This window comes from Micromonospora sp. NPDC005163, from assembly GCF_053599835.1.
The window spans coordinates 57,090-113,640 of sequence record NZ_JBSFYP010000014.1 but is presented as its reverse complement, the minus strand read 5'-3'; the positions used below and the strand labels follow the sequence as shown (position 1 = coordinate 113,640).

52 protein-coding genes (2 of these 52 only partly in view) are annotated in these 56,551 nt (G+C 73.3%); 24 read left to right on the top strand and 28 right to left on the bottom strand.

Annotated elements, in window-relative coordinates:
• Positions 1-667: the 5' portion of a methylenetetrahydrofolate reductase [NAD(P)H] gene (gene metF / locus ACWD6N_RS12845; protein ID WP_354965026.1), read on the bottom strand. The gene continues 251 nt to the left of window position 1, outside the view; the window shows 667 of its 918 coding nt (coding positions 1-667); it begins with the start codon at positions 665-667; its stop codon lies off the left edge, out of view.
• Positions 668-945: 278 nt separating this feature from the next.
• Here metF and ACWD6N_RS12840 point away from each other — a divergent pair, with 278 nt between their 5' ends.
• Together ACWD6N_RS12840 and ACWD6N_RS12835 are read left to right on the top strand one after the other, a co-directional pair.
• Positions 946-1,344 (top strand): helix-turn-helix domain-containing protein, encoded by a 399-nt coding sequence (locus tag ACWD6N_RS12840; RefSeq protein WP_354965027.1) that lies wholly within the window; start codon positions 946-948, stop codon positions 1,342-1,344.
• 9 nt (positions 1,345-1,353) lie between these two features.
• Positions 1,354-2,436, top strand: a complete 1,083-nt coding sequence (locus ACWD6N_RS12835) for a polyprenyl synthetase family protein (protein WP_354965028.1) — start codon at positions 1,354-1,356, stop codon at positions 2,434-2,436.
• A gap of 129 nt (positions 2,437-2,565) precedes the next feature.
• On the opposite strand, the gene ACWD6N_RS12830 is transcribed toward ACWD6N_RS12835, so the two are convergent.
• Positions 2,566-2,955: an Rv2175c family DNA-binding protein gene (locus ACWD6N_RS12830; RefSeq protein WP_354965029.1), complete on the bottom strand. Its 390-nt coding sequence runs from the start codon at positions 2,953-2,955 to the stop codon at positions 2,566-2,568.
• A gap of 201 nt (positions 2,956-3,156) precedes the next feature.
• Here ACWD6N_RS12830 and pknB point away from each other — a divergent pair, with 201 nt between their 5' ends.
• Positions 3,157-5,142, top strand: coding sequence for a Stk1 family PASTA domain-containing Ser/Thr kinase (gene pknB, locus ACWD6N_RS12825; protein WP_354965030.1), 1,986 nt, complete (start codon positions 3,157-3,159; stop codon positions 5,140-5,142).
• A 1-nt stretch (position 5,143) separates the two neighbouring features.
• Complete coding sequence (locus tag ACWD6N_RS12820) at positions 5,144-6,010, top strand: deoxyribonuclease IV (RefSeq protein WP_354965031.1); 867 nt, start codon at positions 5,144-5,146, stop codon at positions 6,008-6,010.
• 113 nt (positions 6,011-6,123) lie between these two features.
• Here the strand turns inward: ACWD6N_RS12820 and ACWD6N_RS12815 are convergent, their stop codons facing one another.
• The 4 genes from ACWD6N_RS12815 to ACWD6N_RS12800 all read right to left on the bottom strand — a co-directional run bounded on the left by ACWD6N_RS12815 (position 6,124) and on the right by ACWD6N_RS12800 (position 10,943).
• Positions 6,124-7,155 carry a threonine aldolase family protein gene (locus ACWD6N_RS12815; protein WP_354965032.1) on the bottom strand — a complete coding sequence of 344 codons (1,032 nt, stop codon included), beginning with the start codon at positions 7,153-7,155 and terminating at the stop codon, positions 6,124-6,126.
• The gene (locus ACWD6N_RS12810; RefSeq protein ID WP_354965033.1) at positions 7,148-8,554 is read right to left on the bottom strand and encodes a class II 3-deoxy-7-phosphoheptulonate synthase; all 1,407 of its coding nucleotides are present in this window, start codon (positions 8,552-8,554) and stop codon (positions 7,148-7,150) included. Before ACWD6N_RS12810 ends, ACWD6N_RS12815 begins: the two co-directional genes overlap by 8 nt.
• 88 nt (positions 8,555-8,642) lie before the next feature.
• Positions 8,643-9,137, bottom strand: a complete 495-nt coding sequence (locus ACWD6N_RS12805; RefSeq protein ID WP_354965034.1) for a nuclear transport factor 2 family protein — start codon at positions 9,135-9,137, stop codon at positions 8,643-8,645.
• A 180-nt stretch (positions 9,138-9,317) separates the two neighbouring features.
• Entirely contained in the window at positions 9,318-10,943 is a 1,626-nt protein-coding gene (locus ACWD6N_RS12800; RefSeq protein WP_354965035.1) for a glycosyl hydrolase family 18 protein, read from the bottom strand.
• Between the two features lie 168 nt (positions 10,944-11,111).
• Here ACWD6N_RS12800 and ACWD6N_RS12795 point away from each other — a divergent pair, with 168 nt between their 5' ends.
• The gene (locus ACWD6N_RS12795) at positions 11,112-11,606 is read left to right on the top strand and encodes a glutathione peroxidase (protein ID WP_354965036.1); all 495 of its coding nucleotides are present in this window, start codon (positions 11,112-11,114) and stop codon (positions 11,604-11,606) included.
• An 11-nt stretch (positions 11,607-11,617) separates the two neighbouring features.
• Here ACWD6N_RS12795 and ACWD6N_RS12790 read toward each other — a convergent pair whose 3' ends face one another.
• A complete protein-coding gene (locus ACWD6N_RS12790) occupies positions 11,618-12,463 on the bottom strand; it encodes a GNAT family N-acetyltransferase (protein WP_354965037.1) in 846 nt (281 codons plus the stop codon).
• A 97-nt stretch (positions 12,464-12,560) separates the two neighbouring features.
• On the opposite strand from ACWD6N_RS12790, the gene ACWD6N_RS12785 reads away from it, so the two are divergent.
• Complete coding sequence (locus ACWD6N_RS12785) at positions 12,561-13,235, top strand: NADPH-dependent F420 reductase (RefSeq protein WP_354965038.1); 675 nt, start codon at positions 12,561-12,563, stop codon at positions 13,233-13,235.
• Positions 13,236-13,263: 28 nt separating this feature from the next.
• On the opposite strand, the gene ACWD6N_RS12780 is transcribed toward ACWD6N_RS12785, so the two are convergent.
• Complete coding sequence (locus ACWD6N_RS12780) at positions 13,264-14,868, bottom strand: glycosyltransferase 87 family protein (protein WP_354965039.1); 1,605 nt, start codon at positions 14,866-14,868, stop codon at positions 13,264-13,266.
• A gap of 169 nt (positions 14,869-15,037) precedes the next feature.
• Here ACWD6N_RS12780 and ACWD6N_RS12775 point away from each other — a divergent pair, with 169 nt between their 5' ends.
• Together ACWD6N_RS12775 and ACWD6N_RS12770 are read left to right on the top strand one after the other, a co-directional pair.
• Positions 15,038-15,898, top strand: coding sequence for a DUF4397 domain-containing protein (locus ACWD6N_RS12775; RefSeq protein WP_354965040.1), 861 nt, complete (start codon positions 15,038-15,040; stop codon positions 15,896-15,898).
• Entirely contained in the window at positions 15,868-16,572 is a 705-nt protein-coding gene (locus tag ACWD6N_RS12770) for a class F sortase (protein WP_354965041.1), read from the top strand. The genes ACWD6N_RS12775 and ACWD6N_RS12770 overlap by 31 nt, the downstream gene beginning before the upstream one ends.
• Before the next feature lie 101 nt (positions 16,573-16,673).
• On the opposite strand, the gene ACWD6N_RS12765 is transcribed toward ACWD6N_RS12770, so the two are convergent.
• From ACWD6N_RS12765 to ACWD6N_RS12745, 5 genes are all read right to left on the bottom strand, one after another.
• Positions 16,674-17,024, bottom strand: coding sequence for a DUF2203 domain-containing protein (locus ACWD6N_RS12765; RefSeq protein WP_354965042.1), 351 nt, complete (start codon positions 17,022-17,024; stop codon positions 16,674-16,676).
• A gap of 44 nt (positions 17,025-17,068) precedes the next feature.
• On the bottom strand, positions 17,069-17,887 hold the full coding sequence (gene proC, locus ACWD6N_RS12760) for a pyrroline-5-carboxylate reductase (protein ID WP_354965043.1): 819 nt from the start codon (positions 17,885-17,887) through the stop codon (positions 17,069-17,071).
• Between the two features lie 71 nt (positions 17,888-17,958).
• Positions 17,959-18,987 carry a 6-phosphofructokinase gene (locus ACWD6N_RS12755; protein WP_354965126.1) on the bottom strand — a complete coding sequence of 343 codons (1,029 nt, stop codon included), beginning with the start codon at positions 18,985-18,987 and terminating at the stop codon, positions 17,959-17,961.
• A gap of 175 nt (positions 18,988-19,162) precedes the next feature.
• Positions 19,163-19,666, bottom strand: a complete 504-nt coding sequence (locus ACWD6N_RS12750) for a pyridoxamine 5'-phosphate oxidase family protein (protein WP_354965044.1) — start codon at positions 19,664-19,666, stop codon at positions 19,163-19,165.
• Between the two features lie 79 nt (positions 19,667-19,745).
• Positions 19,746-20,243 carry a polyadenylate-specific 3'-exoribonuclease AS gene (locus tag ACWD6N_RS12745; protein WP_354965127.1) on the bottom strand — a complete coding sequence of 166 codons (498 nt, stop codon included), beginning with the start codon at positions 20,241-20,243 and terminating at the stop codon, positions 19,746-19,748.
• A 294-nt stretch (positions 20,244-20,537) separates the two neighbouring features.
• On the opposite strand from ACWD6N_RS12745, the gene ACWD6N_RS12740 reads away from it, so the two are divergent.
• Positions 20,538-21,230, top strand: coding sequence for a Crp/Fnr family transcriptional regulator (locus ACWD6N_RS12740; RefSeq protein WP_030337710.1), 693 nt, complete (start codon positions 20,538-20,540; stop codon positions 21,228-21,230).
• An 86-nt stretch (positions 21,231-21,316) separates the two neighbouring features.
• On the opposite strand, the gene ACWD6N_RS12735 is transcribed toward ACWD6N_RS12740, so the two are convergent.
• Positions 21,317-21,514 (bottom strand): hypothetical protein, encoded by a 198-nt coding sequence (locus tag ACWD6N_RS12735; protein WP_354965045.1) that lies wholly within the window; start codon positions 21,512-21,514, stop codon positions 21,317-21,319.
• A gap of 160 nt (positions 21,515-21,674) precedes the next feature.
• On the opposite strand from ACWD6N_RS12735, the gene ACWD6N_RS12730 reads away from it, so the two are divergent.
• Positions 21,675-25,199: an ATP-binding protein gene (locus ACWD6N_RS12730; protein WP_354965046.1), complete on the top strand. Its 3,525-nt coding sequence runs from the start codon at positions 21,675-21,677 to the stop codon at positions 25,197-25,199.
• Between the two features lie 7 nt (positions 25,200-25,206).
• On the opposite strand, the gene ACWD6N_RS12725 is transcribed toward ACWD6N_RS12730, so the two are convergent.
• Positions 25,207-25,905: a lysophospholipid acyltransferase family protein gene (locus ACWD6N_RS12725; RefSeq protein ID WP_354965047.1), complete on the bottom strand. Its 699-nt coding sequence runs from the start codon at positions 25,903-25,905 to the stop codon at positions 25,207-25,209.
• Positions 25,906-26,277: 372 nt separating this feature from the next.
• Between ACWD6N_RS12725 and ACWD6N_RS12720 the strand changes: the two genes are divergently transcribed.
• The gene (locus tag ACWD6N_RS12720; RefSeq protein WP_354965048.1) at positions 26,278-27,129 is read left to right on the top strand and encodes a DUF308 domain-containing protein; all 852 of its coding nucleotides are present in this window, start codon (positions 26,278-26,280) and stop codon (positions 27,127-27,129) included.
• 157 nt (positions 27,130-27,286) lie between these two features.
• Positions 27,287-28,780, top strand: a complete 1,494-nt coding sequence (locus tag ACWD6N_RS12715; RefSeq protein ID WP_354965049.1) for an alpha,alpha-trehalose-phosphate synthase (UDP-forming) — start codon at positions 27,287-27,289, stop codon at positions 28,778-28,780.
• 29 nt (positions 28,781-28,809) lie between these two features.
• On the opposite strand, the gene ACWD6N_RS12710 is transcribed toward ACWD6N_RS12715, so the two are convergent.
• From ACWD6N_RS12710 to ACWD6N_RS12685, 6 genes are all read right to left on the bottom strand, one after another.
• Positions 28,810-29,604, bottom strand: coding sequence for an alpha/beta hydrolase (locus ACWD6N_RS12710; RefSeq protein ID WP_354965128.1), 795 nt, complete (start codon positions 29,602-29,604; stop codon positions 28,810-28,812).
• Positions 29,605-29,683: 79 nt separating this feature from the next.
• Positions 29,684-31,090 (bottom strand): flavin-containing monooxygenase, encoded by a 1,407-nt coding sequence (locus tag ACWD6N_RS12705; RefSeq protein ID WP_450004755.1) that lies wholly within the window; start codon positions 31,088-31,090, stop codon positions 29,684-29,686.
• A gap of 113 nt (positions 31,091-31,203) precedes the next feature.
• Positions 31,204-31,908 (bottom strand): endonuclease/exonuclease/phosphatase family protein, encoded by a 705-nt coding sequence (locus ACWD6N_RS12700; RefSeq protein ID WP_354965051.1) that lies wholly within the window; start codon positions 31,906-31,908, stop codon positions 31,204-31,206.
• An 11-nt stretch (positions 31,909-31,919) separates the two neighbouring features.
• The gene (locus tag ACWD6N_RS12695) at positions 31,920-32,867 is read right to left on the bottom strand and encodes an ROK family glucokinase (RefSeq protein WP_354965052.1); all 948 of its coding nucleotides are present in this window, start codon (positions 32,865-32,867) and stop codon (positions 31,920-31,922) included.
• A 76-nt stretch (positions 32,868-32,943) separates the two neighbouring features.
• Positions 32,944-33,624, bottom strand: a complete 681-nt coding sequence (locus tag ACWD6N_RS12690; RefSeq protein ID WP_354965053.1) for a hypothetical protein — start codon at positions 33,622-33,624, stop codon at positions 32,944-32,946.
• 31 nt (positions 33,625-33,655) lie between these two features.
• Positions 33,656-34,111, bottom strand: a complete 456-nt coding sequence (locus ACWD6N_RS12685; RefSeq protein WP_354965054.1) for an SRPBCC family protein — start codon at positions 34,109-34,111, stop codon at positions 33,656-33,658.
• Positions 34,112-34,329: 218 nt separating this feature from the next.
• Between ACWD6N_RS12685 and ACWD6N_RS12680 the strand changes: the two genes are divergently transcribed.
• The 7 genes from ACWD6N_RS12680 to ACWD6N_RS12650 all read left to right on the top strand — a co-directional run bounded on the left by ACWD6N_RS12680 (position 34,330) and on the right by ACWD6N_RS12650 (position 42,663).
• On the top strand, positions 34,330-36,144 hold the full coding sequence (locus ACWD6N_RS12680) for an AMP-dependent synthetase/ligase (protein WP_354965055.1): 1,815 nt from the start codon (positions 34,330-34,332) through the stop codon (positions 36,142-36,144).
• A gap of 14 nt (positions 36,145-36,158) precedes the next feature.
• A complete protein-coding gene (locus ACWD6N_RS12675) occupies positions 36,159-37,850 on the top strand; it encodes a sensor histidine kinase (protein ID WP_354965056.1) in 1,692 nt (563 codons plus the stop codon).
• Positions 37,851-37,857: 7 nt separating this feature from the next.
• Positions 37,858-38,526, top strand: coding sequence for a response regulator transcription factor (locus ACWD6N_RS12670; protein ID WP_007072219.1), 669 nt, complete (start codon positions 37,858-37,860; stop codon positions 38,524-38,526).
• Positions 38,527-38,714: 188 nt separating this feature from the next.
• Complete coding sequence (locus ACWD6N_RS12665; RefSeq protein WP_354965057.1) at positions 38,715-39,524, top strand: SAM-dependent methyltransferase; 810 nt, start codon at positions 38,715-38,717, stop codon at positions 39,522-39,524.
• 79 nt (positions 39,525-39,603) lie between these two features.
• A complete protein-coding gene (locus ACWD6N_RS12660; RefSeq protein ID WP_354965129.1) occupies positions 39,604-41,262 on the top strand; it encodes a putative bifunctional diguanylate cyclase/phosphodiesterase in 1,659 nt (552 codons plus the stop codon).
• 122 nt (positions 41,263-41,384) lie between these two features.
• The gene (locus tag ACWD6N_RS12655) at positions 41,385-41,966 is read left to right on the top strand and encodes a TetR/AcrR family transcriptional regulator (protein ID WP_354965058.1); all 582 of its coding nucleotides are present in this window, start codon (positions 41,385-41,387) and stop codon (positions 41,964-41,966) included.
• Between the two features lie 28 nt (positions 41,967-41,994).
• On the top strand, positions 41,995-42,663 hold the full coding sequence (locus ACWD6N_RS12650) for a lysophospholipid acyltransferase family protein (RefSeq protein ID WP_354965059.1): 669 nt from the start codon (positions 41,995-41,997) through the stop codon (positions 42,661-42,663).
• Between the two features lie 14 nt (positions 42,664-42,677).
• Here the strand turns inward: ACWD6N_RS12650 and ACWD6N_RS12645 are convergent, their stop codons facing one another.
• The 4 genes from ACWD6N_RS12645 to ACWD6N_RS12630 form a co-directional block, all read right to left on the bottom strand.
• On the bottom strand, positions 42,678-43,802 hold the full coding sequence (locus tag ACWD6N_RS12645; RefSeq protein WP_354965060.1) for a glycosyltransferase family 4 protein: 1,125 nt from the start codon (positions 43,800-43,802) through the stop codon (positions 42,678-42,680).
• A complete protein-coding gene (locus ACWD6N_RS12640) occupies positions 43,799-45,058 on the bottom strand; it encodes a M48 family metalloprotease (protein ID WP_354965061.1) in 1,260 nt (419 codons plus the stop codon). Before ACWD6N_RS12640 ends, ACWD6N_RS12645 begins: the two co-directional genes overlap by 4 nt.
• Before the next feature lie 155 nt (positions 45,059-45,213).
• The gene (locus ACWD6N_RS12635) at positions 45,214-45,423 is read right to left on the bottom strand and encodes a hypothetical protein (protein ID WP_354965130.1); all 210 of its coding nucleotides are present in this window, start codon (positions 45,421-45,423) and stop codon (positions 45,214-45,216) included.
• A gap of 368 nt (positions 45,424-45,791) precedes the next feature.
• Complete coding sequence (locus tag ACWD6N_RS12630) at positions 45,792-47,246, bottom strand: NYN domain-containing protein (protein WP_354965062.1); 1,455 nt, start codon at positions 47,244-47,246, stop codon at positions 45,792-45,794.
• Between the two features lie 127 nt (positions 47,247-47,373).
• On the opposite strand from ACWD6N_RS12630, the gene ACWD6N_RS12625 reads away from it, so the two are divergent.
• From ACWD6N_RS12625 to ACWD6N_RS12605, 5 genes are all read left to right on the top strand, one after another.
• On the top strand, positions 47,374-49,128 hold the full coding sequence (locus ACWD6N_RS12625) for a DEDD exonuclease domain-containing protein (RefSeq protein WP_354965063.1): 1,755 nt from the start codon (positions 47,374-47,376) through the stop codon (positions 49,126-49,128).
• A gap of 129 nt (positions 49,129-49,257) precedes the next feature.
• Positions 49,258-51,051: a RelA/SpoT family protein gene (locus ACWD6N_RS12620; RefSeq protein ID WP_354965131.1), complete on the top strand. Its 1,794-nt coding sequence runs from the start codon at positions 49,258-49,260 to the stop codon at positions 51,049-51,051.
• Between the two features lie 53 nt (positions 51,052-51,104).
• Complete coding sequence (locus ACWD6N_RS12615; RefSeq protein WP_354965064.1) at positions 51,105-51,647, top strand: NUDIX hydrolase; 543 nt, start codon at positions 51,105-51,107, stop codon at positions 51,645-51,647.
• Complete coding sequence (locus ACWD6N_RS12610; RefSeq protein ID WP_387323845.1) at positions 51,644-52,543, top strand: nucleotidyltransferase family protein; 900 nt, start codon at positions 51,644-51,646, stop codon at positions 52,541-52,543. Before ACWD6N_RS12615 ends, ACWD6N_RS12610 begins: the two co-directional genes overlap by 4 nt.
• Before the next feature lie 78 nt (positions 52,544-52,621).
• Positions 52,622-52,909 (top strand): Lrp/AsnC family transcriptional regulator, encoded by a 288-nt coding sequence (locus ACWD6N_RS12605; RefSeq protein ID WP_354965065.1) that lies wholly within the window; start codon positions 52,622-52,624, stop codon positions 52,907-52,909.
• An 82-nt stretch (positions 52,910-52,991) separates the two neighbouring features.
• Here ACWD6N_RS12605 and ACWD6N_RS12600 read toward each other — a convergent pair whose 3' ends face one another.
• From ACWD6N_RS12600 to qcrA, 3 genes are all read right to left on the bottom strand, one after another.
• Positions 52,992-53,681 carry a DUF4142 domain-containing protein gene (locus ACWD6N_RS12600; protein WP_354965066.1) on the bottom strand — a complete coding sequence of 230 codons (690 nt, stop codon included), beginning with the start codon at positions 53,679-53,681 and terminating at the stop codon, positions 52,992-52,994.
• Positions 53,682-53,873: 192 nt separating this feature from the next.
• Positions 53,874-55,505 (bottom strand): cytochrome bc1 complex cytochrome b subunit, encoded by a 1,632-nt coding sequence (gene qcrB / locus ACWD6N_RS12595; RefSeq protein WP_354965067.1) that lies wholly within the window; start codon positions 55,503-55,505, stop codon positions 53,874-53,876.
• A protein-coding gene (gene qcrA / locus ACWD6N_RS12590; RefSeq protein WP_354965068.1) for a cytochrome bc1 complex Rieske iron-sulfur subunit crosses the window boundary here: on the bottom strand, positions 55,502-56,551 show its 3' portion. The gene runs 45 nt beyond the window's last position; only the last 1,050 of its 1,095 coding nucleotides appear in the window; its start codon lies beyond the right edge, outside the window — the gene reads right to left on this strand; it ends in the stop codon at positions 55,502-55,504. The genes qcrB and qcrA overlap by 4 nt, the downstream gene beginning before the upstream one ends.

Sequence of the window (56,551 nt, the reverse complement as noted above, 5' to 3'; positions counted from 1 at the left end):
CCGGCATCACCCCGGCGAGGATCGGGGTGTCGCAGCCGGCGGCCGCCACCCGGTCACGAAGCCGCAGGTAATCGTCGGCCTCGAAGAACATCTGTGTGATCGCGAACTCGGCGCCGGCCCGGCACTTGCGGACGAAGTGCGTGGTGTCGCTGGCCACGTCGGGTGAGCGGGGGTGCTTGTACGGGAAGGCCGCCACGCCCACGCTGAAGTCACCGGCGTCCCGCACGAGGCGCACCAGGTCCTCGGCGTAGTCCACGCCCTCGGGGTGGCGGACCCACTCGCCGCCCGGGTTGCCCGGCGGGTCGCCGCGCACCGCCAGCACGTTGCGGACCCCCACCCCGGCGAGCCGACCGATCACGTGCCGCAGTTCGGCGACGGAGTGGTTGACCGCGGTCAGGTGGGCCATCGGCAGCAGGGTGGTGTCGGTGGCGATCCGCTCGGTGACCGACACGGTGGTGTCCCGGGTCGAGCCGCCCGCGCCGTAGGTGATCGACACGAACGACGGCCGCAGCGACTCCAGCTCGCGGATCGCCTGCCAGAGCAGCCGCTCCCCCACCTCGGTCTTGGGTGGGAAGAACTCGAACGAGAAGGTCGGCTGACGGTCACGGATGAGCTCCCCGATCGCCGGCTGCGGATTGGGGAGTACCGAGGGAAGACCGAGCGCCACGACCCGACTCTAGCGGGCAGCGTCCGCACCACCCAGGCGCTTCCCGTCGCGTCCCACGGATCGACGGATGCGTGGGCGCGCCCACCTGCCCGATGCCGTCCCGCGCCCCGGCCGGGTGGGCGGAAGCCGTCGTACCCACGGGGTAGTAATGGGTGGCGCGGGAGGGTCGGCGGGGGCGGCCCAGGGGCACGCGCGGGGGTCAGCAGCCGAGCGGTGACGCCGGTCCCGTCCGGTCGGGCGGGCGCTCGTCGCCGCACCGACGCCCGCCGGGAGGACCGATGACCCCGCCCCCACCGCCGCGCCCAGCACAGCTCGGCCCGTTGCTCGCCCGGTGCCGGCTGGCCCGGGGCTGGAGCCAGCAGCGCACCGCCGCCGAGTTGTGTGCCGCCGCGGGCGTGCCGACGTTGAGCCGGCACGAGGTGTCCCGGTGGGAACGGCAACGGCGCATCCCGGGAGGGTTCTGGCTCGGTTGGCTCGCCGTGGTGCTGGACGTGCCGCTGGTGACGCTCGCCGAGGCCGCCGCGGTCACCCAGCGAGCCGGCCCGGCGCGGGCCACCGGGCCGGGGCGGGGCGGGGCCGGCGCGCGGCCGGGCGGACGGCCGGGCCGGAGCCGGACCGGCGAGCGGGCCGGTGGCGCCACGAGTGCCGGGGGAGCGCGGCACGCGGCGACCGGCTAGCGTCGTGGCGTGACCCACGCTGCTCCCGTGTCTCCCGTCGACCGTGCCGGCCTGCGGCAACGGGTCGACAAGGCCCTCACCGAGTTCCTGGCCGGCCAGCGGGCCCGTTTGGCCGACGTCGACGACGCCCTGGCCCCGGTGGCGGAGGCGATCGAGGCGTTCGTGCTCGGCGGCGGCAAGCGGCTGCGGCCGGCCTTCGCGTACTGGGGGTTCCGGGGCGCCGGCGGAGTGGACGGCGACCAGGTCCTCACCGCCCTGGCCGCGCTGGAGTTCGTGCAGGCCAGCGCCCTGATCCATGACGACCTGATGGATCGCTCCGACACTCGGCGCGGCGAGCCGGCGGTGCACCGGCGGTTCGCCGCCCGGCACCGGGCGGCCGGCTGGGGCGGCGACCCGGACGGGTTCGGTGACGCGGCGGCGATCCTGCTCGGCGATCTCTGCCTGGTCTGGTCCGACGAGTTGCTGCACTCCGCGGGACTGGACCTACGGGCGGTGGCCCGGGCCCGGCCGGTCTTCGACGAGATGCGCACCGAGGTCACCGTCGGGCAGTACCTCGACGTGCTGACCCAGGTCACCGGGGACACCTCGGTGGAACGGGCCAGCAAGGTCGCCCGGTACAAGTCGGCGAAGTACACGGTCGAACGTCCGCTGCTGCTCGGCGCCGCGCTGGCCGACGCGACGGCGGACGTGCGGACGGCCTACTCGGCGTACGGGCTGCCGCTGGGCGAGGCGTTCCAGCTCCGCGACGACGTGCTGGGGGTCTTCGGCGACCCGGCGCAGACCGGCAAGCCGGCCGGGGACGACCTGCGCGAGGGCAAGCGCACGTACCTGGTGGCGGCGGCCGTGGAGGCCACCGACGACGCCGGCCGGGAGCTCCTGCTCAGCCGGCTCGGCGATCCGGAGCTCGACGAGCAGGGGGTGACCCAGCTGCGCGAGCTGATCTCCGCGAGCGGGGCGCTGGCCCGTACCGAGCAGCGGATCGTCACGCTCACCGACGCGGCGCTGGCGGCGCTGACCGCCGTCGACCTGGACACCGAGGCCCGCCAGGCCCTGGTCGACCTGGCGATAGCCGCCACCCGCCGCGCCGACTGACCCCTCCCCCGGCCCGGCCCCGCGCCCCCGCCGTTGATCATGAAGTTAGCGGCGCGACACGCCGATACGGACGCCGCCAACCTCATGATCAACGCACGGAAGGGCGCGGGAAGCGCGGGGGCGCGGGGGTTAGAAGCCGAGGGCTTGGGCTCGGCGTTTGACTTCGCGGGCCTGGTCGCCGGAGAGGGCGGCGGCCGGGGTGGCGCCGGGGAGGGTGTCGTCCGGCTCGTAGAGCCAGCGCAGCGCGGCCTCGTCGTCGTAGCCGTTGTCGGAGAGCAGGTTGAGCACGCCAGGCAGGTGCTTGAGCGCGGTCTGGTTGGCCACCAGGTCCGCCGGCACCCGGCGGATGCCGTCGCGGCGGACCGCCAGCAGCTCCCGGTCGCGGATCATCTGGTGCACCTTGCTGATCGACACGTCGAGGCGCTCGGCGACGTCAGGCAGGGTGAGCCAGCCGGCCGGGTCTGCGGGGCCGGCGAGCTCGGGGCCGGGCACGGCCTGGTCGGGTACGGGTTCGGTCACCCGATCACCCTGCCACGCCACTGCCCGGACGGGCCACCGGGCACCCCGGGACGACCGGTCCGAACACCCGGGTAGACGCCCGGCGACCAGCGGATGAGGGGGTCGGGACAGCTCGGCGGGCGCAGCGGGACGGACCAGGTTGGCCATCGGCTGTAGCATCCTGTTCAACCTTTGCCCCCTGGACACATAGACTCCCTGCCGATGGACACACAGGTCGCCGACACGTTGCTGGGCTCGCTGATCGACGGGCGCTACCGCATTCGCGGTCGCGTGGCTCGTGGCGGCATGGCGACCGTGTACACCGCCACCGACGAGCGCCTCGAGCGCACCGTCGCTGTCAAAATCATTCACCCGACGCAGGCGCCCGAGGCCCGGGCCCGGATCGCCAACTTCGTGGCCCGGTTCACCGACGAGGCGAAGACCATCGCCCGGCTGACCCACCCGAACGTGGTGGCGGTCTACGACCAGGGCACCCACGGTGGGCTGCCGTACCTGGTGATGGAGTACGTCCGCGGCCGCACGCTGCGCGACGTGCTGGCCGAGCGGCGCCGGGTCAACCCGGACGAGGCGCTGGCCATCGCCGAGCAGATGCTCGCCGCGATCGCCGCCGCGCACCGCGCCGGCCTGGTGCACCGGGACGTCAAGCCGGAGAACGTGCTGGTCGCCGAGGCGCCCACCGGTGGTGTCGCCAACCTGGTGGACAGCGTGGTCAAGGTGGCCGACTTCGGGTTGGCCCGGGCGGTCGAGGCGAGCGCCGACGATGAGCAGGGCAACCAGCTGATGGCCACCGTGGCGTACGTCGCCCCGGAGCTGGTCACCGAGGGCCGGGCCGACCCGCGCACCGACGTCTACTCGGCGGGCATCGTGCTGTTCGAGATGCTCACCGGTCGGGTGCCCTACGACGGTGACCGCCCGGTGGACGTGGCGTGGCAGCACGTCGACCGGGACGTGCCGGCACCGTCGACGCTGGTGCCCGGCCTGCCGCCGATCCTCGACGATCTGGTTCAGCGGGCCACCCGGCGCGACCCCGGCGCCCGGCCCGCCGACGCCGGGGCGCTGCTGGCCGAGGTGCAGACGGCCCGGGACGACCTGGGCGACGTCAACAGCCGTACCGCCGTGCTGCGCCGGGTGACCGACGAGCCGCCGATGTCACAGCCGACCATGATGGTCGCCACCGTCCGCCCGGCCGAGCGGCCGGCCTGGGCCCGGCTGCCCGAGGGCGGTGGGCAGGGGCCGGGCCGACGGCGGGCCGCCCCGGAGCCGGCGGATGGCCTGGGGTCCCGCCTCGCCGCGCTGCGCGGCAGGGTGCTGGCCCACCCGCAGGGCCCGCTGGCCGTCGGGGCCGTGGTGGTGATGCTGGTCCTGGTGGCCGCGCTCGGCGGCTGGTGGTTCGGCGTCGGCCGCTACACGGCAGCCCCGCAGCTGGTCAGCCTGAGCAACGCCGACGCGCAGGCGCGGGCCGAACGCGCCGGGCTTACCCTGGCCTACGGCGAGCCGCGCTACGACGAGAAGGCGCCGAAGGACAGCGTGCTGGGGCAGAGCCCGGCTTCGGCTACCAAGGTCGTCAAGGGCGGCACGATCACCCTGACCCTCTCCCTGGGCCCGGAGCGCTTCCCGGTGCCGGACGTGATCGGCAAGGAGTTCGAGCTGGCCGAGGCGGACCTGGTCAACGCGAACCTGGTGGTGGCCAAGGGCACCGCCCGCTACGACGACAACCTGCCGGCCGGAGTCGTGGTGGACAGCTCCCCCAAGGTGGGCGCCGAGGTCAAACCGGGCGCGAAGATCACCCTCATCCTGAGCCGGGGGCGGGCGCCGGTGTCGGTGCCGAACCTGGTCGGCAAGAGCCTGACCGAGGCTCAAACCACCCTGGCCCAGCTCAACCTCGTGCTGGTGGAGACCTACAAGGACTCCGACAAGCCCAAGGACGAGATCCTGGGCCAGAGCCCGGCCGACGGCACGGGCGTGGAAAAGGGCGCCCAGGTCAAGCTGGAGGTCAGCAAGGGCCCGCCGCTGGTGGTCGTACCCCGGGTGGTCGACCTGCCCTGCCCGGAGGCCAAGCAGGCGCTGGAGAGCCAGGGCTTCCCGGTGGCCGTCCAGCTCAACCCGAACGCCGTGGTCCGTTTCCAGAACCCGGGCGAGAACTCGCAGGTGCCGCCGGGCACCCAGGTCACCATCGGGTGTTTCTGAGATGCCGGTGACCCGCTCCCGACCGGCCGGCGCGCACACCCCCACCTCCGGGGGGCTGGCCAGGGCCGCCCTGCCGTATGCCGACGCGACCGGCGCCGAGGTGGTGCAGGTCTACGTCTCCAACTCGCGAGGCTGGGCGCTACCTCCGGGTGACCCGGCGCAGGACGCGCTGTTCCGCGACGGTTGCGCCGAGCGGGGCATCCCGGCCTTCATCCACGCCTCGCTGCTGGTCAACCTGGGCTCACCCACCCCGGCCACGGTCGAGCGCTCCGCCCAGACGCTGGCGCACGCGCTACGCCGGGGCATCGCGATCGGCGCCCGGGCGGTGGTGTTCCACGCGGGCAGTTCGGTGGACGAGGGGTACGCCGAGGAGGCGATGCGGCAGGTCCGCCAGGAGCTGCGGCCGCTGCTCGACTGGACCGCCGAGGTCGGCGGGCCAATGCTGCTGGTCGAGCCGAGCGCGGGCGGCGGCCGGTCGCTCGCCTCTCGCGTGGAGCAGCTCGGGCCCTACCTGGACGCGGTGGACCGGCACCCCATGCTCGGGGTCTGCTTCGACACCTGCCACGCCTGGGCGGCCGGGCACGACCTGGCGGCCGAGGGCGGCATGACGGCGACCCTGGACACGCTGGTGGCCACCGTGGGTACGGACCGGCTGCGGCTGGTGCACGCCAACGACTCGAAGGATCTGTGCGGCTCCACCCGGGACCGGCACGAGAACATCGGCAAGGGCACCATCGGTGAGCCCGCCTTCGCCGAGCTGATGGCCCACCCGGCCACCGCCGGCGTCCCCATCGTCGTGGAGACGCCCAGCGAGAAGCAGGTCGGCCACGCCGCCGACATCGCCACCCTCACCCGCCTCCACCCCTGACCACGCCCCACCCGCCCCAAGCTGTTGATCAAGAGATTTGCGTCATCCTGGAGCCGGGATCTGACGCAAACCTCTTGATCACTAAGGGAACCGCAGGGGGGCGGGAGGCGGGGTCAGGCGGCCAGGAGGCGGGCCAGGACGGTGGCGGCGCGGGTGACGCCGGCGTCGTCGAGGTCCAGGTGGGTGACCAGGCGGGCGGTACGCGGGCCGAGCACCGAGATCAGCACGCCCTCGGCCCGCGCGGCGGCCGCCAGGGCGCGTGCGTCCAGCGCGTGCTTTGTCAGGTCCAACGGGACCAGGTTGGTGCGGACCGCGGCGGCGAGCACGCCGAACGGCGCGACCGCCTCGGCGAGCCGTGCCGCCCTGGCGTGGTCCTCGGCCAGCCGGTCGACGTGGTGCGCCAGCGCGTACCGGCCGGCGGCGGCGAGGATGCCGGCCTGCCGCATGCCGCCACCCATCCGCTTGCGGATCAACCGGGCCCGTTCGATCTTCTCCGCGCTGCCCACCACCAACGAGCCGACCGGTGCGCCGAGGCCCTTGGACAGGCAGACCGACAGCGTGTCGAAGAGCTGGCCGTAGTCGACCAGCGGCACACCGTCGGCGACATGTGCGTGCCAGATCCGGGCGCCGTCGCAGTGCAGGGCCACCCCCGCCTCGTCGGCGACCCGGCGCAGCTCCCGCAGGGTGGCCAGCGGGATCACTCCCCCGCCGCCCCGGTTGTGGGTCTGCTCGACCGCGATCGCCCGGGTGGGGACGGCGAAGTAGCCGTCCGGCCGGATCATCCCGGCGACCGCCTCCGGGTCGATGTCCGCGCCGACCGCCGGCCAGGTCCGGGAGGAGATCCCGCCGTACGCGGCCGCGGCGCCGATCTCGTACGTGACCACGTGCGCGTCGGCGTCGCAGAGCAGCTCGTTGCCGGGCGACACCAGCAGTTGCAGGGCGATCTGGTTGGCCATCGACCCGCTCGGCGCGAACAGCGCCGCCTCGTGCCCGAACAGCGCGGCGACCTCGGCCTCCAGCGCGTTGACGGTCGGGTCCTCGCCGTAGACGTCGTCACCGACCTCGGCGGTGGCCATCGCCTCCCGCATGCCGGAGGTCGGTCGGGTCACCGTGTCGGACCGCAGGTCCACGAATGCGTCAGCCACGCAACATCTCCGCTACCAGGAAGGCCAGCTCCAACGACTGCTGGGTGTTCAGTCGCGGGTCGCAGGCGGTTTCGTACCGGTCGGGCAGGTCGAGGTCCTCGATGCCCTGGGCGCCACCGAGGCACTCGGTGACGTCCTCGCCGGTCAGTTCGACGTGCAGGCCACCGGGGTGGGTGTCCAGCCCTCGGTGGACCTCGAAGTAGCCGAGCACCTCGTCGACGATGCGGTCGAAGTGCCGGGTCTTGTAGCCGTTGGACGACTCGTGCGTGTTGCCGTGCATCGGGTCGCACTGCCAGACCACCTTGGCGCCGGCCGCGGTGACCTTGGCCACGATCGGCGGCAGGGCGTCCCGCACCCGGTGGTTGCCCATCCGGCTGATCAGGGTGAGTCGGCCGGGGATGTTGTCGGGGTTGAGCTTCTCGCACAGCTCGATCGCCTCGTCCGGCGAGGTGGACGGGCCGAGCTTGACCCCGATGGGGTTGGCGATCCGGGAGATGAAGTCGATGTGTGCGCCGTTGATCTGCCGGGTGCGCTCGCCGATCCAGAGGAAGTGCCCGGAGAGCCCGTACGCCCGGCGGTCGGAGACCCGGGTGAGCGCCCGGTCGTACTCCAGGGCGAGGGCCTCGTGGGAGCAGTAGAGGGTGACGGTGCGCAGCGCCTCGTCGTCGGTCATCCCGCAGGCCCGGATGAAGGCCAGCGCCCGGTCGATCTCCCGGGCGATCGCCTCGTAGCGCTCCCCGGCCGGGGAGTTCTTCACGAAGCCCTTGTTCCAGTCGTGCACGGCGTGCAGGTCGGCGAGCCCGCCGGCGAGGTACGCCCGGAGCATGTTCATCGCCGCCGCCGAGTTGGCGTACGCCCGGATCATGCGCTGCGGGTCGGCGACCCGGGCGGCGGGGTCCGCCTCCAGCGAGTTGATCATGTCGCCGCGGTAGGCGGGCAGACCGCGCGCGTCGGTGGGTAGCGAGCGGGGCTTGGTGTATTGCCCGGCGACCCGGGCGACCTTCACCACCGGCAGCGACGCGCCGTAGGTGAGCACGATCGCCATCTGGAGCAGGGTGCGGGCGTTGGCCAGCAGGTGACTCTCGGTGTTGTCGGCGAAGGTCTCGGCGCAGTCACCGCCCTGGAGCAGGAACGCCTTGCCCTCGCAGACCAGGGCGAGCTTCTGCCGGAGCTGGTCCACCTCGTAGGGCGCGACGACCGACGGCACGGTGTCGAGCACCTTGCAGACCTGGGCGACGGTGGCCGGATCGGACCACGGCGGGGTCTGCTCGCGGGGCAGGTCCCGCCAGCGGTCGAGACCGAGGGCGGCGTCCTCCGCGGAGTCGACGGTCGGTCGGCTGGTCTGCAGGCCCGGGCTGCCCACCGCGGGATGGCTCAGCTGATGCCACTCATGGCGCATGACAGAAAGCGTACGGCGACCGCCGGGGTGCCCGGGCGGCGAGGGGGACGGTTCCGGCAGATGGGAGATCAGTCCCAGTGTGCGCAGGTCAGGAAGCGGGCGAGGGGACGACGCCGGCCGGCGGGGCGCCGCCCGGTGTTTCCCCGGCGATGCACCAGTCACCGCCGTCGCGGGTGACGGTGAACACCAGCGGCCGGGTGGTCTTGCGCTTGCCGGCGGTGACCGACACCGAGACGCTAACCTCCTGGCCGCGCGGGCCGGACCGGACGTCGATGATCGCCGCCGTGGGCACCTCGAAGTGGTCCGCGAAGTCGCCGTTGGGGCCGGTCGCGCCCAGGTCGAAGCCCTCGTGCAGCAGCGCGCAGAGCTGGCTTCGGCCGGCGGCCACGTCCTTGGCGGTCATCGCGTCGAGGTACGCCTGCACGCGCTCACGGGACCGGGTGGAGGCCTCCTCGGCGGGCGCCCGCTCGGGCTTGGCGGACGGCTCGTCGCCGCCGCCGGTGAGCCCACAGCCGACCAGGGCGACCGGCAGCAGCGCCAGCCCGGCGGCGGTAGCCGCCAGCCTGCGGTGGGTCGGGCGCATGACCACCTCCGTCGACGGGGACATCGAGACTGCCGAGCCGCGAGTCTGCCACATCGGGCGGGTCCCGCCCAACGCCGGCGGCCCGGCCGACGCTGGGCGTCGACCGGGCCGGTGCGCCACGGGCGGGGAGGGACGGTGCGTGCCCCTCCCCGCCGTGTGGGTGGTGCGTCGGCCCTCGGCTCAGCCGAGACCGCCCTTGATGGCGCCGATGAGCTCGCCGTTTCCGGTGTCACCGGAGAGCTCCCAGAAGAACGCGCCACCGAGGCCCTGGTTCTTCGCGTACGTCATCTTGCCGTTGATGGTGGACGGGGTGTCGTAACTCCACCAGTTGCTGCCGCACTTGGCGTACGCCGTGCCGCCGACCGTGCCGGTGGCCGGGCAGGTGTTCTTGAGGACCTTGTAGTCCTCGATGCCCGCCTCGTAGGTGCCCGGCGCGGCGCCGGTGGCGCTGCCGCCCGGGGCGGCCTGGGTGACGCCGGTCCAGCCCCGGCCGTAGAAGCCGATGCCGAGCAGCAGCTTGTTGGCCGGGATGCCCTTGCTCTTGAGCTTCTGGATCGCCGCGTCGGAGTTGAAGCCCTGCTGCGGGATGCCGGTGTACGAGGTGAGCGGGGAGTGCGGGGCGGTCGGACCCTGGGCGGCGAAGGCGCCGAAGTAGTCGTACGTCATCGGCATCAGCCAGTTGAGGTTGCCGATGGCGCCGGCGTAGTCGGTGGCGTCGATCTTGCCGCCGTTGCTGCCGTCCGCGGTGATCGCGGCGGTGACCAGGGCGTTGGAGCCGAACCTCGACCGCAGCGCGCTGATCACGTTCTTGAACGCGTTCGGGCCGCTGGTGTCGCAGGTCAGACCACAGGCGTTGGGGTACTCCCAGTCGACGTCGATGCCGTCGAAGACGTCCGCCCAGCGCGGGTCCTCGACAAGGTTGTAGCAGCTCTCCGCGAAGGCGGCCGGGTTCTGCGCGGCCTGGGTGAAGCCGCCCGACCAGGTCCAGCCGCCGAAGGACCAGATCACCTTGAGGTGCGGGTTCATCTGCTTGAGCTTGCGCAGCTGGTTGAAGCTGCCGCGCAGCGGCTGGTCCCAGGTGTCGGCGACGCCGTCGACGCTGTCCGCCGCGGTGTACGCCTTCTCGTAGTCGGCGTAGCTGTCCCCGATGGCGCAGCGGCCGCCGGTGGTGTTGCCGAAGGCGTACAGGATGTGGGTCAGCTTCGCGGCCGAGCCGCTGGTCTGGATGTTCTTGACGTGGTAGTTGCGCCCGTAGACGCCCCACTCGGCGAAGTAGCCGACGACCTTCTTGCCACCCGGGTTCGGCGGGGTGGTGGTCGGCGGCGGAGTGGTGGGCGGCGGGGTGGTGGGCGGGGTCGTGGTCGGCGGGGTGGTGGTCGGCGGGGTCGTGGTCGGCGGAGGGGTGCCACCGCCGCAGGCCGCGCCGTTGACGGTGCAGTTCAGTGGCGCCTTGTAGGCGCCGGTGCCGTTGTAGCCCCAGCTGAACGAGGCGCCCGGGGCGAGCGCACCGGCCCAGCTCTTCTTGACCGCGACGTAGTGGTTGCCGCTGCTGGTCACGTCGGCGTCCCAGGAGCTGCTGATGGTGGTGCCCGACGGCAGGTCGAACTCGATGCGCCAGGTGCTGACCGTGGCACTGGACCCGTTGGTGACGGTCACCTTCGTCTCGTGACCGGTCCCCCAGTCCTGTGCCTTGGTGAACGTGGTGGTGACCGTGCCGGCGCCGAACGCGGTGGTCATCGGCACCGCCGCGACGGTCACGGCGACCACGGCACCGGCCCAGAGGGCCCGGCGGAGCGATCTTTTCATGAGGCGTCTCCCGAACTGTTAGGAAACTTTCCAAAAGAGATGGTGAGACGGTACTCACGGCGTCATCACTTCGTCAAGATGTACATGTTTCGATTTCTTCTGGTGGCGTGGAATGCGCCCGCTCCGCCCGTCACCGGAGCCCCGTCAGCCGGCGCGTAGCCTCGGGCCATGACCGTCTTCGACATCCCGATCGACGCCCTCACCGGTGGCCCCGCCGACCTCGCCCGCTACCGCGGCCGGGCGCTGCTGGTCGTCAACGTCGCCTCCCGCTGCGGCCTCACCCCGCAGTACGCCGGCCTCCAGACCCTCGCGGACTCCTACGCCGACCGCGGCCTGGTGGTGCTCGGCGTGCCCTGCAACCAGTTCGCCGGGCAGGAGCCGGGCAGCGCCGCCGAGATCAGCGACTTCTGCCAGGTCAACTACGGGGTCACCTTCCCCTTGACCGAGAAGGTCGACGTCAACGGCCCCGACCGGCACCCGCTCTACGCGGCGCTGGTGGACACCCCGGACACCGACGGGCACACCGGGGACGTCCGGTGGAACTTCGAGAAGTTCCTGGTGGCCCCGGACGGCACGGTCGCCGCCCGATTCGCCCCCACGGTGGAGCCCGGCGCCGACGAACTGCGCGCCGCCATCGAGAAGGCGCTACCCGCCACGGCCTGACCCGGCCGGCATCACGGCGCGACGAACCGCCACTGCGCCGCGTCGGACAGCGGGCGGTAGCCGAGGGTCTGGTAGATCCGGTTGCTGGTGGGGTTGGCCAGGTCGGTGTAGAGCGTGCACGCGATGGCGCCGGCGTCCAGGGCGTACCGGGTGACGTCTGCGACGCAGCCGCTGGCGAAGCCGCGCCCCCGCCACTGTGGCGGCGTGTACACGCCGCTGACCCGGACCACGCCGGCGACCGGTCGGCTGAGCCAGGCCGTCGAAACCGGTGCGCCGGCCCGCTCCCAGAGCCAGAGCAGGTCGCCGTGCGGCAGCCGGGCGTCGATCTGCCCGGCCGCGTCGACCGGCGGACCGGCGGGCGTCGTCTCCGCGGCGTACGCGGCGGCCCAGGCGATCAGCAGGTCCCGGTCCGCGACGGTGGCCGGGCGGGCGCGTCCGGCCACCCCCACCGGCGGCCGGACCGCGTCCAGTCGGAAGATCCGCTGCGCGGTGCCGGGTACGGCCACCCTGCCGGCACATTCGGCGTACCGTTCGGCGAACTCGGTTACGGCCGGGACGGGGCCGTGCACCTCGACCAGCGGCGGCACCGCCCGCACGAAGTGCTCGGCGAACGCCCACGCGGCCGCCGGCGACACGGCGCCCAGCAGCGGCCCGCGCGGCGGCGTGTGCACCGCCGCACCCACCGTCGTGCCGGCGTCGACCAGCCGGACGAACCGCTCGCCCCCGGAGAGTGGCACGTCACCGGAGAGCCGGTCCGCGACGAGCGTCAGCAGTACGTTGTGCAGGACGGGCTCGCGACGCAACCAGGCGTCGGCTCCGGCGGCGAAGGTCGCGAGATCCTCGGTCAGACACTGCACGGACGGCATTCTGCGCACCCGTGGGCGCCTCGACAAGTGGAATAACCCACCACTGCGGTCGGGAATGTGTCGCGGGTGGACGGAGTTGGGAACCAACATGACAACTGTGGGACTCATCGGCAGCGGCCACATCGGCGGCACCATCGCCCGACTGGCGGTGGCCGCCGGCTACGACGTGGTGCTGAGCAACTCGCGGGGGCCGGAGACGCTCACCGACCTGGTCGACGAGCTGGGCGAGCACGCCAGCGCCGGCACGGCACAGGACGCGGCGCGGGTCGGCGACCTCGTGGTGGTCAGCGTTCCGCTCAAGGCCTACCGTGCGGTGCCGGTCGAGCCGCTGGCCGGCAAGGTCGTCATCGACACCAACAACTACTACACCCAGCGCGACGGCAACTTCCCGGAGCTGGACTCCGGCGAGGTCACCAGCAGCGAACTGCTCCAGCGGCACCTGCCGGACGCCCGGGTGGTCAAGGTCTTCAACAACATCTTCTTCAAGCACCTGGACTCGCTGGCCCGGCCGTCCGGCGCGGCCGACCGCAGTGCCCTCGCGATCGCCGGCGACGACGCCGCCGCGAAGGCCGAGGTGACGGCTTTCCTGGACCGCATCGGCTACGACGCGGTGGACGTCGGTCCGCTGGCCGAGGGGTGGCGCTACCAGCCGGACACGCCGGCCTACGGCACGCTCTACTCCGCCGACCCGACCGACTGGGAGCACCCGAAGCAGGGCGACGCCGACACGCTGCGCACCGCGCTGGCCGCCGCGACCCGCTGAGCAACGCCGCCGCCCTCCCTGCGATCGCCTACCGGGTGGTTGTGCGGAGAGCGGCGGCGAGTTCCTCGTCGTAGCTGGCGATGGGCTGGCCGTCCGAGGCGTACGCGACGAGCCGACCCTGTGCCATGTTCGCCGACCGGAACGAGAACGTCCGCGTCCCCGGGTAGGCGGCGAGCAGGGGGATGGTCCGGGGCGCCCCGCCCGGGGCGGAGTAGTACTCCAATCGGGCCACCTGCCCGGAGACCACGCCGTTGACCCGCACCTTGGTCTTCTCCGCCCGGGTGCCGAAGGTGACCGGCGCGTCGGTGCCGTAGGCGGCGCACTCGACCGGGCCACGGCAGACGAAGAAGTATCGTGGGTTGACCACGTCGTCGAGGGTGTACGCCTTGAAGGTGGGGTCCGCTCCGGCGGGCAGCGGTTGCACGGCGAAGAACGCCACCGCCACCGTGGCCGTGATGCCCACCCGCCACCAGGCCCGCCCGCCGACGGCCGGTCGCCGGCTCGTCCGGACGGCGGCGACCGCGACGCCACCGAAGCCGGCCAGGCACAGCAGGCACACCCCGACGGCCCGGGCGTTCTCGAACAGGAACTGCACGCCCGGCCGCATCGACACCGGACCGAGGACCGCACCCAACGAGACGACCATGGCGGCGAGCAGCGCCGCGCCGGCGGCCCGCTGGGTGACACCGGACGCGCCGATCAGCAGCATCGCGGCGAGCACCGGCCACACCTGATGATGGGTCCAGGAGACCGGGGACGCGGCCACGGTGGCGCAGCCGACGAGCACCGCGGCGTGACCGGGGCGGCCCTGCGCGGTCAACTGCCGGGCTCGCAGCAGCGCCGCCGCGCAGATGAGCGCCACCAGGCAGGCCCAGAGCAGGGGCAGCGCCGCCTCGTCGACCCCGACGCGCAACAGCATCCCGTGCACGGACTGGTTGCCCAGCGAGGCCAGGTTGCCGATCCGCGACGTCTGCCGCACCGCCTCGGTCCAGTAGGTCCAGCTCTCGCTGGGCAGCACGATCGCGGCGAGCCCCGCGCAGGCCACGAACGTCGCCGCCGCGCGGCCGGCGTCGCGGTAGCGGCCGGTGGCGAGGAAGTAGACCACGAACAGCAGCGGGGTCAGCTTGATCGCCGCGGCCACCCCGACCAGCACGCCACGCACCCGGGGTGGAACCAGGCCCATCCCGTCCAGCAGGGCCATCAGCACGATGAAGATGCTGACCTGCCCGAACCGTAGGTTGCTCTGCACCGGCGCGGAGAGCATCAGCACGGTGGCCGCCACCGCCACGACGAGCGGGCGATGGGACCGTCGGGCGGTCAGCGCGACACCGACCGACCCGGCGATGGCGACGACCGCCGCGCACGTCGCCACCAACCAGGCCACCTGCAAAACGCCCTCGCTGACGGCGGTGATCGGACCCAGCACGAGGGCGGCGAAAGGCGGATAGGTGAACGGGCCCCCGTTCTCCGCCACGTACCCGTACAGCGGCCGCCCGGCCCGCAGGTCGGACAACGCTCCGTAGTAGATGTGCAGGTCGGAGAGGCGGTCCTCGCGTCGTGACACGAGCACACAGGACACCAGGGCGACGACGGCGAAAGCCGTCCACACCAGCGCCACCCGGCGATCCCGCATCGCCCGACAATAGGCGACCGCGACGGTGGGCGATGACCCGTCGACGACGATCATCGCTACGTTTCCAAAATCCTGCGACATGCCGCTGACAACTTGCGCCGTGGTCCCGTACACGGGACTCTGTTCCCTGGGTTGCCGCCCGCTCACTGACCGTGCTCTCGGAGGCGACATGCGCATGCTCCCTACCATCGGGCCCCGCCGGCTGCTGGCCGGCGCCAGCGCGCTCCTGCTCGGCACCACCGTCGCCGCCGTCGGCGTCGCCACGCCGGCCAGCGCGGACACCGTCGGATACGTCCGGCTCGCCCATCTCTCCCCCGACACCCCGGCCGTGGACGTCTACCTGGCCGCCCCCGACGCCGCGAAGCCACGGGTCTTCCCCGGGGTGGGCTACGGCGTGGTCTCCGACTACCTGGAGCTGGCACCCGGCCGGTACGCGGTGGCGATGCGCGAGGCCGGCGCCCCCGCCAGCGATCCCCCGGTCCTCACCACCGAGGTCGCGGTGACCAGTGGCGACGCGTACACGGTGGCCGGCGTCGGCCGGCACGCCGACCTGGGGTTGCGGGTGCTCAACGACGACCTGAGCGCGCCCACCCCGGGCCGCGCCAAGGTACGCGTCGTGCAGGCGTCGGTGCGGACCCCGGTGCTGGACGTGGCCGCCGCCGACGGCCCGATGATCGCCAACGGCGTGCAGTTCGCCACCACCACGGACTACCAGCAGGTGGAGCCGGGTAGCTGGCGGCTGCGGCTGACCGGGGCCGGCGGGCCGAGCACCGACACCGAGGTGCGGCTCACCGGCGGCGCCGTCTACTCGCTGCTCGTGCTCGACGCGAAGCAGGGCGGTCTCACCGCCGAGCTGCGGCGCGACGCCGAGGGCGGCACCGTGGTACCCGCCGGTGGGGTGGACACCGGCGCCGGCGGCGTCGCCGGGACCGGGCGCGGCGGGTACCCCCTGGTGGCCGGCGGGTTGGCCGCGGCGGCCGTCGCGGTGAGCCTGCTGCTGTGGCGTCGGCGGCGCCGCACCACCTGGTGAACACCGGGCTCGGCCCCGCGATCCGACGGCACCGCGACCGTCGGGTGCCGCTGGCCGCGCTGGTCGCGGCCGGCGCGGCGGTCTGCCTGGTCGCCGGCACCGGGGTCGGTCTGGCCAGCACCGGCCCGCCGCCGCCGGTGGCGAGCTGGCAGCCGGGCTGCACCGACGACTGCCCGGCCGCCGCCGCCACGCCCGCGCCGCAGGGTCGACCCACCCGGGTACGCGTACCGCGGATCGGCGTCGACTCCGCGCTGACCGTCCTGGGCCTCGACCGCGCCGGCACGCTGATCCCGCCGGCCGACTTCGACACGGCCGGCTGGTACGGCGGCGGTCCGGCCCCCGGCGACACCGGGCCGGCTGTGCTGGCCGGGCACCTGGACTCGCGGCGCGGCCCGGCGGTCTTCGCCCGGCTCGGCGAGCTGCGTCCCGGCGATCGGGTGGAGGTGTGGCGCGGCGGGCAGCGCCTGTCGTTCAGGGTGACCGGGTCGCTGCGCACCCGTAAGGACCGGTTTCCCACCGCCGTGGTCTACGGTCCCACGCCCGGCCCGGAGCTGCGCCTGGTCACCTGCGGCGGCGACTTCGACCGGCGGCGCGGGCACTACCGGGACAACGTGGTGGTGTTCGCGGTGACCGACGCCGCCGACCCGGTCCTGCCGGACTCCGCCGCCGGCTGATCGACTCCGGTTCACGGATGTCGGGGCTTCCGGCTCACCGGGATGCCCCGGTTTCCGGGATGTCGAGTGGATCGTGCGGTGGTGGGAGCGCCGACGCGGCGTCAGACCGGGCGACGGCCGGCGAAGCCGCACTCGGCCCGGTGGTACCAGCGCACGTCGGAGTCCCCCTCCAGCCAGCACCAGAGCACGGCGCGGCCAGCCCGCTCGCCGGGGAAGTCGAGCAGCACCGGCGCGATGCCCTTGACCTGGATGTCGTGCTGGTGCAGCTCGTCAACGACGCCGTGCAGCCGGGCCTCCAGCCCCTTCACCTCGGCCAGCCCGCCGAGCGCGCTGACGCCGTGGTCGGCCAGGTCGACGCGCAACTCGGCCAGGTCGGCCCGGAGCCGGATCAACTCGTTGACGCGCGGCTGCAGGGTGGCCACCAGGTGCCGAGCCTGGGCGAGTGTGAACACCGCGCCAGTATGCGGCACACACCGGGCGGCCAGCCCCTGCGGCCTCAGTCGGCCTGGGCGGCCAGTTCGCGGGCGCGGTCCCGGGCCGCCTCCAGCGCGGCGAGCAGCGCCGCGCGGACGCCGTGCTTCTCCAGCTCACGGATGGCGGAAATGGTGGTGCCGGCCGGCGAGGTGACCGCCTCGCGCAGCTTGACCGGGTGCTCGCCGGAGTCGCGCAGCATCACGGCGGAGCCGATCGCGGTCTGCACGATCAGCTCATGCGCCACCTGCCGGGGCAGCCCGAGCAGGATCCCGGCATCGATCATGGCCTCGACCAGCAGGTAGAAGTAGGCCGGGCCGGAGCCGGAGAGCGCGGTGACCGCGTCCTGCTGCGACTCGGGCACCCGGATCGTCTGGCCGAGGGGCTTGAACATCTCCTCCGCCAGCGCCAGGTGCGCACCGGTGGCGTGCGCGCCCGCCGAGATCGCCGTCATCGCCTCGTCGACCAGGGCCGGTGTGTTGGTCATCACCCGGACCACTGGCGTGCCGTCGGGCAGCCGGCGGTTGAAGAAGCTGGTGGGCAGCCCGGCGCAGAGCGAGATGACCAGCTTGTCGGCGGGCACCTTGGGGCCGATCTCGTCCAGCAACGTGGCGGCGTCCTGCGGCTTGACCGAGACCGCGAGCACCGCCGCCTCGTCCACCGCCGTCAGGTTGTCGACCACCCGGACGCCGTAGCGCGCGGTCAACTCCTCGGCGCGGGCCGGACGGCGGGCGGTGGCCAGCAGCCGATCCACCGGCCATCCCGAGCGCAGCAACCCGGAGAGCATCAGCTCCCCGATCTTCCCCGCGCCGATCACCGCGACGGTGTGCACCCCGGCGGACATCTCGGTCGTACCCCCTCGCGTCGGGTCGCGGCACGGCGGACCCGCAGGCCCGCCGCGCCGCCGACCGTCGATCAGCTGCCGAAGAAGACCTCGGCCTCGGCGTACCGCTCCAGCGGCACGGTCTTCAGCTCCCGGGTCGCCTCGGCGAGCGGCACCCGGACGATGTCGGTGCTCTGCATCGCGACCATCTTGCCCCAGTCGCCCTCGTGCACCGCGTCGATGGCCTGCAGGCCCAGGCGGGTGGCGAGCACCCGGTCGAAGGCGGTCGGGGTGCCGCCGCGCTGGATGTGGCCCAGCACCACGGTGCGGGCCTCCTTGCCGGTCTTGGCCTCCAGCTGCTCGGCGAGCCACTGGCCGATGCCGCCGAGGCGGACGTGACCGAACGAGTCCAGCTCCTGGTTGGCCAGCACCATCTGGCCGTCCAGCGGCTGGGCGCCCTCGGCGACCACGACGATCGGGGCGTACTGGTGCTGGAAGCGCTTCTCGACGTAACCGGCCACCTGGTCGACGTCGAACTGCCGCTCGGGCAGCAGGATGGCGTTGGCGCCACCGGCCAGGCCGGCGTGCAGGGCGATCCAGCCGGCGTGCCGGCCCATCACCTCGACGACCAGGGTGCGGTGGTGGCTCTCCGCGGTGGTGTGCAGCCGGTCGATGGCCTCCATCGCGATGTTGACCGCGGTGTCGAAGCCGAACGTGTAGTCGGTGGCGCCCAGGTCGTTGTCGATGGTCTTCGGCACGCCGACCACGTGCACACCCAGCTCGAAGAGCTTGGTGGCCACGCCGAGGGTGTCCTCGCCGCCGATCGCGATCAACGCGTCCACGCCCTGCGCGGCGAGATTGTCCTTGATCCGCTCGACGCCGTTCTCGATCTTGAACGGGTTGGTCCGGGACGAGCCGAGGATGGTGCCGCCGCGGGGCAGAATGCCGCGCACGTCGGCGATGTCCAGGGGCCGGGACAGGCCCTCCAGCGGGCCCTTCCAGCCGTCCCGGAAGCCCACGAACTCGTGACCGTAGGTGGCGACGCCCTTGCGGACCACCGCCCGGATGACCGCGTTGAGACCTGGGCAGTCGCCGCCGCCGGTGAGCACGCCGATACGCATGATCCGCTCATCCTCCTGGAGCATCAGGTAAAGCCCGATTAAGCCCCAGGATATGTGTCAGATCAGACCATCGGCGCCGTTGCCGGCCCGGGGCGGGCCGTCACTGCGCACTGTAGTCGGCCTGCCCGAACACCGACAGCGCGCCCCGGGGGCCGACCCGCCACCGGCCGGGCGGTCAGTAGGTCACCTCGTGGTTCTCGCCGGCCTCCGGCGGGCGGCCGGTCACCGCGGCCCTGGCGAAGCCGAGCAGGTTGACCATGGTGCTGCTGGGCGAGTCCCAGTACTCGGCGGAGCTGGCGTGCACCTTGATCAACGTGAGGCCGGGGGTGTCCAGCCCGTCCGGGAACCAGACCTTGAGCAGCGGGTTCCACAGCCGTTCGGCGCGGGCCCGATCGAACCCCTCGGTGGCGGTGCCGGAGACCGACACCCAGGCGTTGTGCCCCTGGTCGGAGAAGGCGACGTTGACCTCCGGGTTCACCCGGATCTGGCGGATCTTGGCCGAGTCGGCGTGGGCGAAGAACCACAGGTCGCCGTCGAACTCGGCCTCCTGGAGCCCCATCGGCCGGCTCACCTGCCGCCCGTCCAGGGCGATCGTGGTGAGCATGCAGATCCGCGCGGCCCGAACCAGCTCGGTGACCCGGACACGGGCCTCGGCCGCGCTGGTCGGCTCGTTGCTCATGGCACTCTCCCTCGGCTCGACTCGTCGAACCGGTGCCCGGGACAGAACCGGTCAAACCTCCGGTGCCCACGACCGCCGCTCAGCGGGCCGTCATCGCCCGCCAGCGGGCCAGGTTGTGCCGGGCGTCGACCAGGGCGTCGTGCCGCGCCGCGTCAGCGTCCGGCAGGGTCGGCCGGCCCCGGTCGTCCCACAGCTGCCGCAGCTCCTTGGTGAATCGGGGGATCTCCCGGGGCAGCGCCGGCATCGCCCCCCAGAGCTGCGCGAGCACCACGTGGTCGTACGCCGCGTACCAGGCCCACAGCTCCAACTGCTCCCCCGGCCGGTCCCGGATGGGCTCCATGAGGAAGTCGTACAGGTCGTCGCGGATGCGCTCCCGCGAGCGCCAGGCCCGGTCGGCCGGCGAGGGCAGCTTGTCCAGCACGTTGCGCCGGACCCAGGGCACGGCACGGGAGTCGTCGAACTCGGTGGAGACCGCGTAGAACTCGCGGCCGTACTCGTCGACGACACCGATCGAGACGAGGTCGACGATCCGGCCGTCCTCGATGAACTCGCAGTCGTAGAAGTAGCGGTAGACCATTCCGGCCATCCTCGCCCACCGCCGGCCGGCGGTGGGCGGCGGGGCCCCGCCGACCGTCGTGGCCCCGCCGGGCGGTGACCAGCGCCACCGGCCCGGATCGGCAGCTCGACAAGCGGTACGCCGCAGCTCGCGACGGTCACGGAAGTGCTTCGAGGGGTGTACAGCAAGCGACCGGACCGTCATGATCTGATGTGTATCGCTACCGGACGCCGAAGCGGTGTCAGTTCACCTTGTCGGGCCCAGCAGGTTCACCGGTGAGCGAGTTGTGGTCCTTGACCGGGGAGGGGTTGGGCCGTGGAGGTTCGCCTGCCGGAGCCGGGTGATGCGCTCACGGGTGTCGAGATGTTCGCCGGGTTGGAGCCCGAGGTACGGCAGCGTGTCATCGCCGCCGCCGTCCCGCGCACCTATCGCAAGGGTCAGCTGCTCTTCGTGGAGAACGACCCGGGCGAGTCGCTGATCGTGCTGCGCCGCGGCGCGGTGGCCGTCTTCCGCACCGCACCCACCGGCGAGCGGGCCGTGCTGTCGGTGATCCGTCCGCCGGACGTGCTCGGCGAGGTTTCCCTGCTCGATGCCTCCACCCGGTCCGCCTCCGCCGAGGCCATCGAGGACTGCGCGGCGCTCGCGCTCTCCCGGGGGGCGTTCATGGAGCTGGTGCACTCCAACCCGCGCATCCTGGACGCGGTGATGCGCTCGCTGGGTGGGCTGATCCGCCGGCTCACCGAGCAGAACGCCGACCACGTCTTCCTCGACCTGCCCGGCCGGGTGGCCAAGACGCTGGTCCGGCTCGCCGGCGAGAGTCAGGCCCCGATGATCACAATCGAGCTCAACCAGAGCCAACTGGCCGAGATGGCCGGCGGCTCCCGGCAGAGCGTCAACCAGGCGATCGGCTCGTTCGCCAGTCGGGGCTGGCTGCGTACCGAGGGGCGACGGATCGTGGTGACCGACGTCGCCGCGCTGCGCCGGCGCGCCGGCATGAACGACCGCTGACCCGCGGGCAGCGCACCGAAGCGGACACGACGCGGCCGGGTCACCCGTGGGCGACCCGGCCGCGTCGTCGCCTCACCGGCGCTGAGTCAGACCCCGGAGCTGCCCGGCCCGGCCCACTTGTCCGGGCCCTTGCCGTCACCGTCCGGGCCGTGGGACTGCTCGATGACGATGCCCTCGGCCTGGAGGGTGGCGAGCGTGGCGGCGTCGACGTCCACCGAGTCACCCGCGGAGTGGCTGACCCCGTTGCCGTCGGTCCAGTCGCTCTCCAGCTTGACGTACACCATTGACCTGTCCCCCTCTGGTCGCTGATCGACATGTGGCCGCCTGAATCTAGTCCGTGAAGCCGTGTGTGGACTGTCCACAAGCCAACAGGCCGGTACCCGACAGCGGCGTCGGCGGTGATACTTCCTCTGACGCGACGCCGTGGGGGGCGTCGGTTCGCGAGTGGAGGGTGTCATCGCCGCGCAGTGTGGGCGCTGTGGACGTACGGCCGCCGACGGGGACCGCTTCTGCGGTGGCTGCGGCGCCGAGCTGGGTGCGGTCTGCCCGCACTGCCTGCGTCCGCTCGCCTCGGACGTCGCGTTCTGCACCTCGTGCGGGTCGCCCCGGCCGGGCGCGGACCGGCCGGGCACGGTCACCCCGCAGGAGGACCGCCGTCGGGTGAGCGTGCTCTTCGTCGACCTGATCGACTTCACCCCGTACGTGGAGCGGGCCGACCCGGAGCAGGTCCGCGGGATGCAGACGGGCTTCTTCTCGGCAGCCCGACGGGTGGTGGGCCAGTACGGCGGCGTGGTGGAGAAGTACATCGGTGACGCAGTGATGGCGCTGTTCGGCGCCCCGATCGCCACCGAGACCGACGCGTTGCGGTGCGTACGGGCCGGGCTGGAGCTGCAACGGGTGCTCACCCGGTTCGCACCCACCGGCAGCACCGAGCTGCGGTTCCGGGTCGGTGTGGCCACCGGTGAGGCACTTGTCGACGTGGCCGCCGCCCGCGACGGCGGGCAGGCGATCGTGGCTGGCGACGTGGTGAACACCGCCTCCCGGATGCAGTCGGTCGCGCCGCCGGGCGGGGTGCTGGTCTGCGGCACCACACACGCGCTGACCAAGGACGCGATCCGCTACGAGGAGCAGCCCCCGGTCACCCTGCGCGGCCGGTCGTCGCCGACCGAGGTGTGGCTCGCCCTGTCGCCGCTGCGCCGCCAGCCCACCGACCGGGAGCCGGACACCACGCCGCTGGTCGACCGGGAACACGAGCTGGGCATGCTGGTCAACGCGCTGCACCGGTCGCTGCGTGACCGCCTGCCGCAGGTGGTGACGATCTTCGGCCGGGCCGGCATCGGCAAGAGCCGGCTGCTGCGGGAGCTGTACCGGCACACGGGTCGGCTGGTGGACGAGCCGCTGACCTGGCGCACCGGGCGCTGCCCGCCGTTCGGGGAGAACGTCACGTTCGCCGCGCTCGCCGACATCGTCAAATCCGAGGCGGGCATCCTGGACACCGACCCGGCCGGCAGCGCGGCGCAGCGGTTGGCCGCCGCGGTCGGCGAGCTGATCGGCCCGGGCGAACGTGATCGGGTGGTGGACGCGCTGCGCCCGCTGGTCGGGTTGCCCGGCACGCCGCTGCCGGCCGAGGAGGCGGAGTCCGCGTGGCGGCGTTTCCTGCTGGCGCTGGCCGCCCGCCGCCCCACCGTGCTGGTCTTCGAGGACCTGCACTGGGCCGACGACGCGATGCTGCGCTTCGTGGAGCTGCTCGGCGCGGCGGCCCGTGAGGTGCCGCTGCTGCTGCTCTGCACCGCCCGCCCGGAGCTGGTCGACCGGGACCCGAGCTGGGCCGGCACCATCACCGGCTCGGTGACGATCACCCTGCCGCCGCTGCGCGACACCGGGATCGCCGCGCTGTACGCGCACCTGTTCGGCCAGGCGGCGTTCTCCGCCGACATGCTGAGCCCGCTGATCGAGGTGGCCGGCGGCAACCCGCTCTACGCCCACGAGTACGTCCGGATGCTGATCGAGCAGGGCGCGCTGCGCCAGTCCGGGCGGGGCTGGTCGCTGGACAAGCAGCTCGAGCTGACCATGCCGGAGAGCGTGCACGCGGTGATCGCCAACCGGGTGGACCTGCTGGACGCCAAGGACCGCGCGGTGCTGCTGGCCGCCTCGGTGGTCGGGGTGCAGTTCTGGCCCGGCGCGGTGGCCGCCGCGCTGGGACAGCAGGTCGAGTCGGTCGAGCGTTCGCTGCGCCGGCTGGAGCAGCGCGACTTCGTGCACGAGCAGGCGGCGTCGACGATGGCCGGGCAGGCGGAGTTCCGGTTCCGGCACGTCCTGGTGCGCGACGTCTGCTACCAGCGGCTGCCCCGCACCGAACGGGTGGCCCGGCACGAGCGGGCCGCGGACTGGCTCGACGCGCTGTCCCACAGCCGCGACACGGATCTGGCCGAGGTGCTCGCCCACCACCGCTGGGCGGCCCACGAGATCGCCCGTTCGCTCGGCATGGAGGTCCGGCGGTACGCCGGGCCGGCGCGGCAGGCGCTGCACCGCGCGGCCCGCCGGGCGTACGCGCTGCACGGGTTGGACGCGGCGGCCAGCCACGCGGGCCGGGCGCTCGGCCTGGCCGACGACAGCGACCCGGTGGGCCGGCTCCAGCTGGAGCTGCTGAGCACCGAGATCTCGTTCTACCGGGACGGCAACGCGTTCCTCTCCGGCGGTGGGCCGGATCAGGTGCACACCCTCGCCGACCGGCTGCTGGCCCACGGCGACGACGCCTGCTCGGCCCGGGCGTGGACCCTGCTCGGTCAGGCCGCCTGGCTGCGCGCCGACCGCGGCGACGCGCTGGCCTGCCTGGACCGCGCGGTGCAGCTGTTCGAGCCGCTGCCGGACACTGCCCAGAAGGCGGACGCGTACGCCGAGCTGGGTCGGTTGCACATGCTCAACTACGAGCGGGATCCGGCGGTGGCGGCGGCGGACACCGCCGCGGAGATCGCCGAGCGGCTGGGCCTGACCGAGACCCGCACCAACGCCCGGATCACCGCGGCCACCGCCCGCTACCAGTCCGGCGACCGGGTCGGCCTGGACGAGCTGCACGCGATCGTCGAGTTCAGCCGGGCCGGTCAGCTGCTCGCGCTGCCCCGGGCCACCCAGAACCTCGCGTGGGCGATCCGGGAGGAGGGCGACTGGCTGCGTTCCAACGCCCTGCTCTCGGCGGCGCCGGCCCGCACCGCCAGCGGCCAGACGTTGACCACCGGCTACTCGGCGGAGGCGATGCGCGCCTGGTTCGACGGCGACTTCGGCCGGCTGCTCACCGCGGCGGAGGCGTTCGTCGACACCCCGACCGGCAGTTGGGACATGCAGGTGCGAGGGCTGCGCTGCTGCCTGCTGGTGCTGCGCGACGACGAGGACCCGGACGACGTGGCCGACGCGTTGGACACCGCGCGGCGCAGCGGGTTCCACCGGCTGCACTGGACGATGCTGAGCATGGCCGCGCTGTGCCGGGCGCTGCAGGGCCGCGACGCCGAGGCGGCGGCGTTGATCGACGAGCTGGGCGGGTCCTGGTCGGCGGTGCCGGCGCTGGCCAGCGGGGAGTGGATCGCCGCCGCCGCGTACGCCGCCGCACTGGCCGGCCGGGACGCCGCGGTGCGGGTCCGGGCGATGCTGGACCGGGTCGGCCACCGGACGCCCTGGTCGGAGGCGGCGTTGCGGACCGTGACGGCGGCCCTGGCCGCGGCCGACGGCGACCACCGGCGCTCGGCCGAGCTGCACCTGGCCGCCGCCGAGACCTACGGCCGGATTCCGGACGTCAGCGACCGGCTGCTGGCGCTGGCGCTCGCGGCGGCGGAGCTGACCCGCGCCGGTGACCCGGCGGCCGCCCGGGTGCCGCGCGCCGAGGTACGCACCTTCGCGTTGCGCAACGACGCCCCCGGGCTGCTCGCGCTGGCCGGCCGCCCGGTCGCCCCGGCGGGGCCGGCGGTCGCCTGCTGAGCGGGGTTCAGACGGCGATCGGGGTGGGGACGGGTTGGGGTTCCTTGAGCTTCTGCGCGTAGATGTCGACGTACTCGCGACCGGAGAGCTCCATCAACTCGTACATGATCTCGTCGGTGACCGCGCGCTCCACGAACCGGTCACCGGCCAGCCCGGCGTAGCGGGAGAAGTCCAGCGGGGCACCGAAGCGGATCTTCACCCGGGCGATCTTGGGGATGAGCTTGCCCGGGGGTTGGATCTCGTCGGCGTTGAGCATCACCACCGGCACCACCGACGCCCCGCTTTCCAGCGCGAGTCGAGCCACCCCGGTCTTGCCCCGGTAGAGCCGCCCGTCCGGGGAGCGGGTCCCCTCCGGGTAGATGCCGGCCACTCCCCCGGCACGCAGCACCTGCAACTGGGTGTCCAGCGCGGCGCGGGCCGCCCGGCCACCGGAGCGATCGACCGGGATGGTGCCGGTGCCGACGAAGAACATCCTGGTCAGCCAGCCCTTGATCCCCTTGCCGGTGAAGTACTCGGCCTTGGCCACGAACGTGACCTTTCGCGAGGTGATCAGCGGTGTGAAGATCGAGTCGGAGAAGGAGAGGTGATTGCTGGCCAGGATCACCGGGCCGGTCGCCGGCACGTTGTGCAGGCCCTCCACCTGCGGGCGGAAGATCAGCTTGAGCAGCGGACCGAGGATGACGTACTTCAACAGCCAGTACAGCACCGGCGTCCTTCCCGTGGCGTGGTCAGGACGGCGCCCGCGCACCCGGGCAGCGCTCGGCCGGGCGGTGCCGCCGTCGTCGTCGAGCCTACGAAGCGCGGGCCGCCCACCACAACGGACGCCTGGGCGGCTTCCGGTCGCGCCGGGCTAAAGATCGACTGACCTCGGGTCGACCCGTCCCCTGCCGCGCCCCTCGCAAGAACCGACAAAGGGGCACGGCCACCACCAGCAGCGGGAACGCTGACTTTGGAAGACGCGACACAACGCACTCCCGGAACCGGGTCCGGACGTGTCACGATTCAGAGCACGGCGTGCGGACGGGCGTCGAGGGGGCTGGGCGGCCGCGCCGGAAGGCGCGTTGAGGAGGATGTCCGGGTGTCAGCGGGTGGGGCCCGCCGGGGACGGCGGGACAACGGGCTCGACGCGAACGAGTACGCCGTCGCCGGCGACGTCGATCCGCGCGTGGGTGAGCACCTGCTCGACGTGCTGGCCGCCGGAGGGATCGCGGCCTACCTGCAACCCTCCGCCGACCTCAATCCGGTCACCCGCACCACCACCGTCCCGGCCCGCCCGGTCGACCGGCTGTACGTCGACCGCTCGCACCTGACCACCGCACGGGACTACCTCACCCAGCTCGCCGACGAGACCGCCCCGGAGCAGCCACCGGCCCCTGACGAGCCGGACATCGACGCCGAGTGGGCACGGATCGTCGCCGGCTTCCACACCACCTCGGCGGCGGGCGAGCACCCGTGGCCGGCCGCGGAGGACGTGGACGACCGGGCGGACCGGGACGAGCCGGCCGCCGGTCCGCTGGCCCGCTCCGGCGCGGACGAGGCCGGGCCGACCGCCACCGACGTCCGCCGGCTACCGTCCGCCACCGACATCTCCGGGATCTCGATCGGGCGCGGCGTCCGGCCGGATGAGCCGTCGCTGCTGGACGGGCTGGACACCTTCGGCGCGGACCTGCCCGACGACGAGGATGAGGAGGGCTACCACCCGCCTCCGCCGCCGCCGCTGCCCCGGTTCTCCAAGTACGCGGTGGTCGGCACGCTCGCCGTGGTCGTCGGGTTCGTGCTCTTCCTCTTCCCGTCGCTGCTCCCGATCGACCGTTCGGCGGTCACCCTGTTCGGGTTCACCGGCATCCTGGCCGGTTTCGTCACGCTGATCTGGCGGCTGCGCCCCGGCGACGAGGACGAGGACGACCCGGACAACGGCGCCGTCGTCTGAGCCGGCCCGCATCGCGGGACGCCACCGCCCCGCCCGTGACGTAACAGTGGTGTAACTTACTGTCAGTAGGAATACCGCCGTACGTCACTTCCCCGACTGACTGACCGGTTTTCCCTTGCTCGCGGCAGTCGGTCCTCTGCTGATCGGAATGCCCGAGATGCGACAGAGTTCCCTCGTGGTGGTGGCCAACCGCCTCCCCATCGACGACAGTGTGGTGCCCGACGGGGCCTGCGAATGGCGGCGCAGCCCTGGTGGGCTGGTCAGCGCGCTGCACCCGCTGCTGCGGCACACCCCGGCGACCTGGGTCGGCTGGGCGGGCGGCACCGGGCCCGCCCCCGCACTGCCGGACGTGGACGGCGTCCGCATGCACAGCGTTCCGCTCAGCCACGAGGACCTGCGCGACCACTACGAAGGATTCGCCAACGCCACCCTGTGGCCGCTCTACCACGACGCCGTCGAGCAGCCGCAGCACCACCGCCGGTGGTGGGAGGCGTACCAGCGGGTCAACCAGCGCTTCGCCGAGGCGACCGCAGAGGTGGCCGAGCCGGGCGGGGTGGTCTGGGTGCAGGACTACCACCTGCACCTGGTCCCCGGTCTGCTCCGCGCGCTCCGACCGGACCTGCGCATCGGGTTCTTCCTGCACGTGCCGTTCCCGCCGCCGGAGCTGTTCATGCAGCTGCCCCGTCGGGCCGAGCTGCTACGCGGCATGCTCGGCGCCGACCTGGTCGGCTTCCAGCGAGCCCAGGCGGCGCACAACTTCGCCCAGCTGGTGACCAAGGTGCTGGAGCTGCCGGCCACCGACCGGCGGATCGGGATCGACGACCGGGTGGTGCGCATCGGCGCGTTCCCGGTCTCCATCGACACCGCCGAGATGGCCGCGCTCGCCGCCCGCCCCGAGGTGGCCGCCCGGGCCCGCCGGCTGCGCCAGGACCTCGGCGACCCCCGGCGGGTCATCCTCAGCGTGGACCGGATGGACTACACCAAGGGCATCGAACAGCGGCTCAAGGCGTACAGCGAACTGCTCGCCAGCGGCGACGTCAAGGTCCGCGACACGGTGCTGGTGCAGGTCGCGATGCCGAGCCGGGAACGCGTCGGCCAGTACCAGATCCTGCGCGAGCGGATCGAGCGCGAGGTCGGCCGGATCAACGGCGAGTTCGGCCGGGTCGGCGAGCCGGCCATCCACTACCTCACCCAACCCTTCGACCGGGCCGAGCTGGCCGCGCTCTACCGGGTCGCCGACGTGATGGCGGTGACCCCGCTGCGGGACGGGATGAACCTGGTCGCCAAGGAGTACGTCGCCGCCCGGGTGGACGACGCGGGGGCGTTGCTGCTCAGCGAGTTCGCCGGCACCGCCGCCGAACTGTCCCAGGCGTACCTGGTCAACCCGCACGACCTGGAGGGGCTCAAGCAGGGGCTGCGCGCGGCGCTGCGGGCCAGCCCGGCCGACGTCGCGGAACGGATGCGGGCCATGCGCGCCTACCTGCACCAGCACGACATCCGGGCCTGGGCCGGCTCCTACCTGAGCGCGCTGGACGAGAGCGGCGCCCTGGTCAGCCGCCTGACCGGCACCGACGGCACCACCCGGATGCCGGCCCCGGCGCCCCGGGCCGCCCCGGCCGGCAGCGCGGCCACCCGCCACGCGGGCGGCTGACCGGCGCGCGCCGGCCGGACGCGGACCGCTCAGTGCGCCGCCGGCTCCTTCTCCAACCAGTCCAGGATCGCGTCGATCGGCTCCGCCCACCGCGCGTCCAGCATCAGGTCGTGGCCCATCCCGGGAAAGAGCAGCGGGGCCGAGCCGTACCGGCGGGCCACCCGGTTCAACGTCGACGTCGGCACCACCCGGTCGTCCGGGCTGCCCAGCACCAGCACCGGGGGCGCACCCACGGCCGGCTCGGCCTCCGGCTCGCCCAGCAGCGCCCACTGCGCCCGCCGGCTGGCCCGACCGAGCCGGGCGACGTGACGCCGGGCCTCCGCCTCAGGCAGCTCGCGGCTGAACAACTGGCCGCGGCTGAGCCGCAGCGGCCCACCGAACACCGCCGGCACCGTGCCGGACGGGTTGCGGCGCAACGCCGCGCCGAGCACACCCCAACCGCCGAAGACCGGCGCCACCAGCACGGCACTGCGCGCCGGGTAGCGGGCCAACGCGTGCGCCACCACCAGCGCCCCGGCGCCGTGCCCCACCAGCACCGCCTGGCGCGGCAGGCCCGCGGCCACCTGGACCACATCGTGGGCGTACGCCCGCAGCGTCGCCTCCGGCGCCGGCTCGCTGCCGCCGTGCCCGCGCAGGCTCACCGCGTACGACGGGAACCCCCGCGACGCCGCGTGCCCCAACCAGTGCTCCGCGAACGCCCACGCGCCGTGCCCGAACCCGGGCACGAAGAGCAGCGGCGGGCGCCCCTCCTCCAGCTCGGGGCTGGCGCTGAGCACCTCACGCCGGGCCGGCCGGACCGGGCGGGACCACTCCCGGCCGCGCATGATCCGCAGCTCACTGCTCGCGCTCACGGTGCCAGCCTTTCGTTCGCGACTGCGGGGCTCGCAAGCTCACTCCTCGCGCTCACTTGCCCTCCAGGTCGGTTAGGGCGCGCTGGACGGCGCGCAGGTAGTCGGCGTGACCGACCTCGAACCAGTGCCGGCTGCTCTCCTTGACCTGCGCGGAGTAGCGCTCCCCGGCCCGGTCGCGCACCCGCTGCGCGAACGCCGCCGCACGCTCCGGACGGTCCCGGCGGGCCTGCAGCAGCCGGGCGAAGAGCACCGTCTGCCAGTGCGACAGGGTGAACAGACCGGAGTCCGGCTGCACCAGGCCCGCGACCGCCAGCGTCGGATGCCCCGGGGTGAAGGCGTTGAGCCACAACGTGGGCCGGCCGACGCCGGCGCTGTCGCCGAACACCGAGGCGTCGAGGAACTCGAAACGCGGCAGGTAACCGGTGGCGAAGATGACCAGCTCGGGATCGATCTCGCGGCCGTCGGTCAGCTCCACCGCGTACGGGTGAAAGCGGGCGACGTCGGGCACCGGGCCGATCGCGCCGTGGCCCACGTAGTAGACGAGCTGGCTGTTCGCGATCGGGTGCGTCTCGTACACCCGGTGGTCGGGCTTGGGCAGGCCGAAGCGGGTCAGGTCGCCGACGGTCAGCCGCAGCGTCCAGTGGTAGAGCCACTGGCGCACCCGCAGCGGCACGCGCAGTGCCAGCAGAGAGTCGTTGACCTGGTCGGCGGGGCGGCCGAGCACGTACTTCGGCGCGTACCAGTAGCCGCGTCGGGTGGAGTGCCAGCACCGCGACGCCTGCTGGGCGGCCTCGACGGCGATGTCGCAGCCGGTGTTGCCGGCGCCCACCACCAGCACCCGCTTGCCCCGCAGCTGCGCCGGGTCCTTGTAGGACGACGCGTGCATGATCTCGCCGCGGAACTCCTCGAGCCCCTCGTAGCGGGGAAGCTTGGGCGACCAGTTGTGGCCGTTGGCGACCACCACGGCGGCGTACTGGGAGGTGCGCTCCGGCCCGTACCCGCCGGTGGAGCGGGTGGTCACGTCCCAGCGCTCCCCCGCGGCCGGCTCGACCCGGATCACCTCGGTGCCGAACCAGATGTGCGAGCGCAGGTCGAAGTGGTCGGCGTACCGCTCGAAGTACGAGAGCAGGTGGCTGTGGTGCGGGTAGTCCGGCCAGGAGTCCGGCATCGGGAAGTCGGGGAACTGGGTGAACGGCTTCGACGAGAGCAGGTGGGTGCTGGCGTACACCGGGCTGCGGTCGTGCCGCCAGTTCCAGGCGCCGCCGACGCCTGTCTCCCGCTCGTAGCAGTCCACGCCGAACCCGTGCTCGCGCAGGTTCTTGATGGCCGTCAGGCCGCTGGCCCCGGCCCCGATGACGCAGACCGTGTCGCCGCGGTCGGAGACCGGGCGGCCGTCGCGGCTCAGCGCGGACGGGGTCGTCTCCGGGTCGGGCCGGCCGTGGTCGGTGGAGGTGGACACCGGGACATCTCCTTTTGTGCGGCACGCGTGCCGGTCGCCGCGAAATCCTCTCCACATCGGAGCCGGATGTCCAGCCCCGGCGCGGACGGATCGGCGGTCGCGCCGGTCGGGGGTCAGCCGGTGGTGGGCAGCAGCAGGTCGACCAGGACCGGGAAGTGGTCGCTGGCCCGCCGGGTCTGCGGGGTGTCCACCACGTCGTAGTCGACCACGGTGATCCGCGGGTCGACGAAGAGCGCGTCGATACGCCGGCGGGGGTCGGCGCAGGAGTAGGTGAGCCGGTCGGCCCGGTCGGCCGCCACCGCGGCGTCGGTCAGCCCGCGCGCCACGGTCGCCCAGGCCGGCCCGTCCGGGCCCTCGTTGAGGTCCGCCCCGGCCACCACCGGGCTGCCCGCCGCGTCCAGGCCGCGCCTGAACTCGGCGGCCTGCGCGGGACGCTCGGTCGGATCGGTGGACAGGTGTGACCCGGCGAGGGTGAACCGGGCGTCGCCGACACGGCAGTCGGCGTACGCGGCGCCGCGCAGGTGCCGGCCGGGGGTGAGCGGGAAGCGCTGGCAGCGGGTGTCCCGCACCTGGACCCGCAGGCTGGTCAGCAACAGGTTGCCCAGCGCGGGCAGCCCGCCGGCGGCCACCACCAGGCCGAACGACTCGGCCAGCGAGGCGGACTTCTGCCGCCACCGGAACCGGCGCGGCCCCTCCTGCACGATCACCACGTCCGGCGTCACGGCGCGGACCACCGCCGCCAGCGCGGCGGTGTCGTCGCGCTGGCTGTGGATGTTGTACGACACCACGCGCAGTGGTACGCCGCCGGCCTCGCCCATTCCGGCTCGCCTCAGATCCGTCGGGCCAGGTCGGCGGCGCCGATCACCCCGGCGCTGTTGCCCAGTTCGGCGGGGAGCACCTCGGCCACCGGCAGGCGCCCGCGCTGGGCGAGCGCGTCGAGGTACGAGCGGCGCGCCGGGCCGAGCAGCAGGTCACCGGCCTCGACCACGCCGCCCCCGACGACCAGGGTCTGCGGGTCGAGGATCTGCGCCATGTCGGCGAGGCTGGTGCCCAGCCACCGGCCGATCTGCGCGAACGCCTCGGTGGAGACCGGGTCGCCGCCCTGAGCGGCGGTGGTCACCATGTGGCCGGTGATCGCCTCGGTCTCCCCGCCGGCCAGCTCCAGCAGCGCGGTGGCCCGCTGTGGCTCCTGCCGGGCGCCGGCCCGGGCGAAGCGGACCAGGGCACTGCCGCTGGCGTACTGCTCGATGCAGCCCAGCCGCCCGCAGCCGCACTGGTGCCCGTCCGGCACGGCCAGCATGTGGCCCAGTTCCGCGGCGACGCCGTGCGCGCCACGCAGCAGCTCGCCGCTCAGCACGATGCCACCGCCGACGCCGGTGCCGATGGTGAACATGACCATGGAGTCGTCGGCGTCCCGGGCCGCGCCGTAGCGGAACTCGGCCCAGGCGGCCACGTTGGCGTCGTTCTCCACGATCACCGGCAGGCCGACCGCCTTGCCGACGTACTCGCGCAGTGGCTCGTCCCGCCAGGCCAGGTTGGGGGCGAAGAGCACGGTCGAACGGTTGGCGTCGATCCAGCCGGCCGCGCCGATGCCGACGCCCTCGATCGTCCGTCCGGCAGCCAGCTCGCCGACCAGGTCGATGATGACGTCGCGGGTCTTGCCGACGTCATCGGCGGGAGTGTCCCGTCGGGTCTGCACGAGGACCGTGCCGGTGTCGTCCACGACACCGCCGGCCACCTTCGTGCCACCGACGTCGACTCCGATGGTCAGCGTCACCGCTGCCGCTCCCCTCTGCTGTGCTGTCCGGCCCGTGCGCCGGCGACACGCCGGTCCGGGTCGAGATGTCCCGCGCTCAGGCGACGTCGCCCGGTGCGGCCGCGCCGGTGTCGTCGGGTACCCGCGACGCGGGCACCACAGGTCGGTCGGTCGGCACGGGTGCGGCCACCGCCCCGGCCTCGTCGACGGGTGGTGCGGTGTCCGGGGCGAGTGGGTCCGCCGTCCGGGTGGCGACCGCCCAGACGTCCCGCTCCTGCGCCGGCTGAGAATCATGCCCGCTACGGGTGGCATCGCGCCACACGTGATCCTCGTCGGCCCCGGTGAACCGTTCAGCCGGCGTGGGCTCCGGGACGTCGGCGCCGGCGGCCGGGGCGGGCGCGGTGGCGGGTGCCGACGGACTGGCCTCGGGCGGCTCCGCCGGGGCGAACGCGCGGAGCAGGCTGGCCACGCCGGCCGCGAGGTCACCGGCGCCGGTGGCCAGCCGCTCGGCGAATTCCGGACTCGGGTCGCGCAACGCGGCGATGCCCCGACAAACCGGGCAGACGCAGCATTCGGCGGAACCGGTGGCGAAACCGCCACCGGCGCCGAAAGGACCACCGGGGGCGGCACTGTGACCGAGGACACCGGCCAGCATCCCGCCCAGCGGGCCCCACGCGCCGCCCGCCGAGCCGGCGGAGGCCAGCCGCGCCCCCGCGAGCAGGGTGGCGACCAGCCGCTCCGCCTCTTCCCGGGCCGAGCCCGGATCCGTTGCGCCCATGGTCGGCTCCTCTACCGTGCCGCCGTACGCGTCACTGCGCCGCACCGGATGCTTCTACCCGGTGCTTGAGCTGCTTCAACGCGGTATCCATGATCATTTTCTCGGCTTTGCGCCGGAACATGCCGAGCATTCCCACGGAAAGCTCGACCTCCAGCGTGTAGGTCACCGTGGTGCCGCCGTCCGGGTTGCCCACCAGGTCGTACGAACCGCGCTGGCTCTTCTGCATCTTCGAGGGCGCGACCAGGTGCCACTCGATCCGCGACAGGTCCTCGGCGTACTCGTAGGCGAGCACGTACTCGTCGGCCATCACCCTGGCGTCGATGGTGAAGCGCACCTGGCTGGCGTAGCCGTCCTCGTACTCCTCGATGACCTCGGCGCGACGCACCGCCTCGGTCCACTCCGGGTAGCGCGCGAAGTCGCAGATGACCGCCGTCACCCGATCCGGTGACGCGCCGATGATGATCGACTGGGTGGAGGAGTCCGCCATGGGGGGAGGCTACCCGGCGGGCACCGTCCACGTGCCGCGCCGCCCCCGCCGCGCCCGGCGGCGGGGCTCGACCCCCGCCGCACGCGGTAGGCCAACCACCACGAGGCCCGACCGACCCTCCTGCTTGTCCCACCCGACCCGACAGCCGGGTAGGTTTCGACAGAGCCGACGCCCGCGGTGGCGGCCGGCCCGGCCAGTGCGAGCACGAAGGAGTGCAGGTGCGCGAGTTCTCCGTTCCGCCGATCGTCACCGTTGGCGACGCGGCCAACCTCACCGATCCGGTCTGGGACAACGCCGAGGTCGCGCCGGATGCCGTGCAGTTCGCCCGCCGCACCCCGGCCGCAGACGGCACGGGCACCGCCTGGGCGGAGGTGACCTGCCGGCAGTTCCGTGACGAGGTGGTGACGGTGGCCGCCGGGCTGATCGCCGCCGGCATCCAGCCGGGCGCCCGGGTCGCGCTGATGAGCCGCACCCGCTACGAGTGGACGCTGCTGGACTACGCCATCTGGACGGCCGGTGCGGTCACCGTGCCGATCTACGAGACCTCCAGTTCCGAGCAGGCCGCCTGGATCCTCGCCGACTCCGGCGCGGTCGCCGTCGTGGTGGAGACCGACGCGCACGCCAGCCTGGTCACCGGCGTCCGGGACCGGCTGCCCGAGCTGAAGCACGTCTGGCAGATCGACCGGGGCGGGGTCGACGAGCTGGTCACGACCGGCGGCGCGGTCGAGCCGGCCGAGGTGGAACAGCGCCGCAAGGCGGTCCGCGCCGACGACCTGGCCACGATCATCTACACCAGCGGCACCACCGGCCGGCCCAAGGGCTGCGTGCTCACCCACCGCAACATGTACGCCGACATCGCCAACGCGGTGCCGGTGCTGCCGAACCTGTTCAACGCCGGTGCGGCCACCCTGCTCTTCCTGCCCCTGGCACACGCCTTCGCGCGGCTGATCCAGATCGGCGTGGTGCATGCCCGGGCCACCATGGCGCACTGCGCCGACACCAAGAACCTGGTCGCCGAGCTGCAGGAGTTCCGGCCGACCTTCGTGCTCTCCGTCCCCCGGGTGTTCGAGAAGGTCTACAACGCGGCCAAGCAGAAGGCCGAGGCCGACGGCAAGGGCGGCATCTTCGCCCGCGCCGAGCAGGTCGCCATCGCGTACAGCGAGGCGCTGGAGACCTCACGCGGGCCCGGCATGGCCCTGCGCGCCCAGCACGCGGTCTTCGACCGGCTGGTCTACGGCAAGCTGCGTGCCGCGCTCGGCGGCCGGTGCCGGGACGCCATCTCCGGCGGCGCACCGCTCGGCGCCCGGCTCGGCCACTTCTTCCGCGGCATCGGCGTGACGGTCCTGGAGGGCTACGGGCTGACCGAGACCTCGCCCGCCGCGGCGGCGAACCTGCCCACCGGCACCCGGATCGGCACCGTCGGCCGCCCGCTGCCCGGCGTGACCATCCGGATCGACGACGACGGCGAGATCCTGATCTCCGGCGATCTGATCTTCCAGGGCTACTGGCACAACGAGGCGGCGACCGCCGAGGCGCTCACCGCCGACGGCTGGTTCCGCACCGGCGACCTGGGCCAGCTCGACAACGACGGCTACCTCAGCATCACCGGCCGGAAGAAGGAGCTGATCGTGACCGCCGGCGGCAAGAACGTCGCCCCGGCGGTGCTGGAGGACCAGGTCCGGGCCCATCCCCTGATCAGCCAGTGCGTCGTGGTCGGCGACCGGCAGCCGTTCATCGCGGCGCTGGTCACCATCGACGAGGAGGCGTTGCCCGCCTGGCTGGAGTCGGCCGGGCTACCCGCCGACACCCGGGTCGAGGACCTGCGCGAACACGAGGGCCTGCGCTCGGAGATCCAGTCCGCGATCAAGAGCGCGAACCACGCCGTCTCCAAGGCCGAGGCGATCAAGGTGTTCCGGGTCCTGCCCCGCGACTTCACCGAGGCGACCGGCGAGCTGACCCCGTCGCTCAAGGTCAAGCGGCAGGTTGTCCACAAGACGTACGCGGCGGAGATCGCCGATATCTATCGCGGCTGACTACCATCCGTCACGTGCCCGCATCGACATCCGCCGCACCACACCCGCATCCCCTCGCCGCGGCCGCCCGCCTGGTGATGCTGGCGCTGGTCGCCATCCTGACCCTGTTCGCCACCCGCGACGTCACCCAGCTGTGGTGGATCGCGCTGCTGGCGTTCGCCGGGTTGCCCTCGCTGCTGGCCCCTCAGCACCGGCTGATCGGGCCGCTGAGCCGCGTGGCCGAGGTGGTGGTGCTGGGGCTGGCCGCGAGCCAGGTTGCCGCGGTCGCGTCGATCGGCGGCACGGTCGACGGGCTCGGCGCCTCGGCGGTGCTGCCCTACCTGGCGGTGCCGGTGACCGTCACCGCGCTGCGCCGCCGCTTCTCCGAGGGCGCCGCGCTGCTCGCGGTCACCGCCGCGACCCTGCTGGTCACCGGGGCGCTCACCGAGGTCGGTGGGGAGCGTCAGCTCGGCCAGCTCGGTTATCTCGCGGTCTGCGCGCAGTGGCTGATCCTCGCCGCGCTGGGGCTCTACGCCGCCGGCACGCTGCACCGGGTGATGGCGGTGCGCGGTGAGGGCAAGCCCCAGCCGTACGCCGAGGCGACCCGGCTGCTGACCCAGCTGCGCACGGTGGCCCGGCAGCTGCCCGGGGCGACCCTGGACCCGGGCGGCATCTCCGAGCACCTGCTCGAGGAGCTGCGCACGGTGGCCCGGGCGGACCGGGGCGCGGTGCTGTCGGCCAGCGGCGGCGGCCGGCTCGTGGTGCTCGCCCAGGCCGGGGTGGACCGGGTGGACTGGGAGACAACGCTGGACGCGGACTCGGCGATCGCCGACGCCTGGGCCAGTCAGCAGGCGCAGACCGCCGCCCGGTCGCAGTCCCGCTCGCACCGCGGTGGCGACGTCTCCGCGTTGATCGTTCCGCTGGTCGCCGGGGTGCGCACGGTGGGGCTGGTGGTGCTGGAGGCGGACGCCGCACACGCGTACCCGGCGCCGGTGGTGTCCCGGGTGACCGCGCTGACCCGGCCGGCCGCGCTGCGGCTGGAGGCGGCGCTGCTCTTCGACGAGGTCCGCTCCCTGGCCACCAACGAGGAGCGGCAGCGGCTGGCGCGGGAGATCCACGACGGGGTGGCGCAGGAGCTGGTGATGGTCGGCTACGGCATCGACAACGCCCTGGCCACCGTCTTCGACGACGCCGACGAGACCGCCGAGGCGCTGCGTACGCTGCGCGGCGAGGTGACCCGGGTGATCACCGAGCTGCGGCTGAGCCTGTTCGAGCTGCGCAGCGAGGTGGACCGGCAGGGCGGGCTGGCCGCGGCGATCGCCGAGTACGCGCGCACCGTGGGCGCCTCCGGCGGGCTGCGGGTGCACCTGTCGCTGGACGAGTCCACCGCGCGGCTGCCGGCGGCCACCGAGGCCGAGTTGCTGCGCATCGCGCAGGAGGCGGTCACCAACGCGCGCAAGCACGCCGGGGCCTCCAATCTCTGGGTCACCTGTGAGGTCGACCCCCCGTACGCGCAGATTGAAGTGTCGGATGACGGTCAGGGGATGGCTGACCAGCGGCCCGACGGGCGGTACGGTCTTGCGATCATGGCCGAGAGAGCGGAACGTATCCGGGGCCGGCTGGAGATCAGGCCCCGGCAACCGAGCGGCACGACCGTGGCGGTGGTTCTCGGCACCTCGCCCCGGCGCGGTAACCTGCGCGGTAGCGCAGCAGCAGAAGGGGAGTAACCCGAGGATGACCACCAGTCCGACACCGGCCACCCGCACCAAGGTCCTCCTTGTCGACGACCACGACCTTATTCGCAAGGGCCTGCGGCACGCCTTTGAGCGCGACCGTCAGTTCGAGGTCGTCGGTGAGGCCGCGACGGCGGCAGAGGGGGTACGCCAGGCCGGTGCGCTTCAGCCGGACGTGGTGATCATGGATCTCCGGCTGCCCGACGGCAGCGGCCTCGAGGCCACCCGGGCGCTGCGCAAGTCCAGCGCCTCGATGGGCATCGTGGTGCTGACCATGTACGCCGGCGACGACCAGCTCTTCGGTGCCCTGGAGGCCGGCGCGAGCGCCTTCGTGCCGAAGACCGCCCCGGCCGACGAGGTGGTGGCCGCCGCGCGGCACGCCGCCTCCTCGCCGAGCGCGTTCACGGCGGCCGACCTGGCCGAGGCGATGAAGCGCCGGCTCGCCCCGTCCGGTCCGCAGCTCTCCCCCCGTGAGGGGCAGGTCCTGCGGCTGCTCGCCGACGGGATGAGCGTGGCCGGCATCGCCAAGCAGTTGTTCGTCAGCGAGTCCACGGCCAAGACGCACATCTCCAAGCTGTACGAGAAGCTGGGTGCGGCCAACCGGGCGCAGGCGCTGATGACCGCGCTCCGGCTCGGACTGCTCGAGGCGCCAGACGCCCCGAAGTTCTGACCTGACCCCGCTCGTCGAGCGGGACGCCGCGACCGAAGGTCCGCGCCGGCTCCGGCCGGCGTGGACCTTCGCGTATCGACCGACGTCGGCGGGAACCTGGCGGCACGCTATGGTCTGGCGGGAACGTGGGGGGGCACAATACCCGCGCGGGCGACGACGCCCGCGTCGCGGACTCGAGGGGTGAGCGCATGCAGCGGCCGGACTGGGCACCCGACACCATCGACATCGAGCGCCCGAGCGTCGCGCGGATGTACGACTACTACCTCGGCGGCTCGCACAACTTCGCTGCCGACCGGGCGGCGGCGCAGGCGATGGTGGCCGCGGTGCCGGAGGCGCCGCTGATGGCCCAGGCCAACCGGGCGTTCCTGCGCCGGGCGGTGCACCACCTCGCCGAGTCCGGGATCCGGCAGTTCCTGGACATCGGCTCGGGCATCCCCACGGTCGGCAACGTGCACGAGATCGCCCAGCGGCTCGACCCGGAGTCACGGGTGGTCTATGTCGACGTCGACCCGGTGGCCGTGGCGCACAGCCGTGAGATCCTGGCCGGCAACGACCGGGCGGTGGTGGTGCAGGAGGACCTGCGGCGCCCGGAGAAGATCCTGACCCACCCGGACATCCGCAAACTGCTCGACCTGGACCAGCCGGTGGCCGTGATGATCGTGGCCGTGCTGCACTTCGTGTCCGACGAGGACCGTCCGGCGGATCTGCTGCGGACCCTGCGCGACGCGCTGGCCCCGGGCAGCTACCTGGTGCTGTCGCAGGCCAGCGACGACGGGCGCAGCCAGGACGAGCGGGCCGAGGCGGAGCGGGTCTACCGGCGTACCGACAACCCGCTCTGGGTCCGCAACCGGGCCGAGCTGACCGCGCTCTTCGACGGGTTCGAGCTTCTCGACCCGGGCGTGGTCTGGGTGCCGCAGTGGCGGCCGGACACCCCGGAGAGCGCGGAGGACGCCGAGCGTGCGGTCTTCATGGGCGGCGTCGGGCGCCTCGGTGGCTGAGTCGCCCGGGGCGACCTCCTGCCCGGGCACGTTCGCCAAGGCCTGGGCCAAGGCCGTCTCCGGCACCAGCTATCTGCCGATGACCCAGGCCCAGCTCGAGACCCTGCTGCACCGGCTCACCGGGCAGTTGGCCGGCGCGTTGCTCGCCGAGCCGTTCGACCTCCGCGCCGGTTACCGGGTGGGCGCCGAACTGGTCGCCGCGCACATCGCCTCCGCGGAGGGGCTGGGCCGTACCGTCGAGGTCATCCAGCTCCGGCTGATACGCGATCTGGGGCTGGTGGCGGAGGACGTCGAGGACCGGATGGCGCGGCTGCTGGCCGCCGTTGCGACCGGCTACGCCCGCGCGCTGCGGGACCGGACGCTCGACGAGCAGGAGTCGATCCGCCGGGCCGCCATGGTGGCCCGGACGCAGGCGGAGCGGGCGCTGCGGGCCAGCGAGGCTCGGTTCCGGCACCAGGCCACCCACGACCCGCTCACCGGCCTGCCCAACCGGACGTTGTTCACCGAGCGGCTCACCGCCGCGCTCAACGAGCCGGGCCGGGGCGCGCAGCGGGTCGGCGTGTGCTTCCTCGACCTGGACCGGTTCAAGGTCGTGAACGACACGCTGGGGCACCGGGTCGGCGACCGGCTGTTGACCACAGTGGCCGAGCGGCTGTGCCAGACCGTGGGCGAGCACCTGGTGGCCCGACTCGGTGGGGACGAGTTCGTCATCCTGGTGGAGCGCAGCGGCGGCACCGAGGACATGGTGGCGGTGGCCGAGGCGGCGCTGGCCGCCGTCCGGACACCGGCGCTGGTGGACGGGCACGAGCTCCAGGTCTCGGCGAGCATCGGCATCGTCGAGCGCCAGGTGGCCGGCGCGAACCCCGGTGACCTCATGCGGGCCGCCGACAGCACCCTGCACTGGGCGAAGGCGGCCGGCGGGGCGCGCTGGGCGCTCTACGACGCCGAGCGCAACCGACGGGAGCTGGCCCGGTACGCGCTCTCCGCGGCCATCCCGGCCGCCCTGGAGCGAGGCGAGTTCTACCTCGACTACCAGCCGCTGACCTCGCTTCGCGACGGCCGGCTGATCGGCGTGGAGGCGCTGGTCCGCTGGCGCCACCCGGAGCTGGGTGTGCTGCGGCCGGACAGCTTCATCGGCCTGGCCGAGGAGACCGGGCTGATCGTGCAACTGGGCGGGTGGGTGCTGGCCGAGGCGTGCCGGGAGGCGGAGGCCTGGTCGGCCGGCGGCACGGCCGCACCGTTCGTGAGCGTCAACCTGGCGGTCCGGCAGGTGCACCGGCCCGGGCTGGTGCAGGAGGTACGCGGCCTGCTGCGGCAGACCGGGCTGCCGCCGGAGCGACTGCAGTTGGAGATCACCGAGAGCACGATGATGAGCACGGCCAAGGAGCCGGTACGCGCCCTGCGGGTGCTGGCCGATCTCGGCGTGCGGATCGCCATCGACGACTTCGGCACGGGCTACAGCAACCTGGCGTACCTGCGGGACCTGCCGGTGACCGAGCTGAAGGTCGCCGGGGAGTTCGTGGCCGGGCTGCGGTCGCCGTCGGTGGGGCGCACCGATGAGCGGATCCTCGCCTCGCTGGTGTCGCTGGCGCACGCACTGGATTTGACGGTGACCGCCGAGGGCGTGGAGACCGCCGGGCAGGCCGAGCGGCTGCGGGCGATCGGCTGCGACGCCGCGCAGGGCTGGCACTTCGGCCGGCCGGCCCCCGCCGACCGGATCCTGGCCCGCATCCGCTGACCCACCCCGCCCGCCGGGCCGCTCCGTGCCGCTGCCTCTGCCTCCTGGCGTCGACGCGTCGCTGCGGTCGGGGGGCCAGAGCAGGGGTAGACAGCGTCTACGCGCCCTGGTAGACAGTGTCTATGAGTGCGGAGGCGAGTGTCCGGGCCCGACTGGTGGCCGCCGGGGTGGACCTGGTGCTGCGCGAGGGCCAGTCGGCGGTGTCACTGCGGGAGATCGCCCGCCGGGCCGGGGTCTCGCACGGCGCACCGCGCCGCTACTTCCCCACCCACGTCGACCTGCTCTCCGCCATCGCCCGGGAGGGCTTCGCCGACCTCACCGCCCGCGTCGAGCAGACGATGCGCGCCGCCGGCCCCGACCCGCGCGCCCAACTGACCGCACTCGGCCGGATGTACCTGGACTTCGCGGCGGCGCACCGCGGGATGTTCGAGCTGATGTTCCGGCACGACCTGCTGGACAGCGGCCGGCTACAGCTGCGCGAGACGAGCCTGCCGCTGTTCGCCGTCCTGGCCGACCTGGTGGCTCAGGTACGCCGGCCGACCGACGCGCCGGCCCCGGTGCTGGCCGGCGCGCTCTGGGCCAACCTGCACGGCACAGCCCAGCTCTGGGCGTGGGGCAGCCTGCCGCTGGCCACGGACGCCACCGACGACGACGCCCTGCTGCGAGCCGTGCTGGACGCCCACCTCGGCCCGACCTTCGCCTGAACCCATCCACCCCCACCCCGGAGGACACGTGCCCCTGCTGTACGACCTCACCAAGCTGACCGTCGGCACCATGCTGCGGCTGGGCTGGCGGCCACGCGTGGAGGGACTCGAACACCTGCCCCGGCACGGCGGCGCGATCCTCGCCGGCAACCACCTCTCCGTCGCTGACGAACTCTTCCTCGTCAGCGTGACGCCCCGGCACGTCACCTTCTGGGCCAAGTCCGAGTACTTCAGTGGTCGCGGCCCGGGCGGCTGGCTCAACCGGCGGATCGTCGCCGGCATGGGCGCGATCCGCGTCGAGCGGGCCGGCGGCCGAGCCGCCCTCAGCGCCCTCGACGCCGCCGTGCCGGTGCTCCGCGCCGGCGGCCTGGTCGCCGTCTACCCGGAGGGCACCCGCTCCCCGGACGGGCGGCTCTACCGAGGCCGCGTCGGCATGACCCGGCTGGCCCGCGACGCCGGGGTGCCGATCATCCCGGTCGGCGTGCTCGGCACCGCCGAGGTGCTGCCCGTCGACGCGCGGCTGCCGCGCCGGCACCCGGTCAGCCTGCGATTCGGCCCGCCGATCCCGGTCGCCGGCCGGATCAACGGGCCACGCGACATCCGGACGGTCACCGACGAGGTGATGGCGGCGATCCAGCGGCTCACCGGCCAGGAGTACGTGCCCCGCTACGCCCCGCCCCGATCGACCCCCACCTGAGGCGCGGGCGGCGGTCAGCCGGCGAGCAGGGCGGCCATCCGCTCCGCCTGCGCCTCCCAGCGCCACTCCCGCTCCACCCACGCCCGACCTGCCGCGCCCAGTTGGCGGGCCAGGTCCCGATCGGCGAGCAGCCGGGCCACCCGGTCGGCGAGCTGGGCGACGTCCCGGCCGCGGACCACGTAGCCGGTCTCCCCCTCGCGCACCGCGTCCGGCGCGCCGCCGGAGTCACCGGCCACCACCGGCAGGCCCGTCGCGGACGCCTCCAGGTAGACGATGCCCAGCCCCTCCACGTCCAGCCCACGGTTGCGGGTGCGGCAGGGCATCGCGTAGACGTCGCCGGCCGCGTAGTGCGCCGGCAGCTCGGCCGTAGGCACCGAGCCGGTGAAGACCACGTCCCGTTCCACCCCCGCCTGCCGGGCCAGCTTTTCCAGGGTCGCCCGGTACGGCCCGCCGCCGACGATCAGCAGCGCCGCGTCGGGCACCCGGCGGCGGATCTCCGGCAGCGCCCGGATCAGCATGTCCTGCCCCTTGCGCGGCACCAGGCGGGACACACAGACCACCACCGGACGGTCGGTCAGCCCCAACCGGGCCCGGACGGGCTCGCCGTCCACGGTCGGGTGGTAGGTGTCCACATCGACCCCGGGCGCCAGCCGGCGCAGCTCGGTCAGCCCGTCCAGCACGCGGGCCAGCCGGCTGCGCGTGTACTCGCCGAGATAGGTGGTGACGTCGACGCCCCGACCGATCCGGCGCAGCGCCGGCCGGGCGGCGGGCAGCGCCGCCCAACCGACCTCGTGGCCGTGGGTCTGCGCCACCACCCGGCGCACCCCGGCCCGCCGCCGCAGGCCGGCGGCGAGCAGCCCGAGCGGGGCCGCCGCGCCGAACCACACCGTGTCGCAGTCGTACGCGCGGGCCAGCCGCGCCGCCCGGCGGGCGATCAGCGGGGTGGGCAGCAGCACCCTGGTGCGTTCCCGGATCACCTCGAACGGCTGGTCGGCGTCGAACTTCGCCGCCCCGCGCCAGCTCGACGCGTACACCACCACCGAGCCGGCCGGCTGACGCACCGCAAGGTTGTGCACGAAGGACTGGATCCCGCCCGGGCGGGGCGGGAAGTCGTTGGTGATCAGCAGCGTGCGGTTCATCGGCCGGCCTCCCGGGCGTACGCGCGGGCGGCGGCCATCCGCTCCACGGTGGACGGGTGTGAGGCCGAGTAGAGATATTCCCAGCGCGGCGGGTCAGGGTCGCCGAGGTTGACCGTGCCGAGTCGGCGCTGCATCGACTCGAAGGCGACCGGGTCACGGGTGAGCGCGAGCGCGTGCGCGTCGGCCCGTGCCTCCACCCGCCGGGACATCAGCGCCTGCACCGGCGCGGCGACCAGCCCGGCCACCGTGACCAGGGCGACCAGCAACGGAAACGCGCGTGGGTGGGCGACCGAATCGACACCGGCCATCCGCAGCAGCGGCCCCCACGAGCCAAGCAGGTAGAGCGCCACCACCGCGGCCGCGGCGCCGAGCGCCCCGGTCAGCGTGCCGGCCGCGACGTCCCGGTCCTTCGCGTGCCCCAGCTCGTGCGCCACCACGGCGGTCACCTCGGCCGGGGTGGCCTCGCGCAGCAGCGTGTCGTAGACCACCACCCGTCGGGTCGGCCCGAGACCGGAGACGTACGCGTTGACCGCCCTGGTGCGCCGGGAGGCGTCGGCGACCAGCACGTCGCGCACCGGCACCCCGTCGCGGGCGGCCATGCTCATCAGCTCGGTGCGCAGCGGGCCCTGCTCCATCGGCGTGAAGCGGTTGAACACCGGCTCCACCAGCACCGGCAACACGAACGACAGCAGCACCACCAGCACCGCCGCGCCGGCCGCGCCGAACGCCCACCACCAGCGCGGCGCGAGGCGGATGACCGCGTAGAACCCGAACAGCGCCACCGCGCCGATCACCGCGCTGACCGCGTACGACTTGAGCAGGTCGGCCGTCCAGCCGCTCCAGCCGTTGGTGCTCAGCCCGTAGCGGGTGAGCACGCTCTGCCGCCAGGCGGCGAACGGGAGGGTGAGCAGGTCGGCGACGAGCACCACGGCCAGCCCGCCGAGCACGGCCTGTGCGGCCCAGTGCCCACCGAACGGCCGGCCCACCAGCTCGATCAGGCGGCTGCCCAGCGGGGTCAGCCCCAGCGCGAGGGCGACCAGCAGCCCGACGGCGAGCGCGGCGTAACCGCCGGGGCGCAGTGCGGTGCGGAACTCCCGCCCCCGGGCCACCTGCTCGGCGGGCAGGTCACGCAGCGCGGCGAGCTGGTCGGCCCGGGGCGCCGGCGGCCGGTGCCACGGGATCAGCAGCGCGGCGATCACCAGCAGCGCGACGGTCAACCCGGCCAGGGTCAGCAGCGCCCAGGCACGCGGGGTCACCGGGACACCGCCGTGCTCGCCACGCGACGGGCCTTCCCGCCGCCGACGGCGGGCCCGCCGTCGTCGCGTCGTACCCCGCTCATCCCGCCGCTCCTCCCGCCGTGACCGCCCATCCTATGGCCCGCGAAAAGCCCGCTTCGGGCGCGGTGTCGCGCTCAGGCGACCCGGCGTGCGGCGTGGCGACGGGCGGCGCCGGGACGCGCGGGCGCGGCCAGCACCTCCACGTCGTAACCGGCCCGGGCGAACACCTCGATCGCCTGGACCTCGGCGGCGTCCAGGCCGGCCGCCGGGGACGCCTCGTCGAACAGGCCGGCCACCAGGCAGCCGGAACAGAAACCCAGACAACCGCCCCGACCGGCCGAGATCGACTCCAGGTCAGCGATATCGGGGTATCCCGACCGGCCGGACACAGCGACATCGCCGACCTCGTGTCGATCACACGAAGGAGAGCGCTGCTCACCTGGCTACCGGCCAGACCCGCGCTTTGGCGCGGCCGAGCCAGCGATCAACCGCGTCCCAGCGGGCCACACCCGCGCCGACCAGCCGAGCCGTTCAAGTGTCCGAGTCAGCTGATCTGGATCGGGGAACGTCTTCACGATCCAATGCGGCGGGCCCCACCCCTGATCGACACCGTTTCGGCGATGTCGCGGTGTCCCGGGGCCGAGGATGGCCCGGTGTCAGCGATCTGGAGTCGATCATGCTTTAGCGCCCGGCGCGGGACGGCCAGACACGGTCAGGAGCGGGCGAGTCGGCGCAGCAGCGAGTCGGCGCCCAGCGGGTAGGCGCCGTGCCGACGGACCCCGTCGGCGACCTCGCGGTCGGAGGAGACCACCACCACCGGACGGCCCGCCGGCTCGGCCCGGACCAGCCGCCGGATCAGCTCGTCCGCGGTCTCGCCCTTGCGGGAGAAGAGCACCCGTACGCCCCGCGGCGCCGGCGGCAGCCCGTGCATCCGCTCGGCGCCGTCGAAGACCACGGTGACCTCGTCGCCGGTCTGCGCGGCGATCCCGCCCAGGCCGGTGACCAGGCGCTTGCGCTGCTGCTCCAGCGACATCTCACCGAAGCCGCGCTTGGTGACGTTGTAGCCGTCCACCACGAGGTGCGCCCGGGGCAGCGCGAGCAGCTGGTCCAGCCGGGCCGGGTCGTCGGTGTCCCGGGCGCGCGCGGACGGGCCGGCCGGGGCGGTGCCCGTCTGGTCGGCGAACGCGTCGGCGACGAAGTCGGCGGGGAGCTTGTCCACCGGGTCGAGTGCCAGCTCCCGGCGCAGCCCGACGGCGGCCTGGCCGATGGTCTCCAACAGCAGCCAGAGCCGGGCGTCGTCGACCGAGCGGGCCTCCTTGGCGCTGGCCCGGGCCACACCGGCGGCCGCCTCCGCCTCGGCCAGCCGGGCGCGGGCCCGGCGCAGCTCGGCGTCCACGTCGGCGCTGGCGCGCGCGGCCCGGCCGCGCTCGGTGGCCAGCAGTTCGGTGGCCTTGCGCTCGCGGGCCTGGGTCTCCCGCAGGGTGCGGGCCAGTTGGCGGGACTCCTCGCGGAGCTGGCCCAGCTCCTCCCGGACCCGGGCCAGCTCGTCACGGAGCTTCTCCGCCTCCACCCGGGCCACCGCGCGGTCGTGCTCGGCCCGGGTGGCTCGCTGCTCAGCCTCGCGGACCAGCTCGGCGACGACCGCGCTGTCCGCCTCGGCGCGGACCGCCGCGCCGCTGGCGTCGATCAGCTCCCGCCAACCGCGCGGCCGGGCCAGGTAGGCCAGCGCGGCCACCTCGACCGGGTCGGCGGCGGCCGGCGCGGTGCCCTCGACCACGGCCGCGCCGAGGTCACCGGCGTCGGCCAGCACCCGGGCGGTGACCCGCTGCCGGAACAGCGGGTCGCCGGTGAGCTGGGCGGCGATGGCTGGCGCGCCGAGCCGGGCCCGCCGGTTCGGGGCGAACTTGGCCACCCGGCGCAACGGCACCGGGACCTCGTCGGCCGGGAGGGTGGGCAGCACCGCGGCGGTCAGCGCCACGATCCGCTGCCGGACCGGCTCGGGCAGGACGGGCTCCGGCTCGATCGTCGGCTCGCCGCCCGGGCCCACCGGGCCGGATGACTCGTCGACGGCGGTCTCGTCGCCGCTGTCCGGGTCGCCCACGGCACCGTCGCGCGCGACCGGATCCTCCTGCTGGAGGTGGTCGTCGTGCGGCTCGGTGAGGGGCATGTGGCAAGTCTCCCACCGCGACCGGGCCCACCGCCCGGTGAGTGAGCCGATCTCTCATCCTAGCCCCATGCCCACCGGTGGGGCCGCTGTGACGGGAGTGTCGGACCGGCGCGCTAGCGTGCCGCCGATGGCACAGGCGGAGTACGTCCAGGAGTCGCTGGCCGGTCTCGACCCGGCGGTGGGCGGGGTGGACCCGGCGCTGCCGCTCTACGCGGCCACCTTCGTGGTGGTCGACCTGGAGACCACCGGCGGCGCGCCGGACGGCGGCGGCATCACCGAGATCGGCGCCGTCAAGGTGCGCGGTGGTGAGCAGCTGGGCGTGCTGGCCACCCTGGTCAACCCGGGGCAGCCGATCCCGCCGTTCATCACCGTGCTGACCGGGATCACCCAGGCCATGCTGATGCCGGCGCCGCCGATCGAGCAGGTGCTGCCGAGCTTCCTGGAGTTCATCGCCGACGCGGTCCTGGTCGCCCACAACGCGCCCTACGACGTGGGCTTCCTCAAGGCCGCCTGCGCGAAGCACGGCTACCGCTGGCCCAACCCCCGAGTGTTGGACACGGCGGCGCTGGCCCGCCGGGTGCTGACCCGCGACGAGGTGCCCAACCGCAAGCTGGGCACCCTGGCGGCCTACTTCCGCACCGCCACCCAGCCCACCCACCGGGCGCTGGACGACGCGAAGGCCACCGTCGACGTGCTGCACGGGCTGATCGCCCGACTGGGCGGGCACCGGGTCGACACGGTCGGCGACGCCATCGAGTTCGCCCGGGCGGTCACCCCGACCCAGCGCCGCAAGCGACACCTGGCCGAGGGCCTGCCCAAGGTGCCGGGGGTCTACATCTTCCGGGCCGCCGACGACCGTCCGCTCTACGTCGGCACCTCCGGCGACATCGCCACCCGGGTGCGCAGCTACTTCACCGCTGGCGAGAAGCGGGCCCGGATCTCCGAGATGCTGGCCGCGGCCGAGCGGGTCGAGGCGGTGGAGTGCGCGCACTCGCTGGAGGCGGAGGTCCGCGAGCTGCGGTTGATCGCCGCGCACGCCCCGCCGTACAACCGGCGGTCGAAATACCCGGAGCGGATGGTCTGGCTCAAGCTGACCGACGGGCCGTATCCCCGGCTGTCGGTGGTCCGCGACCTCTCCCCCACCGACACCGCCTACCTCGGCCCGTTCACCTCCCGGCGGTCCGCGGAGCTGGCCGCCGCGGGCTTCCACGACGCCGTGCCGCTGCGCCAGTGCACGCACCGGCTCTCGCTGCGGACCATCACGCCGGCCTGCGCGCTGGCCGAGCTGGGTCGCTGCCCGGCTCCCTGCGAGCACAAGATCACCCCCGAGGAGTACGACCACCGCGCCGCGGCGCCGTTCCGCACCGCCACCGTGAGCGACCCACAGCCGGTGGTGGACGCGCTGCTGGCCCGGATCGACGTGCTCTCCCGCGACCAGCGCTACGAGGAGGCCGCGGTGGTGCGGTCCCGGCTGGCGGCGGTGCTGCGCGCCACCGTGCGGATGCAGCGGCTGGCCGCGCTGACCGGGATCGTCGAGCTGGCCGCGGCCCGGCCGGCCGCCCGGGGCGGCTGGGAGCTGGCCCTGGTCCGGCACGGGCGGCTGGCGGGCGCGGGGGTGTCCCCGCCCGGCGTCCACCCGCGACCCACGCTGAACGCCATCCGGGCCACCGCCGAGACGGTGTCGGGTGGGCACGGCCCGGTGCCGGCGGCCACGGCGGAGGAGTCCGAGCGCATCTTGTCCTGGTTGGAGCGACCGGAGACCCGGCTGGTGGAGATGTCCTCCGGTTGGTCCTCCCCGGTGGGTGGCGCGGGGCGTTTCCGGGACCTGCTGGCGAAGGCCGAGAGCGGGGCGTCCCACCAACTCTCGACCGAACGCTCATGACCAAGTGACCGATCGGACTACGTCGACTCGCTTAGGCTGTTAGAGAAGTGCAGTCCTGCCCGATTCGTGGGCCTGCTCCCGGTCGCCGGGTTTCGGCGGTCGCGGGGCCGGGGTGAGGAGGTGTCCCTCGTGGACGTCGACGCCGGGCACGGCGCCGCCCTGGGGGGCGCCCTGCCGACCCAGTCGGGTGAGCTGCCGCTGGCCCGCCGGCTGCGGTCGTTGCTCACCTGGCCGACCGCCGACTCCGACCCGGTCACCCAGCTGGTCCGGACCCACCGGGGCATCCACGCCGGCACCGACCCGGCGGTGCTGCGCCGGGCCTACACCATCGCGGAGAACATGCACCGCGGGCAGTTCCGCAAGAGCGGGGAGCCGTACATCACCCACCCCCTCGCGGTGGCGCAGATCTGCGCCGAGCTCGGGATGGACACCACCACCCTGGTGGCGGCGCTGCTGCACGACACGGTGGAGGACACCCGATACACGCTCCAGGCGCTCTCGGAGGACTTCGGCGGCGAGGTGGCCCACCTGGTTGACGGGGTGACCAAGTTCGACAAGGCGTTCTACGGCAAGGCCGCCGAGGCGGAGACGATCCGCAAGATGATCGTCGCGGCCGCCAAGGACGTCCGGGTCCTGATCATCAAGCTGGCCGACCGGCTGCACAACATGCGCACCCTCGGTGTGCGCTCCGCCGCCTCGCGGGAGCGGATCGCCCGCAAGACCCAGGAGGTGCTGGTCCCGCTCTGCGACCGGCTCGGCATCCAGACCCTCAAGCGCGAGCTGGACGACGTGGTGCTGCTGCACCTGGAGCCCGACGAGCACGCCCGGCTGGCCCGGCACGTGCACGACCGGCCGGGCTGGGACGCGTACCTCGACGCGGTGGTCAGCCGGGCCCGGGTGGCGCTGCGCCGCAGCCGGGTGGACGCCGAGGTGAGCCCCCGCCCGCGGCATCTCTACTCGATCTGGAAGGACACCACCGCCGGCGACCACGCCGCGCCGTACGACCTGCCGCGTATCGCGGTGGTGGTCGATGGTCCGGCCACCGACTGCTACGCCGCACTGGGTGCGATCCACGGCACCTGGCGCCCAATTCCCGGCCGGTTCAAGGACTTCATCGCATCGCCGAAGAACAACCTCTACCGCTCGCTGCACACCAGCGTCTGCGGCCCGCAGGACCGCACCGTCGAGGTGCTGATCCGCACCGAGGAGATGCACCGCTCGGCCGAGTACGGCATCGCCGCCGACTTCCGCTTCCCGCGTTCGGGAGGCAGCAGCGCGGCGGCGCGCGCCGAGCAACTGGACTGGCTGCGCCGGGTCCTCGACTGGGAGCCGGACGCCGCCGACCCGGCGCAGTTCCTCGAGTCGCTGCGCTGCGACCTCGCCGAGGGGCAGATCCAGGTCTTCTCCGACGGACGGCAGGTCGTGCTACCGGCCGGCGCCACGCCGGTCGACCTCGCCTACGAGCTGGGCGGCGAGCGGGGCGACCACTGCCTCGCCGCCCGGATCAACGGCCGGCTGGCGCCGCTGAGCTCGGAGCTGGACGAGGGCGACGTGGTGGAGATCTTCACCGAAGACGACGGGGACAACGGCTTCGAGGCCGGTGAGGCGCCGCGCGGCCCGCGCCGGGAGTGGCTGGACTTCGTCAAGTCGCCGCACGCGCAGATGCAGATCAACCGGTGGTTCGCCGGGCACACCGAGCCGGGCATCACGATCAGCGACAAGGTCCGCCTCGGCCGGGCCACCATCGGGCTCGCCCTGCGCCAGCACAACCGCGGCCTCGCCAGTGACCTGCCACTGCTGCGTCTCTCCGAGGAGCTGGGCTATCCCGACCTGGAGACCCTGCTGGTCGCCGTTTTCGACCGGGTGATCGAACCGGACACGGTGGTACGCCAGCTGATCGACCTGGTCGACCATCGACAGTGACCGTCCAGGCCCCAGCACGTCCGAAGGACTTTCGTGACCACTAGCCTGGGGTCATGATCCCCCGCTCCCGCGCCACCGGTCGGGCCATTTTCTACCAGGCCTTCTACCGGTTGCCGCTGCCGGTGCGCCGTCGACTGGTCCGGTTGGCCGTGCCCAAGTACATCGTCGGCGCGGTAACCCTGGTCCGCGACGCCGAGGCGACGGGTGCGGGCCGGTTGCTGCTGCTGCGCCAGCCGCCCGGCAAGGGGTGGTCGCTCCCCGCCGGTCTGCTGGATCGGGGCGAGGCCCCGGTGGTGGGCGCGGCTCGCGAGCTGTTCGAGGAGTCCGGCATCCGGCTCCCCCCGTCCCGGCTGCGTCCCGCGGTGCCGAACGCGATCGTGCACGCCAAGGGTTGGGTGGACATGGTCTTCGAGGCGGAGGTGCCGGCCTCCGACACCGAACTGGCGGTCGACGGCGCGGAGGTCTTCGAGGCCGCCTGGCACCCCCTGGACGACCTGCCGAAGCTGACCTGGCCGACCGCCCGGCTGCTCGCCTACTACGGCATTGGGCCGCTGGCCGGGCAGTTTCCGCCACCGGTGCCCGACATCACGCCGTGACCGGGGCGGCGGGTGTGCCGGCGACCGGGGGGCGGGCGGGCGACCGGCGCGCGGAGGTCTGTGCGGTGGTGCTCGCCGCGGGCGAGGGCACCCGACTGCGTCCGCTCACCGAACGGGTGCCCAAAGCGCTCTGCCCGGTGGGCAACGTGCCGCTGCTCGACCGGGCGCTGGCCCGGCTGGCCGGGCTCGGCCTGACCGGTCCCGGACGGGTCGCGGTGAACGCCTGCTACCTCGCCGACCAGGTGGTCACGCACGTCGGTGACCGCGCCCACCTGTCGGTGGAGCCGGGCGACCCGCTCGGCACCGCGGGCGGCGTGGCCAACCTGCGGGACTGGATCGACGGCCGGCCGGTGCTGGTCGGCAACGCCGACGCGTACCTCGCCGACGCGGCGACTCCGCCGGGCCCGGACGTGGCCGCGCTGCTGGACGGCTGGGACGGGCACTCCGTACGCCTGCTCGGTCAGCCCGCCGCGGACCCGGCGGCGCCGGGCACCTTCGCCGGGCACTGCTTCACCGGCTTCTCACTGCTGCCCTGGCGGCTGGTCCGCGACCTGCCGTTGGTCTTCTCCGACCTGGTGCGCGCGGTCTGGCGACCGGCCGAGGCGGCCGGGGCCCTGGAGGTGATCGCCTACCCGGGCACCTTCTACGACACCGGCACCCCGGCCGACTACCTGGCAGCCAACCTGCACGCCGCCGCCGGCGGCACCCTGATCGACCCGTCCGCCACGGTGGCCGGTCGCTGCGTCGAGTCGGTGGTCGGCGCCGGCGCGCGGGTGTACGGCGACGTGCGGCGCACCGTGGTCTGGCCGGGCGCGACGGTCCGCGACGGCGAACGGCTGCGCGACACGATCCGCGCCGGGGACGGCTGCACCGTGCCGGCCAGCGCGCACGGTTGAGCCCCGACGCCTCCCGCCTCCGGGCCCGACGGAAACATCTAGCATGGGCGACGACGCCGACGAACGGAGAAATGTCCCATGATCACCGCGATCGTGCTGATCGACTGCGCCACCGATGCGATCCCCGAGGTGGCGGAGAACCTGGCCAACCTTCCCGGCGTCAGCGAGGTCTACTCGGTGGCCGGGCACGTCGACCTCATCGCCATCGTCCGGGTCCGCGAGTTCGACCAGATCGCCCAGGTCATCGCGGGCGGCATCTCCAAGGTGCCGGGTGTGCTGAACACCGAGTCGCACATCGCGTTCCGGGCGTACTCGCAGCACGACCTGGAGGAGGCGTTCGCGATCGGCCTGGCGAGCGCGGACTGACACACCGGCGGCGCCGACGGGTGCCGGGACGCACGGCGGCCGGCCCACCGCGTGGGTGGGCCGGCCGTCTGCTGCCGCTACGTCAGCTCTCGCTGGGAGCCGGCGACTCGGTGGTGCCGCCGCCCGGAGCCGGCGACTCGGTGCCGCCGCCCGGAGCCGGGGACTCGGTGCCTGTGCCACCCGGAGCCGGCGACTCGGTGCCAGTGCCACCCGGGCTGGGCGTACCGCTGGCGCTGGTCTGCGGGACCGGAATGCCGAGCTGGTTGGCGAGCTGAACCAGCTCGTCGTAGTGCGTCTGCAGAATCGGCAGGGCGGTCTGGGCCAACTGGACCACCGACTGCTCGGAGCCCTGTGAGATCTCCGTCTGGGTGGCCTGGATGGCCTGGACGTGACCGGCCAGCTCGCTGGTCACCCACAGCCGGTCGAACTCCTTGCCGCTGGCGTTGTTCAGCTGGTCGATGACGGCCTGCTGATCGGCGCTGGGCTCGTTTGGCAGGTCCACCCCGAGCTGGGACGCGGTCTGCTGCACCGTCTGGTCCAGCTGGGTGTGATCGGTCTTCAACATCGCGCCCAGGTCCTTGACCCCCTGGTCCTGGCCCTTCTGCTGGGCCAGGTCACCGGCGGTGATTTCGAACAGGTTGACCTGGTGCACCGCCTGCAGATACTGGGTGTCCTGCGTTGACGGCTGTGCCGCGGCCTGCGCGGCCGCGGCCGGCGCGACGCCGACCAGTACCAGCGCGGCCAACAGGCCGAGGCGTTTGATACCCAACATGCTTCCCCCCTTGAGACGTTGGACCGCACGGATACCCGGCTCACCGGGGTTATTCCTGCGATCGCCCGTCGCGCGGGGTCTACCGGTCGCGCCGTGACCGTCCCACTCCTGGCCGGATGGGCGGTGGACACGGATACGACGTGGCGCCCGCCGGAATTCCGGCGGGCGCCACGTGACGGTGCGGTCGGGGGGTCAGCGGCGGCTCTCGCCGCTGCTGATCTCCTCGCGCTCGGGCCGGGCCTCGACCGGCGGGTGACCCGGCGAGACCGGCGCCTCGGCCGGCTTCTCGATCGGGTAGAAGAAGCCCCGGATGGCCGGGCCGAGAGCCCCGAGCCGGTTCATCTTCTTGGGCACCACCCAGCCGACGTACTCCAGCTCGCCGTGGCCGTCCGCGTGCCCGTTCGCCGCGCTGAGCGGCTGGTGCACCTCGATGAACCGGCCGTCCGGCAGACGCCGGATGATGCCGGTCTCCACGCCGTGCGCGAGCACCTCGCGGTCGTGCTGCTGCAGACCGAGGCAGAGCCGGTGGGTGATGTAGTACGCCACCGGCGGAATCACCAGCAGGCCGATTCGGCCGGCCCAGGTCATCGCGTTCAGGCTGATCTGGAACTTGTCGGCGATCACGTCGTTGGCGCCGGAGAGCGTCAGCACGATGTAGAAGGACACCGCCATGGCGCCGACCGCGGTCCGGGCCGGAACGTCCCGGGGCCGCTGGAGCAGGTTGTGGCTCTTGCGGTCCTTGAGGTGCCGGGCCTCCAGGAACGGGTACATCGTCGACAGGCCCACCAGGATGCCGGGCAGCACGACCGTCGGCCAGAACAGCGGCGGGATCACGTACCCGTCGCCGAGCGGGATGTTGATCTCCCAGGCGGGCATGAGGCGGGTCGAGCCGTCGAGGAACATGACGTACCAGTCCGGCTGGCTGGCGGCCGAGACCACCCACGCCTCGTACGGGCCGAACAGCCAGATCGGGTTGATCTGGAACAGACCGCCCATCAGCGCGATGACGCCGAAGACGACCATGAAGAAGCCGCCCTGCTTGAGCGCGTACCGCGGGAACATCCGCTCGCCGACCACGTTGCCGTTGGTCCGGCCGGGGCCGGGCCACTGCGTGTGCTTCTGCTTGAAGACCAGGCCCAGGTGGACGCTGATCAGCGCGACCAGCAGAGCCGGGATGAGCAGCACGTGGGCGATGAAGAACCGGCTGATGATGATCGTGCCGGGGAACTCACCGCCGAAGATCGACGAGGTTACCCAGGAGCCGATCACCGGGATGGACAGCATGATCGCCGAGGCGATCCGCAGGCCGGTGCCGGACAGGCCGTCGTCCGGCAGCGAGTAGCCGGTGAAGCCGGCCAGGAAGCCTACCCAGAACAGCAGCGAGCCGATGATCCAGTTGGTCTCCCGCGGCTTGCGGAAGGCACCGGTGAAGAAGACCCGCAGCATGTGCACGACGATCGCGGCCATGAACAGCAGCGCCGACCAGTGGTGCATCTGCCGCATCACCAGACCGCCACGGACGTCGAACGAGATGTCCAGGCTGGAGGCGTACGCGGCGGACATGGGCGTGCCCTGCAACGGCGCGTAGCTGCCGTCGTAGACCACCTCGGTCATCGCCGGCTCGAAGAAGAAGGTGAGGAACACACCGGTCAGCAGCAGCACGATGAACGAGAACAGCGCGATCTCGCCGAGCAGGAAGGACCAGTGGTCCGGGAAGACCTTGTTCAGCAGCCTGCGCAGCGGGGTGGCCACCTGGAAGCGGTCGTCCACCCCCACCGCGGCCTTGCCCGGCGTCGCCGCAAGGTCAAGCTTTCGACGCTTCATGGCCGCTCCCAGAAATCAGGCCCGATGGTCTCGGTGTAGTCGGACTTCGCCACGAAGAAGCCCTCAGAGTCCACCTCGATCGGCAGCTGCGGCAGCCGGCGGCTGGCAGGGCCGAAGACGGGCGTCGCGTTGTTGGTGATGAGGAACTGGGACTGGTGGCACGGGCAGAGCAGACGGTTGGTCTGCTGCTCGAACAGGCTTGCCGGGCAACCGGCGTGCGTGCAGATCTTGGAGAACGCCGCGAAGTTGCCCCACATGTAGTCGCCGTGGCCGACCTCGGGCCGCGAGTTGGCTTCCCGCGACTTCTGGGCGTCCGCATCGCGCAGGTGGATCAGCAGCGTCGGCGAGTCGGCGTGCCGGTTGCTCACGCCGTGCTCGATGCCCGGAAAGACCGTCAGCTGACCACCGCTGCTGATGTCCGCCGGGCGCACCGGTCGGCCGTCCTCGCGGACGAGGCGGATCTTCTGCCCGCCCTCGGTCTGAGCGAACCCGGTGGTGAACATCTGGTTGTTCTTGTGCGGTTGGGAGATCAGGCCGCCGACCAGCGGCGCCGCGACCACCGCCCCGACTGGCGCGAGACCGGCCAGCAGCGAGATGCCGAGCAGTGGGCGACGCTTCACACCCAGCTCGTCGGCCATGTAGAGCATGGTCTGACCGGTGATGGTGCGGCCGTCCGCGTCCACCGCCCCCTCGTGCCGGTCCTGGATCGAGACCTCCTTGGGCAGCAGCTTCTTGCCCCAGGTCAGGATGCCGAATCCGACGGCGAGCAAGGCCACGCCCAGGGTGGCGCCGAGCAGCGGGGTGTAGAACTTGTCGCCGCCCCGGCCCGGCTCGTACTGCCAGGGCCACCAGATGTAGATGGCCAGGAAGGCAGTCGCCGCCAGGCCGGTGATCAGGAAGAACCCGGCCACCACCCGGGTCAGGCGGCGCTCGGCCTTGGTGCCGGGCTGCACCTGCGGCTCGTAGTGGACGATCTCGATGTCGTCCCGGCGCGCGCCTTCACGAACGATGTCGAACCGGGTCAGCCCCGGGGTGTTCACGTCGAG

What these genes read in the sequence shown, in the direction of transcription:
- ACWD6N_RS12840 (WP_354965027.1), top strand. Translation starts at nt 946, where the DNA reads ATGACCCCGCCCCCACCGCCGCGCCCAGCACAGCTCGGCCCGTTGCTC.
- pknB (WP_354965030.1), top strand. Translation starts at nt 3,157, where the DNA reads ATGGACACACAGGTCGCCGACACGTTGCTGGGCTCGCTGATCGACGGG.
- ACWD6N_RS12820 (WP_354965031.1), top strand. Translation starts at nt 5,144, where the DNA reads ATGCCGGTGACCCGCTCCCGACCGGCCGGCGCGCACACCCCCACCTCC.
- ACWD6N_RS12810 (WP_354965033.1), bottom strand. Translation starts at nt 8,554, where the DNA reads ATGCGCCATGAGTGGCATCAGCTGAGCCATCCCGCGGTGGGCAGCCCG.
- ACWD6N_RS12805 (WP_354965034.1), bottom strand. Translation starts at nt 9,137, where the DNA reads ATGCGCCCGACCCACCGCAGGCTGGCGGCTACCGCCGCCGGGCTGGCG.
- ACWD6N_RS12800 (WP_354965035.1), bottom strand. Translation starts at nt 10,943, where the DNA reads ATGAAAAGATCGCTCCGCCGGGCCCTCTGGGCCGGTGCCGTGGTCGCC.
- ACWD6N_RS12795 (WP_354965036.1), top strand. Translation starts at nt 11,112, where the DNA reads ATGACCGTCTTCGACATCCCGATCGACGCCCTCACCGGTGGCCCCGCC.
- ACWD6N_RS12785 (WP_354965038.1), top strand. Translation starts at nt 12,561, where the DNA reads ATGACAACTGTGGGACTCATCGGCAGCGGCCACATCGGCGGCACCATC.
- ACWD6N_RS12780 (WP_354965039.1), bottom strand. Translation starts at nt 14,868, where the DNA reads ATGCGGGATCGCCGGGTGGCGCTGGTGTGGACGGCTTTCGCCGTCGTC.
- ACWD6N_RS12775 (WP_354965040.1), top strand. Translation starts at nt 15,038, where the DNA reads ATGCGCATGCTCCCTACCATCGGGCCCCGCCGGCTGCTGGCCGGCGCC.
- proC (WP_354965043.1), bottom strand. Translation starts at nt 17,887, where the DNA reads ATGTCCGCCGGGGTGCACACCGTCGCGGTGATCGGCGCGGGGAAGATC.
- ACWD6N_RS12755 (WP_354965126.1), bottom strand. Translation starts at nt 18,987, where the DNA reads ATGCGTATCGGCGTGCTCACCGGCGGCGGCGACTGCCCAGGTCTCAAC.
- ACWD6N_RS12750 (WP_354965044.1), bottom strand. Translation starts at nt 19,666, where the DNA reads ATGAGCAACGAGCCGACCAGCGCGGCCGAGGCCCGTGTCCGGGTCACC.
- ACWD6N_RS12745 (WP_354965127.1), bottom strand. Translation starts at nt 20,243, where the DNA reads ATGGTCTACCGCTACTTCTACGACTGCGAGTTCATCGAGGACGGCCGG.
- ACWD6N_RS12735 (WP_354965045.1), bottom strand. Translation starts at nt 21,514, where the DNA reads ATGGTGTACGTCAAGCTGGAGAGCGACTGGACCGACGGCAACGGGGTC.
- ACWD6N_RS12715 (WP_354965049.1), top strand. Translation starts at nt 27,287, where the DNA reads ATGCGACAGAGTTCCCTCGTGGTGGTGGCCAACCGCCTCCCCATCGAC.
- ACWD6N_RS12710 (WP_354965128.1), bottom strand. Translation starts at nt 29,604, where the DNA reads ATGCGCGGCCGGGAGTGGTCCCGCCCGGTCCGGCCGGCCCGGCGTGAG.
- ACWD6N_RS12700 (WP_354965051.1), bottom strand. Translation starts at nt 31,908, where the DNA reads ATGGGCGAGGCCGGCGGCGTACCACTGCGCGTGGTGTCGTACAACATC.
- ACWD6N_RS12690 (WP_354965053.1), bottom strand. Translation starts at nt 33,624, where the DNA reads ATGGGCGCAACGGATCCGGGCTCGGCCCGGGAAGAGGCGGAGCGGCTG.
- ACWD6N_RS12685 (WP_354965054.1), bottom strand. Translation starts at nt 34,111, where the DNA reads ATGGCGGACTCCTCCACCCAGTCGATCATCATCGGCGCGTCACCGGAT.
- ACWD6N_RS12670 (WP_007072219.1), top strand. Translation starts at nt 37,858, where the DNA reads ATGACCACCAGTCCGACACCGGCCACCCGCACCAAGGTCCTCCTTGTC.
- ACWD6N_RS12665 (WP_354965057.1), top strand. Translation starts at nt 38,715, where the DNA reads ATGCAGCGGCCGGACTGGGCACCCGACACCATCGACATCGAGCGCCCG.
- ACWD6N_RS12660 (WP_354965129.1), top strand. Translation starts at nt 39,604, where the DNA reads ATGACCCAGGCCCAGCTCGAGACCCTGCTGCACCGGCTCACCGGGCAG.
- ACWD6N_RS12655 (WP_354965058.1), top strand. Translation starts at nt 41,385, where the DNA reads ATGAGTGCGGAGGCGAGTGTCCGGGCCCGACTGGTGGCCGCCGGGGTG.
- ACWD6N_RS12645 (WP_354965060.1), bottom strand. Translation starts at nt 43,802, where the DNA reads ATGAACCGCACGCTGCTGATCACCAACGACTTCCCGCCCCGCCCGGGC.
- ACWD6N_RS12630 (WP_354965062.1), bottom strand. Translation starts at nt 47,246, where the DNA reads ATGCCCCTCACCGAGCCGCACGACGACCACCTCCAGCAGGAGGATCCG.
- ACWD6N_RS12625 (WP_354965063.1), top strand. Translation starts at nt 47,374, where the DNA reads ATGGCACAGGCGGAGTACGTCCAGGAGTCGCTGGCCGGTCTCGACCCG.
- ACWD6N_RS12615 (WP_354965064.1), top strand. Translation starts at nt 51,105, where the DNA reads ATGATCCCCCGCTCCCGCGCCACCGGTCGGGCCATTTTCTACCAGGCC.
- ACWD6N_RS12605 (WP_354965065.1), top strand. Translation starts at nt 52,622, where the DNA reads ATGATCACCGCGATCGTGCTGATCGACTGCGCCACCGATGCGATCCCC.
- ACWD6N_RS12600 (WP_354965066.1), bottom strand. Translation starts at nt 53,681, where the DNA reads ATGTTGGGTATCAAACGCCTCGGCCTGTTGGCCGCGCTGGTACTGGTC.
- qcrB (WP_354965067.1), bottom strand. Translation starts at nt 55,505, where the DNA reads ATGAAGCGTCGAAAGCTTGACCTTGCGGCGACGCCGGGCAAGGCCGCG.